At 60.6% G+C, this 57,671-nt stretch carries 46 protein-coding genes and 1 tRNA gene (1 of these 47 only partly in view); 18 read left to right on the top strand and 29 right to left on the bottom strand.

All coding sequences use genetic code 11. The features are described 5' to 3' along the window. Both BDB13_RS04880 and BDB13_RS04875 read right to left on the bottom strand, forming a co-directional pair. A protein-coding gene (locus BDB13_RS04880; protein WP_094270645.1) for a succinic semialdehyde dehydrogenase crosses the window boundary here: on the bottom strand, nucleotides 1-254 show its 5' end (the start). Its footprint begins 1,300 nt before the window's first position; the window shows 254 of its 1,554 coding nt (coding positions 1-254); its start codon is at nucleotides 252-254; its stop codon lies off the left edge, out of view. A gap of 78 nt (nucleotides 255-332) precedes the next feature. Beyond that, the gene (locus BDB13_RS04875; protein ID WP_094270644.1) at nucleotides 333-1,631 is read right to left on the bottom strand and encodes an MFS transporter; all 1,299 of its coding nucleotides are present in this window, start codon (nucleotides 1,629-1,631) and stop codon (nucleotides 333-335) included. A gap of 120 nt (nucleotides 1,632-1,751) precedes the next feature. Between BDB13_RS04875 and BDB13_RS04870 the strand changes: the two genes are divergently transcribed. Beyond that, the gene (locus BDB13_RS04870) at nucleotides 1,752-2,129 is read left to right on the top strand and encodes a DUF5313 family protein (protein ID WP_094270643.1); all 378 of its coding nucleotides are present in this window, start codon (nucleotides 1,752-1,754) and stop codon (nucleotides 2,127-2,129) included. A gap of 5 nt (nucleotides 2,130-2,134) precedes the next feature. Here the strand turns inward: BDB13_RS04870 and BDB13_RS04865 are convergent, their stop codons facing one another. The 5 genes from BDB13_RS04865 to BDB13_RS04845 are packed head-to-tail and all read right to left on the bottom strand — an operon-like array spanning nucleotide 2,135 to nucleotide 6,908. Next, nucleotides 2,135-3,352, bottom strand: coding sequence for a lipase family protein (locus BDB13_RS04865; RefSeq protein WP_254922714.1), 1,218 nt, complete (start codon nucleotides 3,350-3,352; stop codon nucleotides 2,135-2,137). Nucleotides 3,353-3,386: 34 nt separating this feature from the next. Continuing rightward, entirely contained in the window at nucleotides 3,387-4,208 is an 822-nt protein-coding gene (locus tag BDB13_RS04860) for an ABC transporter ATP-binding protein (RefSeq protein WP_094270642.1), read from the bottom strand. Further along, the gene (locus tag BDB13_RS04855; RefSeq protein WP_094270641.1) at nucleotides 4,205-5,275 is read right to left on the bottom strand and encodes a taurine ABC transporter substrate-binding protein; all 1,071 of its coding nucleotides are present in this window, start codon (nucleotides 5,273-5,275) and stop codon (nucleotides 4,205-4,207) included. The genes BDB13_RS04860 and BDB13_RS04855 overlap by 4 nt, the downstream gene beginning before the upstream one ends. Continuing rightward, complete coding sequence (locus BDB13_RS04850) at nucleotides 5,272-6,174, bottom strand: ABC transporter permease (RefSeq protein ID WP_094270640.1); 903 nt, start codon at nucleotides 6,172-6,174, stop codon at nucleotides 5,272-5,274. Before BDB13_RS04850 ends, BDB13_RS04855 begins: the two co-directional genes overlap by 4 nt. Then, entirely contained in the window at nucleotides 6,171-6,908 is a 738-nt protein-coding gene (locus BDB13_RS04845; protein ID WP_176459528.1) for an SDR family NAD(P)-dependent oxidoreductase, read from the bottom strand. The genes BDB13_RS04850 and BDB13_RS04845 overlap by 4 nt, the downstream gene beginning before the upstream one ends. 294 nt (nucleotides 6,909-7,202) lie before the next feature. Between BDB13_RS04845 and BDB13_RS04840 the strand changes: the two genes are divergently transcribed. Next, nucleotides 7,203-8,555 carry an aspartate aminotransferase family protein gene (locus BDB13_RS04840; RefSeq protein WP_094270638.1) on the top strand — a complete coding sequence of 451 codons (1,353 nt, stop codon included), beginning with the start codon at nucleotides 7,203-7,205 and terminating at the stop codon, nucleotides 8,553-8,555. Here BDB13_RS04840 and pdxR read toward each other — a convergent pair. After that, nucleotides 8,537-10,063 carry a MocR-like pyridoxine biosynthesis transcription factor PdxR gene (pdxR, locus tag BDB13_RS04835; RefSeq protein ID WP_141210613.1) on the bottom strand — a complete coding sequence of 509 codons (1,527 nt, stop codon included), beginning with the start codon at nucleotides 10,061-10,063 and terminating at the stop codon, nucleotides 8,537-8,539. The genes BDB13_RS04840 and pdxR overlap by 19 nt on opposite strands. 98 nt (nucleotides 10,064-10,161) lie before the next feature. On the opposite strand from pdxR, the gene BDB13_RS04830 reads away from it, so the two are divergent. Beyond that, a complete protein-coding gene (locus tag BDB13_RS04830) occupies nucleotides 10,162-10,878 on the top strand; it encodes a sulfite exporter TauE/SafE family protein (protein WP_169636801.1) in 717 nt (238 codons plus the stop codon). An 88-nt stretch (nucleotides 10,879-10,966) separates the two neighbouring features. Beyond that, nucleotides 10,967-11,386, top strand: a complete 420-nt coding sequence (locus BDB13_RS04825; RefSeq protein ID WP_254922713.1) for a histidine-type phosphatase — start codon at nucleotides 10,967-10,969, stop codon at nucleotides 11,384-11,386. Here the strand turns inward: BDB13_RS04825 and BDB13_RS04820 are convergent. Continuing rightward, nucleotides 11,376-11,834 (bottom strand): hypothetical protein, encoded by a 459-nt coding sequence (locus BDB13_RS04820; protein ID WP_094270635.1) that lies wholly within the window; start codon nucleotides 11,832-11,834, stop codon nucleotides 11,376-11,378. The genes BDB13_RS04825 and BDB13_RS04820 overlap by 11 nt on opposite strands. Nucleotides 11,835-11,986: 152 nt before the next feature. Here BDB13_RS04820 and BDB13_RS04815 point away from each other — a divergent pair, with 152 nt between their 5' ends. Together BDB13_RS04815 and rraA are read left to right on the top strand one after the other, a co-directional pair. Next, nucleotides 11,987-12,883, top strand: a complete 897-nt coding sequence (locus BDB13_RS04815) for an oxygenase MpaB family protein (RefSeq protein WP_094270634.1) — start codon at nucleotides 11,987-11,989, stop codon at nucleotides 12,881-12,883. Nucleotides 12,884-12,905: 22 nt separating this feature from the next. Further along, the gene (gene rraA / locus BDB13_RS04810; RefSeq protein WP_094270633.1) at nucleotides 12,906-13,382 is read left to right on the top strand and encodes a ribonuclease E activity regulator RraA; all 477 of its coding nucleotides are present in this window, start codon (nucleotides 12,906-12,908) and stop codon (nucleotides 13,380-13,382) included. A gap of 8 nt (nucleotides 13,383-13,390) precedes the next feature. Here the strand turns inward: rraA and BDB13_RS04805 are convergent, their stop codons facing one another. Beyond that, nucleotides 13,391-13,618, bottom strand: a complete 228-nt coding sequence (locus BDB13_RS04805) for an RNA-binding S4 domain-containing protein (protein ID WP_094274684.1) — start codon at nucleotides 13,616-13,618, stop codon at nucleotides 13,391-13,393. Between the two features lie 89 nt (nucleotides 13,619-13,707). On the opposite strand from BDB13_RS04805, the gene lysX reads away from it, so the two are divergent. Both lysX and BDB13_RS04795 read left to right on the top strand, forming a co-directional pair. After that, entirely contained in the window at nucleotides 13,708-17,067 is a 3,360-nt protein-coding gene (gene lysX, locus BDB13_RS04800) for a bifunctional lysylphosphatidylglycerol synthetase/lysine--tRNA ligase LysX (RefSeq protein ID WP_094270632.1), read from the top strand. 30 nt (nucleotides 17,068-17,097) lie between these two features. Beyond that, nucleotides 17,098-17,970, top strand: a complete 873-nt coding sequence (locus BDB13_RS04795; RefSeq protein WP_094274683.1) for an alpha/beta fold hydrolase — start codon at nucleotides 17,098-17,100, stop codon at nucleotides 17,968-17,970. A 12-nt stretch (nucleotides 17,971-17,982) separates the two neighbouring features. On the opposite strand, the gene BDB13_RS04790 is transcribed toward BDB13_RS04795, so the two are convergent. Together BDB13_RS04790 and BDB13_RS04785 are read right to left on the bottom strand one after the other, a co-directional pair. Continuing rightward, complete coding sequence (locus tag BDB13_RS04790; protein ID WP_254922712.1) at nucleotides 17,983-18,447, bottom strand: hypothetical protein; 465 nt, start codon at nucleotides 18,445-18,447, stop codon at nucleotides 17,983-17,985. Between the two features lie 287 nt (nucleotides 18,448-18,734). Continuing rightward, nucleotides 18,735-20,231: a hypothetical protein gene (locus BDB13_RS04785; RefSeq protein WP_094270631.1), complete on the bottom strand. Its 1,497-nt coding sequence runs from the start codon at nucleotides 20,229-20,231 to the stop codon at nucleotides 18,735-18,737. 216 nt (nucleotides 20,232-20,447) lie between these two features. Here BDB13_RS04785 and BDB13_RS04780 point away from each other — a divergent pair, with 216 nt between their 5' ends. Genes BDB13_RS04780 through BDB13_RS04770 form a run of 3 tightly spaced genes read left to right on the top strand, consistent with a single transcriptional unit; the run spans nucleotide 20,448 to nucleotide 23,669 of the window. Continuing rightward, nucleotides 20,448-21,365 (top strand): sugar phosphate isomerase/epimerase family protein, encoded by a 918-nt coding sequence (locus tag BDB13_RS04780; protein ID WP_094270630.1) that lies wholly within the window; start codon nucleotides 20,448-20,450, stop codon nucleotides 21,363-21,365. Between the two features lie 14 nt (nucleotides 21,366-21,379). After that, nucleotides 21,380-23,104, top strand: coding sequence for a glycoside hydrolase family 13 protein (locus BDB13_RS04775; protein WP_094274681.1), 1,725 nt, complete (start codon nucleotides 21,380-21,382; stop codon nucleotides 23,102-23,104). Continuing rightward, entirely contained in the window at nucleotides 23,070-23,669 is a 600-nt protein-coding gene (locus tag BDB13_RS04770; protein WP_094270629.1) for a histidine phosphatase family protein, read from the top strand. Before BDB13_RS04775 ends, BDB13_RS04770 begins: the two co-directional genes overlap by 35 nt. Before the next feature lie 16 nt (nucleotides 23,670-23,685). Here the strand turns inward: BDB13_RS04770 and BDB13_RS04765 are convergent, their stop codons facing one another. From BDB13_RS04765 to BDB13_RS04740, 6 genes are all read right to left on the bottom strand, one after another. Further along, nucleotides 23,686-24,675, bottom strand: a complete 990-nt coding sequence (locus tag BDB13_RS04765; RefSeq protein WP_094270628.1) for an ABC transporter ATP-binding protein — start codon at nucleotides 24,673-24,675, stop codon at nucleotides 23,686-23,688. Beyond that, nucleotides 24,675-25,772, bottom strand: a complete 1,098-nt coding sequence (locus BDB13_RS04760) for an ABC transporter ATP-binding protein (RefSeq protein ID WP_094270627.1) — start codon at nucleotides 25,770-25,772, stop codon at nucleotides 24,675-24,677. Before BDB13_RS04760 ends, BDB13_RS04765 begins: the two co-directional genes overlap by 1 nt. Continuing rightward, on the bottom strand, nucleotides 25,769-26,863 hold the full coding sequence (locus BDB13_RS04755) for an ABC transporter permease (RefSeq protein WP_206042856.1): 1,095 nt from the start codon (nucleotides 26,861-26,863) through the stop codon (nucleotides 25,769-25,771). The genes BDB13_RS04760 and BDB13_RS04755 overlap by 4 nt, the downstream gene beginning before the upstream one ends. Then, nucleotides 26,856-27,812 carry an ABC transporter permease gene (locus BDB13_RS04750; protein WP_094270625.1) on the bottom strand — a complete coding sequence of 319 codons (957 nt, stop codon included), beginning with the start codon at nucleotides 27,810-27,812 and terminating at the stop codon, nucleotides 26,856-26,858. Before BDB13_RS04750 ends, BDB13_RS04755 begins: the two co-directional genes overlap by 8 nt. A 128-nt stretch (nucleotides 27,813-27,940) precedes the next feature. Then, nucleotides 27,941-29,557 carry an ABC transporter substrate-binding protein gene (locus BDB13_RS04745; protein WP_094270624.1) on the bottom strand — a complete coding sequence of 539 codons (1,617 nt, stop codon included), beginning with the start codon at nucleotides 29,555-29,557 and terminating at the stop codon, nucleotides 27,941-27,943. Nucleotides 29,558-29,739: 182 nt separating this feature from the next. After that, complete coding sequence (locus BDB13_RS04740) at nucleotides 29,740-31,335, bottom strand: Na+/H+ antiporter (RefSeq protein WP_094270623.1); 1,596 nt, start codon at nucleotides 31,333-31,335, stop codon at nucleotides 29,740-29,742. 46 nt (nucleotides 31,336-31,381) lie between these two features. Between BDB13_RS04740 and BDB13_RS04735 the strand changes: the two genes are divergently transcribed. Then, complete coding sequence (locus tag BDB13_RS04735) at nucleotides 31,382-31,702, top strand: UBP-type zinc finger domain-containing protein (RefSeq protein ID WP_094274680.1); 321 nt, start codon at nucleotides 31,382-31,384, stop codon at nucleotides 31,700-31,702. Between the two features lie 68 nt (nucleotides 31,703-31,770). Here the strand turns inward: BDB13_RS04735 and BDB13_RS04730 are convergent, their stop codons facing one another. Together BDB13_RS04730 and BDB13_RS04725 are read right to left on the bottom strand one after the other, a co-directional pair. Beyond that, complete coding sequence (locus BDB13_RS04730) at nucleotides 31,771-33,393, bottom strand: ABC transporter substrate-binding protein (protein WP_094270622.1); 1,623 nt, start codon at nucleotides 33,391-33,393, stop codon at nucleotides 31,771-31,773. A 215-nt stretch (nucleotides 33,394-33,608) separates the two neighbouring features. Beyond that, nucleotides 33,609-35,234: an ABC transporter substrate-binding protein gene (locus tag BDB13_RS04725; protein WP_094270621.1), complete on the bottom strand. Its 1,626-nt coding sequence runs from the start codon at nucleotides 35,232-35,234 to the stop codon at nucleotides 33,609-33,611. A 156-nt stretch (nucleotides 35,235-35,390) separates the two neighbouring features. Here BDB13_RS04725 and BDB13_RS04720 point away from each other — a divergent pair, with 156 nt between their 5' ends. Next, nucleotides 35,391-36,296 carry an SDR family NAD(P)-dependent oxidoreductase gene (locus tag BDB13_RS04720; protein ID WP_094274679.1) on the top strand — a complete coding sequence of 302 codons (906 nt, stop codon included), beginning with the start codon at nucleotides 35,391-35,393 and terminating at the stop codon, nucleotides 36,294-36,296. 15 nt (nucleotides 36,297-36,311) lie between these two features. Here BDB13_RS04720 and BDB13_RS04715 read toward each other — a convergent pair whose 3' ends face one another. From BDB13_RS04715 to BDB13_RS04705, 3 genes are all read right to left on the bottom strand, one after another. Next, a complete protein-coding gene (locus BDB13_RS04715; protein ID WP_254922711.1) occupies nucleotides 36,312-37,013 on the bottom strand; it encodes a hypothetical protein in 702 nt (233 codons plus the stop codon). A 137-nt stretch (nucleotides 37,014-37,150) separates the two neighbouring features. Then, nucleotides 37,151-38,047 (bottom strand): hypothetical protein, encoded by an 897-nt coding sequence (locus BDB13_RS04710; protein WP_094270619.1) that lies wholly within the window; start codon nucleotides 38,045-38,047, stop codon nucleotides 37,151-37,153. A 31-nt stretch (nucleotides 38,048-38,078) separates the two neighbouring features. Next, nucleotides 38,079-38,957 carry a hypothetical protein gene (locus BDB13_RS04705; RefSeq protein WP_094270618.1) on the bottom strand — a complete coding sequence of 293 codons (879 nt, stop codon included), beginning with the start codon at nucleotides 38,955-38,957 and terminating at the stop codon, nucleotides 38,079-38,081. A 203-nt stretch (nucleotides 38,958-39,160) separates the two neighbouring features. Between BDB13_RS04705 and BDB13_RS04700 the strand changes: the two genes are divergently transcribed. Beyond that, a complete protein-coding gene (locus BDB13_RS04700; protein ID WP_094270617.1) occupies nucleotides 39,161-39,721 on the top strand; it encodes a DUF732 domain-containing protein in 561 nt (186 codons plus the stop codon). Nucleotides 39,722-39,737: 16 nt separating this feature from the next. On the opposite strand, the gene BDB13_RS04695 is transcribed toward BDB13_RS04700, so the two are convergent. The 3 genes from BDB13_RS04695 to BDB13_RS04685 all read right to left on the bottom strand — a co-directional run bounded on the left by BDB13_RS04695 (nucleotide 39,738) and on the right by BDB13_RS04685 (nucleotide 42,923). After that, nucleotides 39,738-40,640 carry a cutinase family protein gene (locus tag BDB13_RS04695; protein ID WP_094270616.1) on the bottom strand — a complete coding sequence of 301 codons (903 nt, stop codon included), beginning with the start codon at nucleotides 40,638-40,640 and terminating at the stop codon, nucleotides 39,738-39,740. 67 nt (nucleotides 40,641-40,707) lie between these two features. Then, a complete protein-coding gene (locus tag BDB13_RS04690; RefSeq protein ID WP_094270615.1) occupies nucleotides 40,708-41,760 on the bottom strand; it encodes a 2,3-butanediol dehydrogenase in 1,053 nt (350 codons plus the stop codon). Then, a complete protein-coding gene (locus BDB13_RS04685; RefSeq protein WP_094270614.1) occupies nucleotides 41,757-42,923 on the bottom strand; it encodes an LLM class flavin-dependent oxidoreductase in 1,167 nt (388 codons plus the stop codon). Before BDB13_RS04685 ends, BDB13_RS04690 begins: the two co-directional genes overlap by 4 nt. Before the next feature lie 86 nt (nucleotides 42,924-43,009). Here BDB13_RS04685 and BDB13_RS04680 point away from each other — a divergent pair, with 86 nt between their 5' ends. Further along, entirely contained in the window at nucleotides 43,010-43,783 is a 774-nt protein-coding gene (locus BDB13_RS04680; protein ID WP_094270613.1) for a helix-turn-helix transcriptional regulator, read from the top strand. Nucleotides 43,784-43,858: 75 nt separating this feature from the next. Here the strand turns inward: BDB13_RS04680 and BDB13_RS04675 are convergent, their stop codons facing one another. Together BDB13_RS04675 and gltB are read right to left on the bottom strand one after the other, a co-directional pair. Next, nucleotides 43,859-45,310: a glutamate synthase subunit beta gene (locus BDB13_RS04675; RefSeq protein WP_094270612.1), complete on the bottom strand. Its 1,452-nt coding sequence runs from the start codon at nucleotides 45,308-45,310 to the stop codon at nucleotides 43,859-43,861. Further along, nucleotides 45,303-49,901 carry a glutamate synthase large subunit gene (gene gltB, locus BDB13_RS04670; protein ID WP_094270611.1) on the bottom strand — a complete coding sequence of 1,533 codons (4,599 nt, stop codon included), beginning with the start codon at nucleotides 49,899-49,901 and terminating at the stop codon, nucleotides 45,303-45,305. Before gltB ends, BDB13_RS04675 begins: the two co-directional genes overlap by 8 nt. Before the next feature lie 490 nt (nucleotides 49,902-50,391). On the opposite strand from gltB, the gene BDB13_RS04665 reads away from it, so the two are divergent. Both BDB13_RS04665 and BDB13_RS04660 read left to right on the top strand, forming a co-directional pair. After that, a complete protein-coding gene (locus tag BDB13_RS04665) occupies nucleotides 50,392-51,831 on the top strand; it encodes a phytoene desaturase family protein (RefSeq protein WP_094270610.1) in 1,440 nt (479 codons plus the stop codon). 645 nt (nucleotides 51,832-52,476) lie between these two features. Further along, the gene (locus BDB13_RS04660) at nucleotides 52,477-55,416 is read left to right on the top strand and encodes an SIR2 family NAD-dependent protein deacylase (RefSeq protein WP_176459527.1); all 2,940 of its coding nucleotides are present in this window, start codon (nucleotides 52,477-52,479) and stop codon (nucleotides 55,414-55,416) included. A 245-nt stretch (nucleotides 55,417-55,661) separates the two neighbouring features. Here the strand turns inward: BDB13_RS04660 and BDB13_RS04655 are convergent. Then, nucleotides 55,662-55,744: transfer RNA gene (locus BDB13_RS04655), tRNA-Leu, on the bottom strand. A gap of 256 nt (nucleotides 55,745-56,000) precedes the next feature. Here BDB13_RS04655 and BDB13_RS04650 point away from each other — a divergent pair. Continuing rightward, the gene (locus BDB13_RS04650; RefSeq protein ID WP_094270608.1) at nucleotides 56,001-57,473 is read left to right on the top strand and encodes a DUF3662 and FHA domain-containing protein; all 1,473 of its coding nucleotides are present in this window, start codon (nucleotides 56,001-56,003) and stop codon (nucleotides 57,471-57,473) included. The last annotated feature ends 198 nt before the right edge of the window (nucleotides 57,474-57,671 follow it).

The following is a 57,671-nucleotide window of genomic DNA, read 5'->3' as shown; positions in this document are numbered from 1 at the left end:
TTCTCGAGGATGAGATCGCGGTAGCGATGGAAGATGGCAGCGCGCTCGAGGACGGGACGCTTGGCCCATTCCTTCTGAGCGACTCGGGCACGGGCGATGGCCGCGAGAGCATCGTCGGCGGTGCCGACGGGGATGGTCGCCAGCTCCTTGCCGGTGAACACCTCGGTAATGGACTTCGTCGGGCGATCGGCAACATTGTCGATGGCGATCAGTTCGGCGAGCCGCGAGAAGGTCGCAGCGGACGGAGCAGGCATTTCTTTACCCCTACTGGTGAGTAGTTCCTTGAGTTACACACAACCTACCCCGTCGGTGGTGCCGATCACAGTGTCGATTCACACAGAAACAACTACCGCGTGTTTCGGTCGCTTCGCGATCAGCAATGACATCACCGCCGCAATCGCACACAGCCCGCCCGCCACATAGAACGCCGCGTCGTACGAGCCGATCTGATCGCGGACCAGGCCCGCCAGGAAGGCCACGAGGCCGGCACCGATCTGATGCGACGCCAGCACCCAACCGAACACAATGGGGGCGTCGGCCCCGAAATGCTGCCGGCACAGCGCGACAGTCGGCGGAACCGTCGCCACCCAGTCGAGTCCGTAGAAAATGACGAACGCGATCATCGGCGGATTGACCGTGTTGGCGAGAAGCAACGGCAGGAAAAGCAGCGAGATCCCGCGAAACAGGTAGTAGACGCCGAGAAGTTTCCGCGAGTCCATCCGGTCGGTGAACCACCCCGACGCGATAGTCCCGACCATGTCCAAGATTCCGATCACCGCCAGGAGCGACGCGGCCGTCGTGATCGGCATGCCGTGATCGTGCGACGCCGGAACGAAGTGCGTGCCGATGAGCCCGTTGGTGCTCGCACCGCAGATTGCGAAAGTTCCTGCAAGGAGCCAGAACACCTTGGTTTTCGACGCCGTCACCAGCACCGAAATTGCGCGGCCCGCAGCGCCGCCTCGTTGGTGGACGGGCAAGGCCGGGGCAACGTAATCGGCTGGCGCACCGTAAGGCGTCGTACCTACGTCGGACGGGAAATTTCGTAGGAACAGGAGAACAAACGGCACGACGGCCAGCGCGGCGAACGAGACGGTGAAGGCGACGCTCTGCCAGTCGTAGGTTTCGGCGATCTTGGCCAGGACGGGCAGGAACACCAGCTGACCGGCCGCGCTGCCAGCGGTCAGGATGCCGGTCACGAGCCCACGCTTCTCGACAAACCAGCGGTCGACGATGGTCGCGACAAATGCCAGGGCCATCGATCCGGTGCCGAGGCCGACAAAAACGCCCCAAAGCAGGACGAGCTGCCAACTCGATGTCATGAAGATGGTCAGGCCGCTACCGAGGGAGATCAGCACCAAAGCCGAGGTGACAACAGCCCGAATCCCGAAGCGCTCCATGAGCGCCGCCGCAAACGGTGACGTGAGGCCGTACAGAACAAGGTTCACGGAGACGGCAGCCGAAATACTGGCCCGCGACCAGCCGAAATCCTCGTGCAGCGGTTCGATCAGTATCGACGGGGCCGCGCGGAAGCTAGCCGCACCGACCAGAGCGAGAAACGCCACGATCGCAACCGACCAGGCACGATGAAAGCGCGGTGGGGCGGATTTCGGCCGTGCGGTCTCAGAACTCACAGTGAGAATTCTGCAGGTTCAACGCCCCCGAAAGAAGCGCCCACTTGCTCCGACACGTCGATCGACGCATATTCCAGGCACCGGCGTAAACCGACCGAACGGGGCAACTATCCTGGGAGTATGGCCGAACAGACCCGCCCGAGTTTCCCCCAGTACTGCGGATACCTTCTGGGTAAGACGCTCCCCGACACCTACCAGGATTGGGTTCGCAACGATCTTGTCGGTCCGGGTGCGCAGGTCCGCTACATCGTTCGTTTCACCGTGCCGGCGATGCTCATCCTCATGCTGTTCCTCTTGATCCCGGGACCGATCTGGATTCCCCTGGCCATGATGGCTCTACTGCTCATCCCGCTGGCCTATTTTGTCGTGGCGTTGGGCACCATCTACCGCCGTCACCGCCTCCTGAGCCACGGTCTCGATCCGGATCTGCTGAACGAGAAGGCGCAGCGCCGCGCCGACAGCGACCGTGAGGACTACGAAAAGCGTCACGGTCGCTGAGCCGACTAGCAGGCGCCGGAGTTCACTGCCTGCCCGGCGAGCATCCTCGTCGTGAAATCCATGGCGTCGTCGTAGGATGCCCCGATAGCTCCCCGGTGATCAGCACCCTCGTAGGTCTTGAACTCGACCTCCGAACCCTTGCTGCAGAAATCCTTGACCGCTCCGGTTGTACTTCCCACCGAGACAAGCACATCCGCAGTTCCCTGGGCGAACAGCGTGGGGACCTTGGGTGTCACCGTCGCCAACTCCTGCTTGTTCAGGTTTGCCGTCAGAGCCGTGAGATCCGCTCCCGCACGGAAGATCTGGTTGACGGGTATCGGCGGCACTGCCCGAACCGCGGCGAGACAACCCGTACGTGCCGCTTCGAGGAGAGGCTGCGCCTCGTCGGAGAGCAAGTCTTCGGCGATAATCGACGGGTCTGCTGCCTGGACGCCGAGAAGGATGACCGGAACAAACGGCACCGCACCTGACATGGCCGCGTTGCCGGATGACACCAACTCCGGAATCTTGGCAGTTCCGTTTCCGGGAGCAACCGACACAGCGCCCTTCAGATTCAATTCGGGCGCACGCTCCTGACCGAGTGCCGCGGTAAAGACCGCCGCCTGTCCACCCTGACTGTGTCCCATGGCAAACCAGTCCTTGCCGACCGACGGGTCCATCTGCCGCGCAGCGCGAACGATATCCGTCACGGTGTTGGCCGCGCTGGTCCCGTTCATGTATGGATGCCCGCCAGGTGTGCCGAGCCCTTCGAAGTCGGTTTGCACCACAACATATCCATTGGCGACCCATTTATCGAGCGTCTGGTCCACCCCCGAAAGGTAATCGTGCACCGGGCCCTTCGGGGTATCTGCCGACGGCGCACACGCATCGGCTACACCGGTGGTTCCGTGCGCCCAACTGACTACCGGCCAGCCGCCCGCCGGAGCGGGTGTCTTGGGAATAGCGACCACTCCGGACACCAGAATTGGTTCTCCGGAGGCACTTTGAGACAGGTACGTGATGCGCTCGTTCTTGGCGGCGCTGGGCAGTGCCGCAGATTCGATCAGATTGTGCGCGGTGATCAATGTTCCCGGCGACAACTGAGGTGCGGCTTGAACGGACCCGAAGGAAAGAGATCCCTCAGCCGACGCCGTGGAAGTAAAGGCAGCTGCCGATACAGCCGCGCACAGCGCCAGAGTTCCGCTGGATAGTCGGACAACACGCTTCTTCTGAACAGCCTTCACGAAATTACCTCCACAGTAAGTCAATTGGAAACGATCAGTGCAAGGCGACTGTTGCGCCGATCAAACCTTGGGCTTCGTAGATCTTGGCGGCGACCTCGTCACGCATCGCCACGAACTCCGGTGTCGAACGGATCGCGGTATCCGTCGGCTGCTGATTGTCGCCCTTGAACCACACTTTGCGGTCGTAGATCACCCGCCCGGGGCGAGCGCCCATCACGATGACTCGGGTACCGAGGAAGATTGCCTCTTCCACACTGTGCGTCACGAAGAACACGGTTTTACGACGCTCACGCCACAGATCGAGCAATTCGAGTTGCAGCTTCTCGCGGGTCATCGCGTCGAGCGCACCGAAAGGCTCGTCCATCAATATGATTCGCGGATCGGTGATGAGAACGCGGGCGATCTGACAGCGCTGCTGCTGACCACCGGACAGCTCGTACGGCTTACGGTCGCCGTACAATTCCAAGCCCACCAGTTCCAACATCCGATCAGCCTCAGCCGCACGTTCCGCGCGAGGCACACCCCGCATCTTCAGGCCGAACTCCACGTTCTTCCGCACGGACAACCACGGATACAGGTTCGAATGTTGAAACACCACACCACGATCCGGATCGGGACCCTTGATGTGAGTGTTTCCGACCATGATGGTGCCTTCGGTCGGCTCCTGAAAACCGGCGAGCATCTGCAAGAGCGTCGTCTTACCGCAACCGGATGGTCCGACGACGCATACAAATTCTTCCGGTTCGAAGGTCAAGCTGGTCGAGTCGAGCGCAAGGACAGATTCGCCGGCGGTGACGTATTCTTTCCGAACATCGGTGAGCACTACCCGGGTGCTGAGATCGACAGCGGTAGTCATGGCTGGCCTACTTTCTTCACTGCGTCCGTGTAGATTCCGCTGACGTAGGCGCTACCGGGACTGACCGCGTCGATATTTCCCTGCTCCAGAAGGAACTTCGCAGTCCCCGACAGGCTCTGCGCGAAATCTCCACCGAGGTAGGTATTGCTCGCCTGATCAGCGGCCGACAGATACGTATAGCCGGCCAACTGCGGCGTGATCAGATTCGGTGCGATACCGAGTTGCGCCGACATCGACACCGCCGCACCCGTGGGATCTGCGTTGATCCGACCGGCCGCATAGTCTTGCAGCTTGGTCCACATGGCCATGAATTCCGGATTGGCAGAAACGAATTCAGTGGTGGCACCGGACAAATCGAACGTGGGGGCACCCATCTCAGAGACATCGGCACTACTCATGATGACGTGCCCGTCGGCGGTCAACTTTGACAGTGTCGGATCCCAGACCCACGCGGCATCAATCTGCCCACCCTGCCAGGCCCCGAGCATCGCATCGGGCTTCAAGCTCATCAGAGTGACCTCCGCGGCCATGTTCGCAGCACTGAGAGCAGCAAGGAGGCTGTAATGCGACGTGCTACCGAACGGTGTGGCAATCTTCTTGCCGCGCAGTCCTTCCAGTGTTGTGATGGACGGATCTTTCACGACCAGCGATTCCGCTTCTCCGATGACATCCTGGATCCACACCACCTGCATCGGAATGTTCAGCGGAGCCGACAACGCCATTGTTGCCGGACTCGAACCCAACGTTCCCAGATCCAGGCTTCCGGAACCGAAGGCCTGCACTACATCCTGACCGGAGCTGAACTTGCTCCACGTGATGTCTGCGTTGGGCATACAGGCCTCGAGCAACCCCTGATCCTTGACTATCAGATCACCGTTGGGAATGTCCTGATACCCGATGCGGGCAGTCGTGGTGACCGATTCATCCACCACAACAGGACAAGTCACCGAAGTGGCCATCGAGCGGCTCATCTCACCACGGCCCGTTTCCACACAGCCGGTGAGGGTGGTTCCCAGGGCCGCAGCCGTCATCACTGCAATTGCCGTGCGTCCTGAATTGCTGATCATGCCTTACCCTTCCATGGCGCTACGAGTGTTCCCACTGCCTTGATGGCCGAGTCGAGAACAAGTGCGGCACAACCGATAACGATGATGCACGCAATTGTCAGAGGAGTATTGAGCTGTGTGCCGGCCAGATACGCGAGTCCGCCGATACCGGGAATACCGTTGTTGAGTTCCGCGGCAACCACCGTCGTCCAGGCAAATCCGACGGCAATCCGAATTCCGTTGATCACTTCCGGCAACGTCGACGGAAAGACCACATTGGTGAGAACCTGAGTACGGCTGGCGCCCAGCGCCTTCGCGGCATTGATCTGATCCACCTTGACGGAGGTGACGCCGTTCAGCGTGGCGATCGCGATGGGTGGAAAAGCTGCGAGGAAAAGCAGCCAAATCTTGGACGTGTCACCGATTCCGAACCAGACGATCAGCAGACCGATGTATCCGAGCGGCGGCAATGCACGCAAGAAGTTCAGGTACGGCTCCACGAAAGTCCTGATCGGAACCGACATGCCCATCGCAAAACCGATCAACGGTCCCACGATGACAGCCGCTCCGACACCGGCCGCAATGCGCTGCCCACTGGCGATCAGATGCTCCCATAGGAAGTAGTTCTGCTCGCCGAGTACTTCGCGGTCGACTCCGGGTGCAACCTGATGCCACGTATTGGCCCTGATAAACGCATCCCACACCGAACCCGGCGAGGGAAGGAACAATTCGTCGATCACACCGGCGGCGGTAATTCCCCACCAGATCACCAGAAAGGCAAACAGTGCCGCACACCGAACTCCGATGGAGCGCAGCCGGCTCGGCGAAAAGTACTTCTTCTTGCGCGGCCGTGACACTGCCGGTACCGGAGCACTGGGTAGCGTCTTCGTGATCGCCGGCGCGGGGCTGGTAGTTGTCATACGGTCCTCCGGTGCACTCGTTGTGCGGATGTCTGGTCACGAGCGAGGACGAGCATCGAATCGACATTGACGCGGCTCGGCCGGGTGACCACCCAGGCAACACATTCGGCGATATCATCAGCGGTGAGCGGATCTGCGCCCGCGTACACGGCGTCGGCGCGCGCCTTGTCGCCGCCGAAGCGGACCATGCTGAATTCGGTTTCCACCATGCCGGGGTCGATCTGACAAACGCGAATGGGCTCGCCCAGCAATTCGAGGCGCAGCACCCGAGTAAGTGCTGTCACAGCATGTTTCGCGGCGTTGTACCCGCCACCTCCGAGATACGGTTCACGTCCGGCGATTGACCCGATGCTGACGACGGTAGCGTTTTCGCTCTCACGAAGACGCGGGAGGAGGCGCTGCGTGACGCGCAGTACGCCGAGCACGTTCACATCGAACATCGCGGTCCAGTCTGCCTCGTCGGCGTCCGCGATGCTGTCTGCTCCCAGTGCGCCGCCGGCGTTGTTGACCAGTACGTCACAGCGATCGATCTGGCCACAGAAGGCGTCGACCGATGCGACGTCGGTGACATCGAGAGGCACAGCGCGAGCGCCTGTTTCACGAGCCAACTCCTCGAGTCGATCCATTCTGCGTGCGCCCATCACCACGTCGAACCCCTCCTTGACGAGGTGCCGCACCGTAGCGGCACCAATGCCACTGCTGGCCCCGGTAACCACGGCAACTGGAGATTTCATGACGGACATAGTTGGGAACTCCTCGATGAATGATGTTTCGGCCCTGAGAGATACCCCAAGGCGCTGCTGAACTGTGCACCAGTGTTCTCCCGATCTGGCACCTACTCCAGAGCCACCTGCATGGTCATTTTCTCGGGCCAGTCGTAACGTTCCGTTCTCGTGTTAACGCAATAGTTCGTCCGTGTAACTGGCCCCTCGAAATTCCCCGGAATCTGGATCTGGCGGCGGACCACATCCGTTCTCCATCATTGAGTGGACGCACAGTTTCAACCCCTCGATCAGGAGGTACCTGCCATGGCAGCTCCCGCAATCAGCACCGCACAACGGACGTATGAACTGGACCGAGCCCACGTCTTCCATTCGTGGTCGGCACAGAAGTCATTGCAGCCCATGGTTGTCGAGCGCACAGACGGCTGCTACCTCTGGGACGGGGACGGCAAGGAATACCTCGACTTCTCTTCCCAACTCGTCTACACCAACGTCGGCCACCAGCATCCGAAGGTTGTTGCGGCAATTCAAGAGCAGGCCGCAAAGCTGTGCACCATTGCGCCGGCTCACGCCAACGAGGCACGGTCCGAGGCAGCGCGTCTGATCGCCGAAATTTCTCCCGAAGGGATGGAACGGGTCTTCTTCACCAGTGGCGGCGCCGATGCCAACGAGCACGCAATTCGTATGGCGCGCTTGCACACCGGACGATACAAGATCCTCTCGGCCTACCGCTCCTATCACGGCGCTACCGCCGAGACGATCAATCTCTCCGGAGACCACCGACGCTGGCCGAACGACTACGGCAACTCGGGTGCCGTCCACTTCCACGGACCATTCCTCTATCGATCCGAGTTCCGTTCCGAGACAGAGGAACAGGAATGTGAGCGCGCTCTGGAACACCTCGAGACGTTGATCCGATTCGAGGGACCGGCAGCCTTTGCCGCCCTCATCGTCGAATCCGTCCCGGGTACGTCCGGCATCATGCCGCCGCCGCCCGGATACATGGCGGGTGTTCGTGACATCTGCGATCGGTACGGCATTGTCATGATCTGTGACGAGGTCATGTCAGGCTTCGGTCGTACCGGCGCGTGGATGGCCATCGACCACTACGACGCAATTCCTGATCTGATCACCTTCGCCAAGGGCGTCAACTCGGGCTACGTACCTCTCGGCGGAGTCATCATCGGCGAGAAGATCTACAACTCGTTTGCCGAGCGTCCGTACCCCGGTGGGATGACCTACTCCGGCCACCCCCTGGCCTGTGCTGCGGCCGTCGCGACGATAACGACGATGCACGAGGAATCCATTGTCGAGAACGCCGAGTTCATCGGCCGCACGTCACTCGGCCCCGGCTTGCGTGCGCTCGCCGAGAAGCACCCCAGCGTCGGCGACGTCCGCGGGCTCGGCGTCTTCTGGGCACTCGATCTGGTGACAAACCGTGAGACCCGAGAGCCACTCTCTCCGTACGGCGGAACCAATGCTGCCATTGGTCAGACGATGGCCGCTGCTCGCGAGGCCGGTCTGCTCGTCTTCAACAACTACCACCGCATCCACGTCGTCCCCCCGTGCACTGTGACGCCCACCCAGGTCAACGCCGCGATGGCGATGCTCGACACGGCACTCGACGTGGCCGACTCGTACTACGACGGCCCGCGGTGACCGCTAGCGGATCGTGACTCCTCGAGCATCCGGTGAGCGATGCTGCCGAGCAGCGCGATACCCGGTTCGATCGACTGCTGCGCAATCGAACCGAAACCCAAGCGCAGGCAGTTGCGGGAACCCGTACCGGGAAAGAAATAGCGCGAACCATCCGCAACCAGAATGCCTTGGCGTGCCGCTCTGTCCGTCAACTCGGCGGCATCGAGATCCTCCGGGCCGGTGTACCAGATGCTGACACCGCCCGGAGGAAACGACGGCGCTTCTACGCGGGGCATGTATTTGTTGACGGAGTCGGTGATGATCTCCCAGTTCTGCTTGAGCCTGCGACGGTGTGAACGCAGAACCTTGTGATAGTCACCGGAGGTGATGAACAGCGCCAACGAGCGTTGGATGTGCCCCGGCAGATGCTTCGTCCGGTGGTGCCGCTCGGCTCGAAGTGCCGCGATAACAGGAGGATCCGCCACGATGTAGCCGATTCGCAGTCCCGCCGACAGGAATTTCGAGAACGATCCGAGATAGATGACGCGGCGGTTGTCCCCCAGCGATTTGAGCGACGGTGTTGGCCGCCCGCGGAAACGGAATTCGCTGTCGTAGTCGTCTTCGATCACGAAACCGTTTCTCTCCTCCAGCAATTCGAGGAGCAACTTGCGCCGGGGGAGGCTCAACGTGACATTGGTGGGGTGATGATGGCTGGGCGTGAGGTACATAGCGTCGAACACTGTCGATTGATCGAATACTGCGCCGCGGCCGTCGACGGGTATCGGAGACAACCCCACTCCGGAGCGCTTGAAGATATGCATGGCGTCGAGGTATCCGGGGTTCTCGAATCCCATGATCTTGCCGGGATGCATCAGTACGTCGGCAATCAACGACAACCCTTGCTGAGTACCACTGGTCACGAGAATCTCGTCGGCGTTCGCCTCGATACCGCGCGACGGGAGAATCTCTTTGCGCAAGGCCTCGACGAGTAGCGGATCATCCTGGTCGACGGCGTCGCGCACGCTGTATTTGAGGTGCGGACCGGTCATTGCCTCACTGGCGGCGCGAAGCCACCCGCGCACCGGGAACGAACGCAGTTCGGGCTGAGAGCTGATGAACGGGTACGGGTAGTCGAATGCGTCAGGGTGCCCGAGGGTTCGAGTGAACTCGACACTTTCTCGCGGTTGCAGCAGGGTGGACCAGTCGACAGGTACTGCGCGCGAAGCCGACTCGACCGGAGATGCGCGGGTGAGCGGAGCGGCCGCGTAAAGTCCACTGCGAGGACGGCTCTCGATGACTCCGAGCGCTATCAACTCGTCATAGGCAGCGGCTACCGTGTTTCGGGAAACACCGAGTTCCTGGGCCAGATACCGGGTGGACGGCATCGGCCGACCGCTGTCGAACACACCGCGAGCAAGTAGATCTTCGATCATCGCTCGAACCCGTCGGTACATCGGCACAGTGGAGTCCGCGTCGAGAAGTGCCGACGTGCCTTGTAACAGTTGACCGAGATCGTCGTGCGATCGCACTGTGCATTCCTCCTTGTACCGGCCCACATTCTGGCCCTCTCAATGCTTGCACAAACTGGATCTTCCATCAGTGCCAGATGCGCCGCAGACTGGGAAATGTGATTCTTCTCCTGGTTGCCTGCATACTCGTCGTCTCAGCGACGATTCAATCGGCAACCGGATCGGGTTTCGGTTTGATCGCCGGACCTACCCTGATTCTCGTTGCACCCCAACTTGTTCCAGCACCGTTGCTGATTCTCACAATTCCGATGATGCTCATGGTGGCGATACGAGAGCGCACACACTGCGACGCTCGGACAGTAGGAATCGCCACCGTCACAATGATTCCCGGAATCGTCGTCGGCCTGTGGTTTCTGCAGCGGGTCGATACCGCGGCCGTGCAATGTCTGGTTGCCGTACTTGCATTGAGTGCAGGGGCGGTTCTGCTCTCGGGCAAGTCTGTAGTGGGTTCGCGACGAACACTTGCCGGCGCCGGCGCGGCGGCCGGATTCATGGGCGCATTGGCCGCGATGCCCGGTCCACCGCTCTCGCTCACCTATCGCCCGAACGACGCCGCCACACTGCGTTCCACGCTCTCGACGATCTTTCTTGTCATGGCGGTGGCAACGCTGCTTGCTCTCGAACTGCAGGTTGGCATCACCGGAACAGAACTACTGACTGCGGCGGTATTCTCTCCCCTACTGGCCTGCGGCCACGTGCTCGGTTCCTACCTGTCGCGGCGAATATCGCTGTCCGCCTTGAGTCGCGCCACCACCTACATCATCATCGCGGCCGCCACGGTACTGCTGGCCAAGAGCGCGGTCGGCCTGACGTAGGTGAATCCGACTTGTAACCTCGCGTCCACACGCAGGCCCTCCAATCTGCCATTTCCAGATGCTTAGTCGCTCTAACTTTCCTACGGTCGTGCCATCTCGGCACGTGACCTACCGGATGGCGACCGTCCTGCGGGACGAGTTCCTCGCAGGCCTGAAGGCACATACGAACGCAAATGCACTGCCCGGAGCGGATTTCCGATTTGCACACGCAGAGACGATCATCCCGTTCGCGGCACTGCTGAAGCTGCCCGGCAGCACAGTTCAGCAGCCTGAGGGCGAGCTGTACACGTACGCGAACAACCCCTGGCGCGGGGAGCACGTCAGCCCGATGGCCGCGAACATCTCGTGGGATGTCTACTCCGGACCCGACAATGCGCAGCTGGTTCGCATGCTCTACAACGAGCGCGAAACCGCGTTTGCCGAGCCCTGCACACCGGTAGCAAGCGGTAGCTTCTTCTACACACCCACCGAGCTCGAGCGTTGCCTACCGGAAATTTCTAGGCAATAAATCGACCGATCGTCGGATTACTTTGGCAGATAGGGCTACTGCCCCAGTTGATGGAGCCGAAAGCCGTCGCAACGACGTTTCCGACACCGGTATTGACGGTCGCGGATAGATAGGGATACGTCCCCATCAGATCGACGATTCCCGACAGGCCCGTATCGGTATTGACCCAGGCAACAGTGACCTGACCGGCGGCCGGCAGCGGCGCGGCCGCCGGGAAGGACTCGAACCGGATATCACCCTTGGCAATGGGTGGATTCGCCTCCGGACCGGATTGCCCGGTCAAACCGGTGAACGATGCCAACGAACCCTGATTGGGGCATCCGACGGTGACGGCGGCGCCACCGAAGGGATGAGGCGGATCCGCGGATGCAGTGCCCGCGTACATAACTGACGCGACGATTGGCAGTCCGACAGCTGCCAGGATTCGGACGGTGCGGGGCACGCTCATGGGAACTCCTCGGTTCGACAATTCCGTTGATCGGATACCCCTGCTACAACCCCTGAAACGATCGGATACCGACCAATCCGAAGCACTAGACAACACGCGTTGTCAGAACTACTCTCGGTGGCATAGCTCACACCTAGCCTTGGAGTGCTCCCATGAAGCGATACGAACTACGCAGTCGCACGGATCGACTGGATCCCGAAACCGACTACGAGGAAATGTCGCGCATCCTGACCACACAAGAATTCCCGTGGGACGTCACCCAGGCACTCAGTTTCGCGCTGTTCCGCACCTACGCTGTGCCCTCCATCGGCAAGCTGCTGTTCTCCACCGGCGAGTTCACCGACAAAGTCCAAAAACGCTACGACGACACCACTCTCATTCTCGACTCGATTCTCGAGCATGGCCTCGGGAGCCCAGAGGGTCGGACAAGTGTCCGGCGAATGAATCAAATGCACGGATCGTACGACATTTCCAACGACGACATGGTTTATGTGCTGTCCACGTTTGTCGTCACTCCCGTGCGCTGGCTCGACGCCTACGGCTGGCGCAAGATGACCACCAACGAAATTGCCGGGTCCGTGAACTACTATCGCCAACTCGGTCGACACATGAACATCAAGGACACTCCCGACACGTACGAAAAGTTTGCAAAGTTCATGGATGACTATGAGAGAGAGCACTTTTCGTTCGACCCCGGCGCTCGTGCGGTCGCCGATGCCACCCTCGACCTGATGTGCACGTTCCCGCCCAACAACTTCGCACCAAAAGCGCTCGTCAAGGGATTTGCGTTCTCTCTCATGGACAACCACCTTCTCGACGCCTTCGGGTACAAACGTCCTTCCGCCGCGATGCGCCTGATCTCGCGGGGCGCCCTCAAAGCCCGAGGCCGACTACTGCGCCTCTTCCCCGTGCGCACCACCCGAAAGTTCGCACGCGAGCAGTCGAGCATTCGCAGCTACCCAGCCGGCTACAAGGTGGAAGAACTGGGAACGTTCCCCACCGGATGCCCCGTCAAGCACCTCAGAACGGACCAACAGGCCCAGGCCTGACGTGCCGACTATTCTGTGACGCATGACTGAGCCTGTAGCCACCGCTGACCTTGCCGACGAAATCGGACCTGACATCCGTAGCTGCGATACGCAGTTCACTCAGTTCGGCGGCCGCGAAATTTTTGCGGGCCCCATCACCACCATCAAGTGCTTCCAGGACAACCTGCTGGTCAAGCAGACCCTCAGCGAACCCGGCAACGGCGGTGTCCTCGTTGTTGACGGTGACGCCGGCATTCACACAGCACTGGTCGGCGACATCATCGCCGGACGGGGCGTCGACAACGGCTGGGCCGGCGTCATCGTCAACGGAGCGGTCCGCGACTCCGCGATCCTGCGCACCCTCGACATCGGCGTCAAGGCACTGGGTACCAACCCCCGCAAGAGCACGCAGACCGGCTCCGGTGAAAAGAACGTGCCCGTCGAAATCGGCGGCGTCACCTTCAATCCGGGCGAGATCGTCTACAGCGACCACGACGGGATAGTCGTCCGCGAAAAGTAGAGACGGGATCAGGCGGGAGCTTCCACCTTGGCAGCCATCCCGCCGATCTCGACCACATCGCCGTCCCGAAGCTGACGGCCTCGACGGTCCTCCACCTCACCGTTGACCGATACCAAACCGTCGGCAATCACTTCCTTGGCCTCGGCACCGGACTCGATGAGGTTTGCGAGCTTGAGAAACTGGCCGAGTCGGATCATTTCGTCACGAATCTGAACTGCAGGAATGTTGGCGGTCATGAGCAACATTCTCCTCCTCCCACAAAACCAGACACGACAGACCACACTGAAGCGGTGAGGACTGATCGACCGGCATGGGAGGAAGCTCGATGGCACCTATCAGCGAAGCCACGGACACAACCGCAGAGTTAGTTGAATCGCCGCCGGAAAGTCCGCGGAAATCGCGCCGGCCCCACAAGGGACGGCTGAGCCAGGTCCCGCATATCTCGGGATTGATCCTCGGAGTGTTCTCCGTCCTGGTCTTCCTGTGGAGCCTTTCTCCCACGCTCAGACATATCGTTCGAGTGCCCCGCGAGTACATCGACAGTTACTACTTCGACGCACCGGATACGAGCCTGTCGTGGGCGCTCGTCGTCGGCCTGCTTGCGGCGGCGCTCGCCAGTCGCAAGCGGATCGCTTGGTGGATACTGACGATCTATCTGTTCCTGAGCGCACTCAACAACGTCAACACCACGATCCGGGAAAAGAACATCAACAGCGCCGTTGCCATTGTGGTTCTGCTGATCGCCGTCGGAATTCTGATCGCTGCACGCCCCGAGTTCTACACACGAGTTCGACGCGGTGCCGGCTGGAAAGCTCTCGGCGTCCTCATCGTCGGCCTGGCATTGGCCACCTTGGTGGGCTGGGGTCTGGTCGAACTTTTCCCGGGAACACTCGAGGGAACTGCTCAGCGATTCTTCTGGGCTCTCAACCGCGTCACCGCCGCCGGAGCGGTCGACAACGAAAACTTCGAAGGCCACCCTCGCGCATTCGTCAACACAATCCTCGGCCTCCTCGGTGCCATAGCCCTGCTCGCTGCCGTCATCACGCTCTTTCGGGCCCAACGCTCCAATAACGCACTGACCGGCAATGACGAATCCGCACTTCGCGGTTTGATCGCGGGTTACGGCGCCGACGATTCCCTCGCCTACTTCGCCACTCGCCGCGACAAGGCCGTCATCTTCGCGCCCAGCGGTAAAGCAGCAATCACGTACCGCGTCGAAATCGGCGTCTGCCTAGCCAGCGGCGATCCCATCGGCGACCCCGAAGCCTGGCCGCACGCCATCGAGGCGTGGCAGGACCTGGCCTCGCAATACGGTTGGGCGACCGCCGTCATGGGGGCCAGCGAAACCGGCGCCACGGCCTACAAGCGAGCAGGTCTGAACGTCCTGCAACTCGGCGACGAAGCCATCCTGCGCACTCGCGAATTCAACTTGAACGGGCGCGATATGCGTCCGGTGCGCCAAGCCGTCACCCGCGTACGACGCCACGGCGTGACGGTCCGGATGCGACGCCACCGCGACGTCTCACCGGAGGACATGTCCGCCGCCATCGTTCGCGCCGACGACTGGCGCGATACCGAAACCGAACGTGGATTCTCGATGGCGCTAGGCCGACTCGGTGATCCTCTCGACGGCGACTGCCTCCTCGTCGAAGCGGTGATGGGCGAAGGAACGGAAGACGCGTCCGTCGTCGGCATGCTGTCCCTCGTTCCGTGGGGACCCAACGGAGTTTCGCTCGACTTGATGCGTCGTAAACCGTCGTCACCGAATGGTGTTGTGGAGTTGATGGTCTCCGAACTTGCGACACGATCCGACGAGATCGGCGTCGTCAAGGTTTCGCTCAACTTTGCCGTGTTCCGTTCGGTGTTCGAGGAAGGCTCACGCATCGGCGCCGGCCCGATCCTGCGCATCTGGCGCGGCGTGCTGGTCTTCTTCTCGCGCTGGTGGCAGCTCGAAGCCTTGTACCGATCGAACGTCAAATATCAGCCCGACTGGGAACCTCGATTCCTGTGCTTCGAAGACAATCGTGAACTCCCACGCGTCGGATTCGCGTCCGCGATCGCCGAAGGCTTCGTCGTCCTGCCCAGCTTCAGCCGCAGATCGAGCAAGGCCACCAAACACACCGGAATTCACGAGGCACTGCCGGCCGCGCTCGTCACTGCCGAAGGTCTGCATGCCGACGGCAGCCCGCCGGACTCCGCACCCGCACTGATCGCGTCGGGACCGCGTCGACCCGAGCAGGTTCGCGTCCGTATGAACAAGCTCGCAGCGCTCGAAGACGAAGGCCTCAGCGCCTACCCCATCGCGTACCCGCCGACGCACACGATTGCCGCGGCGGCACAGTCTCCCGAGGGCACCCGGGTACGCATCGCCGGCCGAATCCTGCGAGTGCGCGATTACGGCGGAGTGATGTTCACGGATGTGCGGGACTGGTCCGGCGATATCCAGATTTTGGTCGATCAAGATCACGTCGGACGCGAAGAGTTGGCGAAGTTCGCCGGCGAATTCGACCTCGGCGACCTGATCGAGGTCAGCGGAACCATCGGGCGCAGCCGAAAAGGCGAGCTGTCGTTGATCGCCACCTCCTGGCGGATGAACGGCAAGTGCCTGCACCCGCTGCCGGACAAGTGGAAGGGTCTCGCTGATCCCGAAACCCGGGTCCGTCAACGCTATCTGGACATTGCTATCAACTCGAAGGCCCGGAAACTGCTCGAGGCCAGAAGTGCCGTCGTGAAGTCACTGCGCGATTCACTCGACAGCCGCGGATTCCTCGAAGTGGAGACACCGATCCTGCAGCAAGTGCACGGCGGCGCCAACGCAGCTCCGTTCCTGACACACATCAATGCCTACAACCTGGATCTGTATCTGCGCATCGCGCCCGAGCTGTACCTGAAACGCTTGTGCGTCGCCGGCATGGAGAAGGTGTTCGAAATCGGTCGGGTGTTCCGCAACGAGGGCGTCGACTTCAAACACAATCCCGAGTTCACGATCCTCGAGGCCTACGAGGCGCACAGCGACTACGAGGACATGATGCGGATGTGCCGCGAGCTCATCCAGGCTGCCGCCCGTGCAGCCTTCGGACGCGAGATCATCATGCGTCCCGGCCCGGACGGCGAATTGGTGGAGGTCGACATCTCCGGCGAGTGGCCGGTCAAGACGATGCACGGTGCCGTCGCCGAAAAGCTCGGTGTCGACGTCTCCCCCGAAACCAGCCTCGAAGAGCTCCAAAAACTGTGCGACGACAACGAAATCCCGTACCAGGCCAACTGGGACACGGGCGCGATCGCGCAGGAAATGTACGAGCATCTGGTCGAGGACTTCACCGAGTTTCCGACGTTCTACACCAACTTCCCCACCTCCATGTCTCCCCTCACCCGCCCACACCGCAGCATTGCGGGCGTTGCCGAGAAGTGGGATCTGGTGGCGTGGGGCGTCGAACTCGGCACCGCGTACAGCGAGCTCACCGACCCGGTGGATCAGCGCAACCGCCTCACCGAGCAGTCACTGCTGGCAGCGGCCGGCGACCCCGAAGCCATGGAAGTGGATGAGGACTTCCTCCAGGCTCTCGAGCACGCAATGCCGCCGACGGGTGGACTCGGGATGGGTGTCGACCGTGTGGTCATGCTGATCACCGGTGGCAGCATCCGCGAAACACTGGCCTTCCCGCTCGCGAAACCACGCCAGTAGGAGTTGTTCCACGTGAAACCACCGGGCGACATGATGACTGTCGGTGGGATCAGGCTGCACGTCCTCGTGGAGGGCGACGGACCCGTCGTCGTCCTCTGCGGAGGCTTGGCCGGCAACTGGTTCGACTGGGACGACTGTGCGCGCCACCTCTCGTCGGACCACACCGTCGTTCGTTTCGACCGGCCCGGCTTCGGACTCAGCGAGCCGTCGCCGGAAGTGCCCAGCGTGCACTGTGAGGCCCAGCGCATAATCGACGTGCTCGACGCCCTAGGAATCTCCGAACCCTCTGTGGCAGTGGGTCATTCGATAGCCGGGTTCTACGTCGAAGGCTTTGCCCGACTGTTTCCCGATCGAGCCGCCGGCATACTGCTCCTCGACTCCAGCGCCGAGAAAAACCCGAAGCGCCTAATCCCCCGAGACATTCTCCTGGCCGCATCCCATACCGTCGCAACATCTTTCATCACCACCGGCCTTCAACGACTACTGGGCACCACCACTCGCAGAATTCTCAACCATTCCGTTCCGCCGGACGGCCCGTCCGCCACCATGGACAACTGGGTCAAGCACATCTACCGCGATCCGCATTATCTTGAAGCGGCACTCGTCGAATACGTCGCCTACACCGATATGGCGTTGGAGCTCAACGAATTACGGGAATCAGAGGATCATCTCCTCCACGATATTCCGATCAGCGTCGTGGCCGCCCACACCGGCCGCAACACACCGTGGTCCGTCGACTGGATGGCCAAGCAACAACGGTTGGCCACCTATCTGGGCGGCCGCTTCCACGTCCTGCGGCCGGCCCATCATCACGCGATGATCGATCAGCCTGAACAACTCGCCGATCTGATCCGCAAACTCACGAAGCCCGAACGTCGACAGTGGCAACACCCACGGCCGTAGGTCACGCGCCGACTATTTTGGCCCCTTGGGGTGCAGGACATCAGTAATGCTTATATAGCCAGCCTTCGGTTCGTTTGGAAGGCTGATCGGCAATAGCCCCATGCTTTCCCGGCGCTCGTTAGCCGAAAAAACATACTGCGCAAATTGGGGCTTAACCTGCACGTCGGGGAACTGTGCGCGAAGCTCCTCAATAATTTCGTAGCCCTCGTCATACCAGTCGAAGACATTTATCCCGGGAAGCCAACACGGCCGCGATGCGAAACCGTCGACCTCCTCCACGAAAAACTTTTGGAAGCGGTCAGTCCACGCCAGTATCTTCTTTCCCAGAGCATCGTCAATCCCAATCTGGCTGGGGAGAACGTACGGCTGCCTCGGCCGGCTGATTCTTACCAGTTCCTTCGAGGGCCAGAGAGAACTGGGATGGCCATAGTCAGGGTAGAGGCGAATGACAAGCCTTTCCGTGCCTTGTATTTCCATTTCTATTCCTTATGTCTTCGCGGAACCGCCTGGGCGCCTGTACTTTCGAGGATCTCGATTCGGCTGTTGAGTCGTTCGATCCTCACGCGCACGCTCCAGATGAGTTCGACGAGGCTTTCCTGCATGATCGGGATAGTGGGCGTGTTGTCAGTCCGCTGGCCACTGGATAACCCGTATTCGACGTCTGATCCCGCCCAGTGAAGAATTTGTCCTGTTTGTCGATGCTTGGGTTCATGCGGGAATCAGGAGCCGCTTGATGTGGTGGCGCGTCGAGGCGATCGGCTGGATCACAGGTAGTCGAGGAGCGCCGCGACATCCAGCGGGTTCGGCCACTGCATGGATTGCTCGGAAAGGGACTTCAAGCCGTCCGCGATGATCCACACTGTGCCCGTTGCATCGACTGCGATTCCCGGTCGGATTGCGAAGATCGGTGCGCTTTTCACCGGTTCGAGTGTGGTGGCATCGAGGAGCGTGAGCAGTCGATACCGTTGTGTCGGGTCACAGTCGACCGGCCGCTGCCCGATCGGAGAGGTGTCACTCGATGGATGAGCCACCGTACAGACATAGGCGCCTACCTGCCTGACGTGGAACGGCTCCCCACCGAGATCGTGCACATCGCCCAGCGACAGGCCGGGAAGGATCGATGACGCGGTACCGTGATTGAACAGCCGCACCGGGGATCCAGCGAGGAATAGACGTTGGCGACGCGGTCCTGGAATCGATGACAGGACAGGCCCGGTGGTGACGTCCCCGGCAGTGGTGACCCGGATCAACCGTCTGCTCGACTCTCCGTCGGATTTTCTCGCCTCGAGCAATACCAGAAACGAATCACCTTCTACAGCAATACTGTTGACGTATTCGTGCGGAGTCTTCACTGCAACCGGATCGCAGTCCGGCGAGTGCAACCACCACCGTCCACCCGGTGAGCAGGCCAGGAAAATTTCCCCGACGACTGCACCGGCGTGTACCGCGAGGTCGCTGACGCGGCGAGGTTCGAATCCAGGTGTGCATCGGTAGGTTCCGTCCGTACCGGCCACCCAGCACCCGCCCGGGGTGGCCCACACGTGCCGTGAGACTCCGATCGGCCCGGGTAGGAGATGCTCGGTAGCAACATGTTCGGAGTCGATGCTCGCTACGAGTGGTAGTCCGCTGTCGACCGTCCACAACACATCTCCCGCCGCACTCACATCACCCGGAACGAAACGCGGCCGAACGGGGTGGGGTGGGACGTCGTCGAGGTCGAGTTCGATCCATGCCCCGTCTTCGCGGTCCACCTCGTACACGTCGTCGCGCATGAACACGTCGGTGTCGAAGAACCGTGGCGATTCGGTGACCTCGCGCAGTGAGCGGTGTCCTGGCACAATCGCCCACCCGTGACTGTCGGGTTCTCTCCGGTATCGCATGCTGACCAACTGGACCCGCGTCACGCGCCCACGCACTCGTGATGTGATCTGGTGACTCAGCGTTCCGTAGAAGCGACCGGTCAACTCCACGTGACCGGAGCGTGGACAAAATCCTCGCCACGACGCTTCCCACCCGTCACCGCGTAACACCCCGCTCCATTCCCAGCGGCGCGGTGAATCCTTCCCCGTGTACTGAAAGATTGGGGGTTGTCCATCGGCTATGAGGACCGCACGAATCGTTACGGTGTCCATGTCCTCGGCAGGGAGTTCCGTGAACTGAAGCGGGAAATCGAGCACCATGCCGATCTTCGGCGGCGGTATCTCCCCATCCTCGATGGCGAGTCCGTCGATCTGCACGGCGAGCGTGCGGTGGCTGCTCATGCGCCTTTCGGTGAAGTCATAGCGTCGACAGTACCCAAAGCTGCTTTAGGAAAGTCCGCATTCAATCCCGACCCCGTGCACGCGTCATCGAAGAAGACTTCCGACGGAAGAACTTGCAGGGTCCCCGCGGGGACGTCTCGGCTCCATGCTTCCGATGGCCTCTCACTGACCAAGACTGTCGAAACTCGAACGCACTCACACTGTTAGAACAGGTGAGTGAAGCTAGGTTTTTTGACCGCCGCCCTACCGATGCTCAGCCTCGAACAGATCGCGGCGTGGGCCGCCGAAACCAGCTACGAAGCACTGGAAGTCGCCACCTGGCCGAGCGTCGGACGGCAGTTCTACGAAGCTGCCCACCTGCCCGTCGAAACGTTCGGCGCCCGCGAGGCAGAGCACACCCACGAACTCCTCGAGCGCCACGGCCTGTCGATTTCGGCCCTCGCGTACTACGAGAACAACCTCCACCCCGATCCCGCGAGACGCGACGCGATCAGAACCCACCTGAAACGGGTGATCGATACCGCGTCGACGCTGGGGGTTCCGTCTGTGGGGACGTTCATCGGGCGTGACTGTACAAAACCCGTCGCCGAGAACATGGCCGACGCAGAACCGGCTTTCCGCAAGATCGTCGACTACGCCGGCGAACGCGGGGTGAAGGTCACTATCGAGAACTGCCCGATGGAAGGGTGGCACCCCGACGGATATCCGGCCAACCTTGCCTACTCTCCCGAGCTGTGGGAGTGGATGTTCGATCTGGGGCTCTACTTGAATTGGGACCCTTCACATCTGGTGTGGCAGGGCATCGATCCACTGACCACCATCGCGCCGTACGCACACCGAATTGTGCATGCCCAGGCCAAGGACATCGAAATCCAGAAGGACCGGATCAATCGATACGGAATCTTCGGCAAAGCTGTACGCGAAAACCCGTGGGACGTCGGATGGTGGCGCTACCGAGTCCCCGGACGCGGGCAGATCGACTGGAGCCCGATCATCGACGCCCTCTACGAACATGGTTTCACCGGAACACTTTCCGTGGAACACGAGGACCCTGTGTGGCGCGGCGGAGAACAGCGCATCAAAACCGGGCTGAAGATCGCCGAGAGTACCCTGCGCCCCCTCATAGTTTTATGATCACCACTACCGAGATGAGAAGTACCTTGTCCGACAACATTTCCCGCGACATCGACTGGTGGCGGAGTGCCGCTATCTACCAGGTCTACATCCGCAGTTTCGCCGACGGTAACGGTGACGGTGTCGGCGATATCGCGGGAATCCGGGATCGTCTGAGCTACCTCGCAGATCTGGGCATCGACGCTATCTGGGTCAACCCCTGGTACCCGTCGCCGATGGAGGATGCCGGCTACGACATCTCCGACTACCGCAGCATCGAACCTGCTTACGGCACAATGGAACAGGCCGAGGCAATGATCTCCGAGGCTCACGGTCTCGGTATGCGCGTGATCCTCGATCTGGTGCCCAACCACGTTTCCGACGCTCATCCGTGGTTCCAGGAAGCTCTGCTCGCAGAACCAGGTTCGGCGGAGCGTGCACGGTTCCACTTCCGTCCGGGCAAGGGTGACAACGGCGACGAGGCACCCAATGACTGGGTCAGCTCCTTCGGCGGACCCGCCTGGACGCGAGTCAAGGATGCCGACGGAAATCCGGGAGAGTGGTACCTGCACCTGTTCACGCCGGAACAGCCGGATGTGAACTGGCGCAACCACGATATTCGTGCCGATTTCGAAGCGACGCTTCGGTTCTGGTTCGACCGCGGTGTCGACGGATTCCGCATCGACGTCGCTCAATTCCTGTGCAAGGACGCCGATCTGCCTGATCTCAACGGTCTGAAATACCCGACACCGATCCCCGCCGACGGTTCCGACCCGGTGGTGCATCCCCACTTCGACCGCGACGAGGTTCACGAGATCTACCGTTCCTGGCGTGCGGTGGCGGACAGCTACGATCCGCCGCGCGTCTTTGTCGCCGAAGCCTGGGTGGGCAACCCGAAGCGGCTCGCGCGCTACCTGCGTCCCGACGAGTTGCACAGCGCCTTCAACTTCGACTTCCTGCTCTCACCGTGGACCGGGTCGAAGTTGCGGACGGTCATCGACAGCACGATCCTCTCGCATGCCGAGGTCGGCGCATCCCCGACGTGGGTGCTCTCGAATCACGATGGCGCCCGGCACCTGTCGAAATACGCCAGGCCGCAGACAGATTCGCGTGTGTCGTCCCTCAGCCAGATCCGCGACATCCCCGCTGACTTCGAGCTCGGGGAACGTCGGGCGCGCGCTGCCATGATGTTGATGCTCGCTCTTCCCGGCGGCGTCTACATGTATCAGGGCGAAGAGTTGGGGCTGGCCGAGGTTGAGGACATTCCCGACGACCAGCTGCAGGACCCCATCTGGGAGCGGAGCGGCCACAAGGAACGTGGCCGCGACGGCTGCCGAGTTCCGCTGCCGTGGTCCGGTGACACCGCGCCGTACGGGTTCAGTCCCGACGACGCCAATGCGTCCCCGTGGTTGCCACAGCCGAAGGGCTGGGCTGATCGCACGGTCGAGGCCCAGACCGGTCAGGCAGATTCCACTCTCGAGCTGTACCGCAGCGCCCTGGCGCTCCGACGCAGCATCGCAGCACTGGCTACCGAGCCGCTGACCTGGATGAGCGACGACAACGATCAGGTGCTGGACTTCCAGCGCGGCAGTTCACTCCGCGTCGTCGTGAACATCTCGGCCGATCCGATCGCGCTTCCCGACGGAGAGGTACTGCTGGCCAGCGGTCCGCTCCCCGGCGACGGCACAATTCCGGCCGATACGGCCGTCTGGCAAAGTGTCCCGTGTGCAACTACTGCTGATTCGACACGCTCTTCCTGAACTCGCCGAGGTCACGGAAGGCCGCGCTGATCCAGCGTTGACCGACGAGGGCCACGCCCAGGCACACCGGCTGCCTGCGGCGTTGGCCCCGTACAAGATTTCGGGGTTGTTCAGCAGCCCCCAGAAACGTGCTCTCCAGACGGCAGCGCCCGTGGCCGAAATCCTGGCGCTACCCGTCACCGAGCAGGCGGGGTTGGCCGAGTACGACTCCGAGCAGTCCCACTACGTCCCCATGCACGAGGTCATGGAACGGGCACCCGAGACCTATGCCCGAATCAAGGCCGGTTGGCTGCCTGAATTCGTAGATGCCGACGCGTTCCGGACCCGCGTACTCGGTGCCATCGACAACATCGTCGCATCAACAGACAACGACGCCACCGTGGCTGTGTTCTGCCACGGTGGCGTCGTCAATATCGTTCTGCAGGAGCTACTCGGGCTGGAACGTCCGTTGACGTTCCCGATCGAGTACGTCTCCGTCACTCGTATTCTGGTTTCCCGCAATGGGAATCGGCGAGTCGCGTCGATAAACGAAACGGGTCACGTCCGAAACATGTTGCGGGTGTAGCTCACACCGCTTCTGATCACACGTTGTGGCACGCCACCTGATGGCCACCGTCGACGAGACGAAGTTCGGGAACTTCCTCGGCGCAACGATCCGTCGCCAGGGGGCAACGGGTACGGAATCGGCAGCCGCTCGGCGGATTCAGCGGCGACGGAAGCTCGATGACCTTCTGCTCGACGTTCTGCGAAGCCGTGACGGTTGCGTCGGGATCCGGGATCGACGACAGCAGAAGCTGCGTGTACGGGTGCAGTGCACGGTTCTGCATGTCTTCTGCCGGAACGATTTCGCAGACGCGGCCCAAGTACATGATCATCACGCGGTCGCTGATGTTCTTCACGACAGCCATGTTGTGCGCGATGAACAGCAAGGACAGTCCGTGACGCTTCTTGGCGTCCTCGAGCAGGTTCAGGATCTGTGCCTGCACCGACACGTCGAGACTGGAGACGGGCTCGTCGCAGATCAGGACCTTGGGATCGAGCATCAATGCACGTGCGATACACACACGCTGGCACTGACCGCCCGAGAGCTCTCGGGGTGTGCGATCCCAGACCATATCGGGATCGAGACCGACCTCGGCCAGAACCTCACGGGCCCGAGCTTCGATGGCCGCCTTGTCTTTTCCGCCCCAGATGGTCGGACCCTCGGTCACGAGGGCCTTGACCTTACGGCGCGGGTTCAGCGACGAGATGGGATCCTGGAAGATCATCTGCAGCTGGGTACGGCTGCGGCGCAACTCTTCCGGGTCGAGTGCCGTCATCTCCACGTCGCCGAGGCGAATGGAGCCCGATGTGGGCGACGGCAACTGCATGATCGCGCGGCCGGCGGTGGACTTGCCACAGCCGGATTCGCCGACCACGCCCAGGGTTTCCCCGGGAGCGACGGTGAAGCTGATACCGGAGACGGCGTGAACGGTCTGTCCCTTGCCGACGTTGAATTCGACGACCAGGTCCTCGACCGTCAGGGCTGCGCCCACGGTTTCAGGCTTCTTGGTATCCACTGCTGCGGTCATCAGACCATCTCCTTCACCGCGAGCGGCAAGCCCGCTGCGGTTGTGCCGGCCTTCTCGTTGGCGACCAATGCCGCTGTGCCTTCCGGTGTATCCACCGGGTAGTGGCAAGCGAACGAATGGCTGTCAGATGTGTGATCTCCGGGTCCACCGGGTGCCAGTGCCGGATCGGCCGTCAAGCAGTCGTCCTGCGCGTACTTGCAGCGAGCTGCGAAGCGGCAACCGGTCATCGGCTTGGTCATGTCCGGAAGTCCACCCGGAATGGTCTGCAGCACCGTGTGTGTCGGCGATTCGAGTCGCGGAATCGCGGCCATCAGCGCTTCGGTGTACGGGTGACGCGGGCGCGTGAACAGTTCTTCTGTCGCCGATGTTTCCACGACGGAACCGGCGTACATGACGGCGACGCGATCGGATCGTCCCGACACGACACCGAGGTCATGGCTGATGAGGATCACAGCCATGTTCAGCTTGTCGTTGAGCGAGGCAAGCAGGTCGAGGATCTGCTTCTGCACCGTCACGTCGAGGGCCGTCGTCGGCTCGTCGGCGATCAGGAGCTTCGGCTCACAGGCCAACGCCATGGCGATGACCACACGCTGACGCATACCGCCGGACAGTTCGTGGGGGTACTGGTCGAGACGACGCTTCGGCTCGGGGATACCCACCATCGTCAGCAATTCTGCGGCGCGGTCGCGCGCCTCGGCCTTCTTGAGGCCGAGGTGGAACTTCAAGGATTCGGTGATGTGCGTACCGATTCGCTTGAACGGGTTGAGCGAGGTCATCGGATCCTGGAAGACCATGGCGATCTCGGGGCCCCAGAAGTGCTTCATCTCAGACTTTTTCATCGTCGACATGTCGCGACCCGCGAAGGTCACGGTGCCGCTGATATCGAGCGCCGGACCCTTCTGGAGCAGACCCATGATGGTGCGACCGAGAACCGACTTACCGGAACCCGACTCACCGACGATGCCGAGAGTTTCACCCTCGTTGACGTAAATCGAGACACCGTCGACGGCTCGCAACTGCCCACGGGGAGTTGCGAATACGGTTCGGATGTTGTCGGCCTGCAGCAGGGGCACGCCGGTCTTCACTGAAGTGGTCACAGTTTGCTCCGATACTTCTCACCGATGAGGTTGAACGAAAACACGGTCAGGAAGAGGAAGACACCGGGCACGAGAACGATGAAGGGGTGCTTCTCCACGATGCCGCCCTGGCCTTCAGCGATCATGTTGCCCCACGTCGGATCAGGCTGTGCGATACCGAGTCCGAGGAAGCTGAGCGACGCTTCCGCGACGATCAGGCCGGACACGGCAACCAGGCCGAGTGCCGCAACGGGAACGAGAACGTTGGGGACAAGTTCACGCCAGATGACACGCCACTTGGTGGCGCCCATTGCGCGGGCTGCGAGTACGAACTCACGTTGAGCCACCACGATGGTGTTGGCTCGCGCTATTCGAACCATGCTGGGAATGCAGAGGATCGACAGTGCCAGCGTGATGTTGCGCAGGTTCGAGGTGAGCACTGCAGCGAGCGCGATCAGCAGAACCAGCGACGGAATTGCCAGCAGCGAGTTGGTGAGGATTCCGACTACGGCGTCGACCTTGCCGCGGAAGTATCCGGCCATGACGCCGATGGTGCCGCCGATGATGACGCCGATCAGCACGGCGCAGATGGCCACGGTCAACGATGCACGGGCGCCGTACAACGCGCGGGCCAGGAGATCGAGGCCGAAGTTGTTGGTACCGAGGGGGTGTTCCGAGAGCAGGCTCGGGGACGCGAATCCGGGTTCGGCCAAGGTCTTGACCGTGTCCTTGTACTCACCGAGCGGCAGGAGCGGCGCGATGATCGCGGCAATGACCAGAGCCACGAGCCAGATGACGGCCAGCCAGTACGAGAGGTCGAATTGACTGCCCCACTTGGCGAGACCGATCTTGCCCAGTCCCTTGAACAGGAATACGAGTGCAACGAGCGCGATGACGATGCGAACCATCATCATGATGCCGGAGCCGAACAGGGAGGTGCCGAGTAGCGCGAGACCGATGACGGTCAGGATCGTGCCGATCAGTACCAGATTCTTCGGCTTCTCCAGCGTCTCGATCGGGCCGGGAGCAAGCAGAACTGTCTGCTGCCGATATGTCATCACCTCGGACGGGGCAGGCGACGGGGCCGCTCCGTCGGGCGTCACTTCAGACATGGACACGACGACTCCTCGGGTCAAGATAGGTGTACAGAACATCGACGAAACTATTGACGAGCACGTAGATGACGGCGATCACGACCACCGCACCCAACAGCATCGGCGAGTCGCCCTGTTGCGCAGCGCGAACGATCAGGCTGCCCATTCCGGGTAGCGAGAACAGCGTCTCGACGATCACGGTGCTGCCGATCATGCCGCCGAGTGCCAGACCCATCATGGTGATGAGCGAGAACGACGACGGGCGCAGTGCATCACCGAACAGGACGCGCAGCGTGGGCATGCCCTTGGCCTTCGAGGCGAGGATGTAATCCTCACGCAGGGTGGTGACCAGGTCGCTGCGAAGAACGCGAGTGAACATCGCCATCTCGAGGAGGCTGATGGTGATCGCGGGAAGTATTGCGTGAGACAGGTTTCCGGAGAGGCTTTCGCCGATGCGAACCCACTGTGAACGCGGGAACCAGCCGAGCCAGTTGACCGTGACCATGATGAGCAGCAAGCCGGCAAGGAAGCTCGGAACCGACAGGACACCGAACGTCGCGGCGCTGATGACGCGGTCGATGACGCCACCTTCGTGGTGCGCGGACCAGAGTGCCAGCGGGACTGCGACAACCAGGGCGATGACGAGGCCCATCACGGCCAGCTGAACGCTGACGGGAAGCGCGGACGTGATTGCCGTGAGGACATCCTGCTGCGGCGGAACCAGCGAATTGCCGAGGTCGCCGGTGATTGCGCTTGTCAGCCAGTCCCAGTAGCGAACGAACAGTGGGTCGTTGAGACCCAACTGCTGACGCACTTCTTCGTATTCGGCGGGGGTACGACCCTCACCCAATACCGAGACAGCCGGGTCACCGGGGATCAAGGACGCCAGCACGAAGGTTCCGAAGCTGACGAGCAAGAGCACAATGACGAGCTGGCCCAATTTCTTACCGATTGCGCCGATGTTCATCGATTTCGTCTCCTTCGGACAGCTAGCTCGCAAATCACAGCAGTTCCTCGTATTTCATCGGTTCTTCACGCGTATCCGGCTCCGCAGGAAGACTCCTACGGAGCCGGATACGCATACTCACTAGGAGACTAGGACTTCCAGACCTCATCGAACAGCATGATGCCGTCGAGGCTCTGCTTCAGTCCGTGCACATTCTTGTTCCAGACGTCGAGCGTCGGGACGTTGCCCCAGATCAGCCACGGCACAGTCTCGGTGGCGCGTTCCTGGATCTTGGCGAGGACGGCCTTCTTTTCCTCGTCGTTGGTGGCGACACCGAGCTGATCGAGCAGAACGTCCATCTGAGCGTCGGCGTAGTTGGTGACGTTGTTACGTCCACCGCTCTTGATACCGGTGTAGAGACGCTCGAACGGATCGGCCTCGGAAAGCGAGCCGGCTGCGGTGCTCATGTCGTAATCGTGGTCGACGTACATACGCTTGACCAGATCGCCTGCACCAGTGACGTATTCGATCTGCGTGTCGAAGCCGACTGAGTTCAGCATGGCCTGTACGCCGAGCGCGGTTGCCTGTGCGGACGGCTCCTGGATGGAGAGGAACGTGACCTTGCCGTCGAAGCCGTCTGCCTTGGCCTGCGCGAGGAGTTCCTTCGCCTTGGCCGGGTCGACACCGGTCGGTGCGACGTCGTTGTGCCAGCGCGAGGTGTCCTGGAACATTTCCTGGCCGGGCAGGCCCTTGCCGTTGTTGACGCGGGTGTTCAGCGTGTCCGGGTCGATGGCCAGTGCCATTGCCTGACGAACGCGCAGGTCAGCGCCGGGGCGACCCTCGGCCATGTTCACGTTCGCGATGTAGCCGAGCGACGGGATGTCGATGAAGCCCGGGTTACCGTTCTCGATCAGATCGAGGATCGGGGTGAGCGTACGCATGTAGGCGACGTCGATGCCGCCGGTCTTGAGAGCTTCAGCAGTCGGCTGAGCGCCGACGATGCTGATCAGCTTGAGCTTGTCGACGTTCGGTGCGCCACCGATGTAGTCGGGGCGAGCAGCCAGGACGAGTTCCTCGTTGGGGGCGAACTTCTCGAGGGTGAACGCGCCGGCACCGATCGGGGTGAACTGGTCACCCTTCTGTGCGGTGGGGGCGACGATCATGCCCGGTCCGGTGGCCAGCATCGACTCGACGCCCGTCCACGGATCGACGAGGTTGAAGACAACCGTCGTCGCGTCCGGGGTGTCCATCGAAGCAACCTTGGCAGCCCAGAGGCTGGACTGCGGTCCCTTGTTGGTGACGTAGCGGGTGATGCTGTCGGTGACTGCCTTGGAGTCGAAAGCCGTTCCATCACTGAAGGTGGTTCCCGGACGCAGCTTCAACGTCCAGGTCTTGCTGTCGAGGCTGGGCTCGAGCGACTCCGCCAGCTGCGGCACGAACTTCTTCGCGATGGGGTCGTAGCGCACCAGCGAGTCGTAGATTGCGCCGAGTTCGCTACCACCGGCAGCCCCGGCAATCTGGCCCTTGGCGGGATCGAGCGTCGTCACAGCGGAGTAGCCGCTGAATGTCAGCGTGCCACCCTTGGTGGGGGTGCCGGAATCAGCCTGTTCGTTGACCATGCCGATCTTGAGCGCGGAACCCGATTCGACGGTTTCACCGCCGCCGCTCGACCCGTTGTCGGCGCACGACGCCAGGAACATGCTTGCGGTGATCGCCAGGGTGACCGCAGCTAATCTGCGACTTCCGCGGCGGGAACTACGACTCATTACGAATGCCTCCAAGGCAAGCTAAGACAGTGACTTGATGTTGAACAATGACAGTTTGTGACGAGACGCACAGATTGTTTCAGCCAGTCCCGCTCAGTGGAATTGGTAAAGTTGCGGCCCTCAACTGTCCACCAAACCATCCTGGGCTGCGATTGCCTGCCGCCCATAAGAGACCTTTTGGTCTAATCCCGATCGAGCGTTGCTTCCTCCAGGTCCAGTTCACGTAGCACCTTCCGGAGCACTTCGTCGTCTATGCGCCCGGCGTCCCTTTCCGCAATAAAAACTGTGCGCTCCGCCCCGATCATCTCGAGCCGCAAAGTCCGGAACGCCGCCGACGGACTCTCACCCAGATCCTCGTCACTTCGGCCGAGACGCTCCCACGCCGAGTTGGCCCGATGGGTATTCCACGTTCGCAAGATGTCCGCAGCCCGATCACGCACTGCCGGCACCTCACCGTCCGGCACGCCCACCAACTCGTCCAACCTCGCAGCCGCCGCCCGCGCTGCTTTGTCCTGCGCAGCCGCCTCGGCCCGAGCGTCGGACTGCGCCTCATGCCCCGAAACACCGAGCTTCCGAATGACCCAGGGCAGCGAAAGTCCGTGCAGCAGAAGCGTCCCGACCACAACGACAAAAGTCAGGAACAAGATCAGTGAACGACCGGGAAAGTCCTCACCACTGTTCACGGTCAAGGGAATTGCAAAGGCCGCTGCCAACGACACCACACCGCGCATTCCGGCCCACGAGACAACGAACACCGCACCCGCCGACACCTCCGGTTCTCGCGCCCGGATCTTCGGAGACAACCATCGCGGAAGATACGTGAACGGAAATACCCACGCGATCCGAACAACCACAACCGTCGCCAGCACCGCGATGGACGCCCACACCACCATCGTCGTGCTGTATCCCTGCAATCCACTGACAACACTGGGCAATTGGAGTCCGATCAACAAGAACACGAACGACTCCAAAATCAGGTCGACGGCCTTCCACACCGCGGTGTCCTGCAGACGCGTCGCATAACCGGCCCGAGTGGAACGTTGGCCGAGGAACAGTCCGGCCACGACAACTGCGATGACGCCGGATGTATGGACTTCTTCCGCAGCGAGGTACGTGAAAAACGGCACCACCAAGCCGATTCCGCTCTCCATTACCGGATCCCGCAGCTTGCCGCGAACTTTGGAGACAACAAATCCGACGACGAGACCGATAGCGGTTCCACCGACAGCCGCAATCACAAAGGTCTCGAAACCGCCGATCAGCGTCGCTCCCGTTCCCACCGCGGCAGCCAAAGCGACCTTGTACGCCGTGAGGGCGGTCGCGTCGTTCAGCAGCGACTCCCCACCGAGCAAGGTCATGATCCGACGCGGGAGTCCCAGCCTTCGGCCGATTGCACTCGCCGACACCGCATCCGGCGGGGCAACGATCGCCCCGAGAACCAACGCTGCGGCCACCGAGAATTCGGGGACGATCAGATACGCCACCAACCCGACTGCTGCCGTCGTCGCCAGTGGTAATCCCACCGCCAGAAATCCGATGGGCCGCAGATTCGATCGCAATGCCAGATAGGAACTGTCCAAGGCCGCCGAGTACAGCAGGGGCGGCAAGACAACAAAGAGAACAAGGTCCGGATCAAGCTCGATGTCCGGGACTCCCGGTATCTGACACGCGATCAGACCGACGACGACGAGAATCAGCGGTGACGACAATCCGAATCGGCGGGCAAGCGCCGCCACCAGCAATGCCCCTACTACGACCCCCAGCAATATCCCGTTCACACAGGCAGCATGCAGGATCGAACGTCGGCGTGCACTATGGATGGCAATGAAAAAAATCCTGAAACGAGCAGCCTCTCGCGCGTCGGCACCCGAGCCCGCGACGAGCGGTTGCGAGGAACTTGCCAATACGCCCGAAACGGACCCCGCGGCGTTGACTCCGGGCGTCTGTCAGGGATGCGCCGAACTCGGTGAGGACAACTGGTCACACCTGCGAATGTGCCTCACCTGCGGGCACGTCGGATGCTGCGATTCCAGCCCCCACCAGCATGCAACCAACCATTTTCGAGAAACCGGGCATCCCGTCATGCGGTCGCACGAACCGGGCGAGTCCTGGCGCTGGTGCTATATCCACGACTTGATGGACTAGAAAACGCCGAAGCCGGAGACGCTTTGCGCGTCCCCGGCTCCAGACAGTCGAACTATTCAGTTGTCAGTTCAGTTGGTCTTCCAAGCCTGATCGAAGAACATGATTCCGTCGAGACTCTGCTGGATGCCGTGGACGTTCTTGCCCCACACACCGAGCCACGGGCTGTTGCCGAGGATCTGCCACGGCACAACCTGGGTAGCGCGCTCCTGAATCTTGGTCAGAACTGCCGTCTTCGCATCGTTGGACGTTGCAACACCCAACTCGTCGAGCAGTGCGTCCATCTGAGCATCGGAGAAGCTCGTTGCGTTGTTGCGTCCACCGGTCTTGAGGTTGGAGTACAGACGCTCGAACGGATCGGCTTCGGGGAGGTTTGCCGAACCGGTCGACATGTCGAAGTCGCGGTCGACGTACAAACGCTTCACGATGTCGGAAACCGAGTTGACGTATTCGATCTGGAAGTCGAAGCCGACTGCATTGGCCATCGACTGCAGGGCCAGAGCCATGGCCTGAGCCGAGTTCTCCTGCATGGTCAGGTACGTGATCTTGCCGTCGAAGCCGTCGGCCTTGGCCTGATCGAGCAGTTCTTTGGCCTTCGCCGTATCGACGCCGATCGGAGCAGCGTCGTTGTGCCAGCGTGAGCCGTCCTGGAAGATCACCTGTCCGGGAAGGCCCTTACCTTCGTTGAGGCGATTGTCGAGCGCGACGGGATCCGTTGCCAAAGCGAGTGCCTGGCGGACGCGGACATCGGCGCCCGGGCGACCCGGAGCCGAGTTGATCAGGGACAGGTAGGACAGCGACGGAATATCAACGTAGCCCGGGTATCCGGAGTCGATGAGATCGAGAATGTTCGGAAGTCCTCGGAAGTACGCAGCATCGGCGCCGCCGCTCTTGAGCGACTCCGTCGTGGCCTGTGCACCGATGATGCTGATCAGCTTGAGCTTGTCGACGTTCGGGGCACCACCGAAGTAATCCTCACGCGCATCGAGGATCATTTCCTCGTTGGGAGCAAACTTCTCGAGCGTGAACGCGCCGGCGCCGATCGGGGTGAACTGGTCGCCCTTCTGAGCCGTAGGGGCGACGATCATGCCCGGTCCGGTAGCGAGCAGCGACTCGATTCCCGTCCACGGATCATTGAGGTTGAAGACAACCGTCTTCGCATCCGGAGTCGCGACCGAAGCAACCTTCGACGCGTACAAGCTGGACTGCGGGCCCTTGTTCGTAACGTAGCGACTCAAGCTCCCGGATACTGCCGCGGAATCGACCGGCGTGCCGTCGCTGAACGTCACTCCGTCACGCAACTGGAGAGTCCACGTCTTGAAATCGGCGCTCGGCGACATCGAGTTCGCGAGCTTCGGAACAAACTTCTGCGAGGTGGGGTCGTAGCGGAGCAGGGTGTCGTAAATCGCTCCCAGCTCCGAACCGGCAACGGAGCCGGCGATCTGTGTCTTCGCGGGGTCGAGCGTCGTGACGGCGGAGTAGCCACTGAAGGTCAGCGTCCCACCCTTGACCGGATTGCCCTCGTTGGACTGCTCGTTGACGGGACCGATGGCCAGGGCTGAGCCTGATTCAGCGTTGTCACCGCTGCCGCTGTCCTTCCCATTGTCGGCACACGATGCCAAGAACAAACCAGCGGAAACAGCCAGGGCGACGGCTGCGACCTTACGACTGCCGCGTCGAGAACTGCGACTCATTCAAAACCTCCAGATGGGAAGTGCAACTGTGACGTGAAGCAAAGCCGTCATAGTCTGTGACTTAAGGCACAGGTATTAATGTTCAGTCCCACTCAGCGGAATGGACCAAGGTTGCACTCCGCAACCATCCTGCTCACGACATAGACCTGCACACACAGCGAAGCCGGAGACGCTGGATGCGTCTCCGGCTTCGGCCCGGCAAAGCTATTGCGGTGTCAGTTCTTCCAGGCCTCGTCGAACAATACGATTCCGTCAAGGCTCGGTTCGATGCCGTGAACGTTCTTGTTCCACACGTCGATCTGCGGAACGTTGCCCCAAATCTGCCAAGGCAGAGTCTCGTTTGAACGCGTCTGAATCTTGGCGAGGACCGCCTTCTTGTCGCTGTCGGTAACGGCAGCACCCAACTGATCGAGCAATCCGTCCATCTGAGCATCCGAGTAGGCCAGCGCGTTGTTGGGTCCACCCGTCTTGAGCGAGGAGTACAGGCGCTCGTACGGATCAGCTTCGGAAATACTCGTTGCAGCGGTGGTCATGTCGTAGTCATGGTCTACATACATCCGCTTGACCAGATCGCCGACATTGTTGACGTACTCGATCTGCGTGTCGAAGCCAACGGCGTTGAGCATTGCCTGGACGGCCAGCGAAGTGGCCTGAGCCGACGGTTCCTGCATGGCCAGGAAGGTGATCTTGCCGTCGTAACCGTCGGCCTTCGCCTGATCGAGCAATGTCTTGGCCTTCGCCGGATCGACCCCCACCGGAGCCACGTCGTTGTGCCAACGCGAGGTGTCCTGGAAAATCACCTGACCGGGCATGCCCTTGCCTTCGTTGACACGAGTGTTCAAGGCTTCCGGATCAATGGCGTACGTCATCGCCTGACGAACTCGCAGATCATTTCCCGGTCGACCCGGCGCCTGATTCACGTTGGCGATGTAACCGAGCGACGGAATATCGATGAAGCCCGGAAGGCCGGCGCCGACGATGTCGAGAATCGGGGCGAGCGTGCGCAGATAGGCCGCGTCGATGCCACCGGTCTTGAGCGCCTCGGCAGTAGCCTGGCCGCCGACGATGCTGATCAGCTTCAGCTTGTCGACGTTGGGCGCACCGTCGTAGTAGTCAGGGCGTGCGGCCAGGACCAACTCCACGTTGGGCGAGAAGTTCTCGAGCGTGAAAGCGCCCGCGCCGATCGGGGTGAACTGAGCGCCCTGTTGAGCCGTCGGTGCGACGATCATGCCGGGACCGGTGGCGAGCATCGTCTGAATGCCCGTCCACGGGGAGTTGAGGTTGAAAACAACCGTCGTGGGATCGGGCGTATCGATCGAGCTGACCTTCTCGACCCACAAGGCCGACTGCGGTCCCCGGTTGGTGACGTAACGAGTGATGCTGGCCTTGACGGCTGCCGAGTCCATCGGAGTTCCGTCACTGAATGTGACCCCGTCACGCAGCTTCAACGTCCACGTCTTGCTGTCCGAACTCGGCTCCAGCGACGCAGCCATCTGTGGCTTGAATTCCATGGCGATGGGGTCGTAACGCATCAGGACGTCGTAGATCGCGCCGAGTTCACTACCGCCCGTGGGGCCGGCGACCTGCGCCTTGGCCGGGTCAAGAGTGGTCACGGGGGAGAAACCACTGAAGGTCAGTGTGCCGCCCTTGGTGGGTGTTCCGGGATCTGACTGCTCATTGACCATGCCGATCTTCAGCGCCGACCCGGAGTCCGGTGTTTCGGTGGCTCCGCCGCCATCCTTGTCACCACTGTCCGAACACGACGCAAGGAGCATCCCGGCAGTGACAGCAAGCGTGACAGCGGCAATACGGCGACTGCCTAATCGGGAACTACGAGTCATTTACAAACCTCCGGATCGGTCATGCCAGTGCCTTGTGAAGCGAAGCTCTCACAGTTTGTGACTCGAGACACAGTGTTTCGCAAAATAGCCTCGGCCGCTCCATCGGATACCTTTCGCAGTGGCGCATACGGTGCGCTCATGCGAGGAGGGCACGACATGGGGCTGATGAAAGACGTCGGCAGTTGGCGACGAGGAAAGAAGCTGCAGCGACGCCTCCGCGATCTCACCGGAACCCTGGTAGTCGTTACCGGCGCCGGCAGTGGCATCGGCCGCGAAACTGCACTCGCCTTCGCCGCCCAAGGCGCAATTCTTGCCGTCTGCGACATCAACCTCGAAAGTGCGCAGGACACCGCAACACTCATCAATGCTCCATCGCACGCCGGCGGCGCCGAGGCCGTGTTCGGCGGCGGCGCCCACGCCTACCAAGTGGACGTCGCCGACGAACAAGCGATGACCCGATTCGCCGAAACCGTTGCCACTAAACACGGCATTCCCGACATTGTGGTCAACAACGCCGGCATCGGCTTCTCCGGAACCTTCGCCGACACCACCCAAGAACAGTTCGACCGCGTAATGGACATCAACTTCTGGGGAGTTGTCTACGGCTGCCGCGTCTTTTCGCCGATGATGATCGAGCGGGGCACCGGCGGGCACATCGTCAACCTGTCCTCCGCTGCCGCCTACACACCGCAGAAGGCACTGACTGCATATTCGACCAGCAAAGCTGCCGTCTTCATGCTGTCCGATTGCTTACGCGCAGAACTACTTCCACACGGTATCGGAGTCAGCACCATCTGCCCCGGACTCGTCAACACCAACATCGTCAAGACGACGGAATTCGCCGGAACAACGGCCCAGGAACAACTGAAGAATCAAACCAAGGCCGACAATTTCTACCGGCGCCGAAACTTCACGCCTGACCGAGTTGCCAGTGCCATAGTCAACGCCGTCCGCACCAACAAAGCGGTCGTCCCCGTCACCGTCGAAGCGAAACTTGGCTACGGTCTCAGTCGCTACTCCCCCGGATCCATGCGAATCGGAGCGCGCTTCAACGCGCGCTGAGCTACTCTCGCCGGATCAGCTGCCGAATGCCAGACTTCCCGTGAATCCTTGTTGCACATCAGCTTCCGAGCGCGGCAATACTTCATAGGTGTCGGCATACTGACCACTGAACCCGGTAACCGTAATCGATCGGCCGACAGCAATGGAGGCAACGTCGATTCCCGTCTGAGTGTTCACGAAAATGACAGTGTTTCCATTGGCCCCGGAGACCGGAATTTTGTAGCCGTACGGCAGATCGTCAACGACCGGACCGCTGACAATGCCGGACACCGTCACGAGTCGACCCTCACTACCCTCGCCGATTGCATTGAGCGGCAACCTACTCGGCCGAATCTGAGCGCCGGCCCCGATCCGCACAACTGCGGTGGGACGGACGACAAGCAGCCCCTCCTGATCCGCCAGGATGCCGACGACCTGAACCTGGTCACCCACGCCAATTCCTGAGTTCTCGGGGTCGCTCACATAAATGCCTGAATTGCCGCTTTGCAGCCCAAAACCCTTATCGTAGAAGCTGGATTCGAAAATCCCCGAAGCGGTAGTAGCGGTTCCCACCACCGTGACCGCAGTGCCGATCGGCAGTGCGCGGGCTACCTCGATGGAATTGACTGCAACCGACGGTGCCGAACGTAACGGTTCCGCACTTGCGATGGGACCGGTAAGAATGGCGACTCCCAAAACCCCTGCGGCCGCCAAAGATACAACTCGAACATAATTCATCGAAGACTCTCCCCCCTAGTGACAGGCAGCTACCTAGCAACGCCGCTGCTGGTAATACTGAGCCACAAGCCAATACGGGGCAACACGAAAAAGCGGTGGCGACTGTTTGTCACCACCGCTGATCCGTTGCGGATAACTTACGACCCGGAGCTTCCGGACGAACTGAGCGAACCGAGCGAACCGGTTTCGCCGCCGCCAAGACCGTCGAGGGAGTCGTTACCCTCTTGGCCCGGGAAGTACAGGTATCCGTTGGATACCGTCGTCAACGAAGTTCCGGATGTGGCCGGCACCTTCGCACGCCAGTTGACGATGGGGTTCAGCACACCGAACGGGCCACAGCCACTGGCGGCCGGGATCGCGAAGTCTGTTGCAGCACTCTTGACTCCGCCAACCTTGACCCCCATTCCGTCGGGGGTCTGCTCGAACGTCGGTGCGTCATCATCCGTGTTGGTCTTCAGCAGACGGAACTCCACGGGAGCAGTTTCCGAACCCAGGTAGCAGTTGTCACCCAGGAATGCGTTGTTGATCTTCATACGCACCGGGAGGCTGATGTCGAATTCGGTGACGATGCCGTTGAACGACGGAGCTTCGACAGCCTGTACCTCGGCAGTGACAGCAGCCAGGCCGAACAAGTTGTTGAACGGCAAGTCGATTCCGAGCACGCCACCGGGCACCGTCATCGGCTTGGCGTAAACGCCGTAGTGCCCGTCATCGCGGGGCAGGAGTACCGGATTGCCATCGCTGTCCTCGGTCAGCGCGGAAGCGATAACCATGTCCCCGGCCTTGATGGGGAGGTTGAAGCCATTGTTATCGAAAGTGCCGCTCTGGACGTCCACCGCCAGGCATGCTTGCGCGGGTGCGCCTGTGCTACTGAGATATTCGTTGCAGATCGTCGCACCGGGAATCTGCATCGGGGCATCCTGCGCCGACGCCATCGGTGCCGCCATTGCGAGCACTGCGCCGGCCGTACCGGCGACTACTACTGCACGAACTCCGAATCGCCTTGCGCGGGAGCTCTTTACCGTATCTTCCACAATATTCCTTTTGTAATTGACGAATAGCTGACTAGGAGCCCGAGCTACCGCTCGAACCGAGGGATCCCGAGCTGCCGCTGGAACCCGTTCCGCCACCGAGATCGTCGAGTGGATCCGAGCCGGCCGTGCCGCCCGAGATCATGTATCCGGTGGACACGGTGCTGAGCGAAGTTCCGGAAGTTGCCGGCACCTTTGCTCGCCAGTTGACGATCGGGTTCAGCACACCGAACGGGCCGCAGCCACTTGCGGCCGGAATCGCAAAATCTGTGGCCTTGTTGTGGATGGGGCTGACCTTGATCCCACCGTCAGGCAACACCTCGTAGCTGGGGAATTCGACATTCGCCGGTGCTAGATGGAAGTTCACCGGTGCAGCCTCCGACCCCAGGAAGCAGTTATCGCCGAGAAATGCATTGTTGATCTTCATCCGAACAGGCAGATTGAAGTCGAAGTCAGTGAAGAGTCCGTTAAAGGTCGGAGTATCCACCGCTTGCACCTGCGCTGTGACCGCCGCCAGTCCGAAGAGGTTGTTGAACGGCAGGTCGATTCCGAGCACACCGCCCGGCACGGTCAACGGCTTGGCATACAAACCGTTGTGGCCGTCGGCGCGAGGGATCAGAATGGTGCTTTGCCCATCCGCCGCATCGAGGATCTCGCCGGCGATGATCATGTCACCGTCACCGATGGGCAGATTGAACCCGTTGTTGTTGAAGGTTCCGCTGTTGACGACAACCGATACGCAGCCCTCCATGCCTACTTCACACACCGCTGCACCGGGGACACCGGTGGCTTCTGCATCCTGAGCCGATGCCATCGGCGCCGCCATGGCCAGTACTACGCCGGCCGTACCGGCGATCACTGCTGCGCGGACGCCGAGGCTGCGCGCGCGGGTGTTTTTGCGAGAGTTCTGCACGTGATGTTGTCCTTTGATGGTGGGGGACGAACAGCAGCTGCCTTGTGTTGTCGACTACTGGAATCAGGCGTAGCGGAGTGCTCGTACTCACAAGTAACAGCCTGGGCAGATGTATATCACAGTAGTTCCTGTCAGAAATAGCCTGAAAGGAATATTCCTTAAATACTCGATCTATCCGCTACTGTGTGTCACACTCATGGGCAATGAACACCAAACGTCTGATTTTATGCCTTGCAGTGACCGGGTTGCTCCTGAGTGCCTGCGGCAACGAATCAACAAGTGAGACAGCAAGTTCGACACCGTCGGCGTCAACTACTGCGGTCGCTGCAACATCGGCCGTGGCGGCATCCGAGTTGGAAACCACGTCTGCGATGGCGCTACCAACCTCGCCACCGGCACCCGAGGCTGCACCTTCTCGCACTCCCGAGGCGCTTCCGGCGCTGCCGACCACACGGCCCGCCGTTGCTGAGGCAAATTCGACGATCGATGCACGTTCACCCGCTGAAATCGTGGCCGGCGCCGGTGAACGCGGCCAGCGGTATCTCGCGGCGTTGCGCCAGGCGGGCATTCCGCAGAGCGGCATGGATTCCGCAGAAATTCTCTACGCCGACGGGACCTGCAAAGCAATTGCCGAAGGCATGCCGCGGTCCGCTGTACTCGCAGAGTTCAAATCGGTCGGTGACGTTTACGCACAGATCACACCGATGCCGTCAGAGCGAATCGCCGAAATCTATGTGGAGACAGCTGAGAAAACCTACTGCTGAACCGGTTTGGGTTTAATCAAGCCTTGTCGGCCAGCCAGTTGTGCAGCCACCGGGTGGCCGTAGTTCCGGATCCGTCGACCACATAGCGGGTGTAGTCGGTGTGTACCTGCGAACCGTAGAAATCGGTCAACTGATCAACGCGGCGGCTGTTAGCACCGGGATCAAGCTGAGCCATCAATGCGGGAAGCCCACCCGCAGTGATCAAATCGCGCACGATGACTCCTGCCTCGTCACGCAACGCGACAGTGGTTGCCGGCGTCGGATCGGAAACCTGCGCCATGAATCCGGCCAGACGCATCACAAAATCGTCTTCCGGTGTCGAGCAGTACAGGTCACCAGCAGCGCAGATGGTGACGGTATCGGCTGAGAGCCAACCGAATCCGCCAACTCGGGCACCACTGGCACCGGCTCCGCCGACGCCGGGCCCGATCAGTGCGTCGGACTCGGCTCGACGCGGATCCGACAGCAAGCCAACGCCCGCAACACGACTCGGCGGTACGACGCCGACGCCCGTCCCGATTTCGGCGGCGAGATCACCGGCCGCGTCGGCCCCCTGGCTGTATCCGACAATTGCAAAACGCGTGTCACCGCACGAGGCCGCCATCGCCCCGATCATTCCGCGGGCATTGTCGACGGCCTGCTTCTTCGACTTTGCGTAGACGTTGGATTCCCAGGGAAACGCAGTGGCCGAGTACGAGACGTAGTCGGTTCGCACCGAGGAAGGAAGCCCGTCGGTGACCGGCGTGAGCATGCCCGCATTGGGACTGCCACCCTGCGCGGACGCTTCCCAGGTGCCGGGAATTGCCACGACATACAGGCCCGGGCAGGGATCGGCCGACGCTACGGGAGCACCGATCGCCGGTACTACTACTGCTGCGGCAGCTGCCGACAAGATCGCGACCAGACGTCGTGCACGCATGTAAATCCCCCGAACCCGGTAAGTGAAATCTCTACACCACGAATGATGCTTCGAGCAGCATACTGGTTCAGAGCCTGTTTTTCGCGACCTCCACGAGTACCTTCATACGGCGACCGGCGGATGCCGCCTCCACTCCTTCGACCACGATGTCGGCGAGTGGGACGCACTCCACCCAGTGGTCGAGAGGATAGGCACCGGCCGCCATTCGTTCGATGACGATCTCGAATTCCTTACGCGAGCACGACAAGGACGACATCACGCGAGCCTCGGTCAACATCAGCGCGTACGGATTGAGCTGCAGCCCTTCCTTGTACGTCGCGACCAGAACCACTGCGCCGCGCGCTCGCACCGATGCAAGCGCAGTCTCGACCAGTGCCGCGACACCGGAGCATTCGAATACCGCGTCGGCGCCGTTCCCATCCGTTCGCTCGGTGACGGCGGCCGCAAGATCATCCGCTCCGGGATCGATCACGTCGAACCCCATCTTCGTGGCCACGGCTCGGCGTACCGGCGACGGCTCGCTCAGCAGAATCCGGTCCACTCCGCCGGCCCGAAGGTTGAGGGCAGTCGCGATTCCGATGGGCCCCGCCCCCAGGACGAGTGCGAACTGACCCGACGCCACGCCGGAGAGTTCGACTGCGTGCAGTGCAACGGACAACGGCTCGATCACTGCGCCCTGCTCGAGAGTCACCGAGTCCGGGAGGATGTGCACGGCACTCGCCGGGACTGCAGTGCGCTCGGACAATCCGCCGCCGTGTGCGTTGATCCCGTGGAAGGCCATCATCGCGCACAGGTGCTGGAGACCGCTTCGGCATCGCGCGCATTCGCCACAGCAGTAGTTGGGCTGCACCACTACCCGATCCCCGACGGCCACGCCCTGGGCGCCGGCACCGACCTCCCGCACGACTCCGGAGAACTCGTGCCCGAGGATCTGCGGTCCACACGCACCGGTCAAGGGATGCGGCTGATCAGAAATGCCATAGGCGTGGATCAAGCCGAGGTCGCTGCCGCAGATACCGTTGAACGCCACCTCGACCACGACGTAGCCGTCGCGTAGTTCCGGTTCGGGAACATCCTCGACGCGGAGATCGTCGACGCCGTGCAGAACAGCCGCCCTCATGCCTTTGCCGCCAATTCGTCTTCGTACTTCTTGGTCATGTGCGCGATTGCCGCGTGCTGTGCCTCGTTGTGACTTTCACGGACATTGCCGGCTCGGGTTGCCGCGTCGAAGGTGGGTTGAGACTGCCCCTGGAAGTGCGGTGCCACCTGCTGCGCGATCAGCTCGAACGAACGTCGAGTAGCCGCCGGGTTCGCCCAATCGGTTCCCATGATCAGCATCGAGCCGAATCCGCCGGACTGGTCGACAAGCTTGCCGATCAATTCCCTTGCCTGAGCGGGGGTTCCGATGACGCCCATGCCGGAGTGGTTCATGTGCGCGATCATCTGTTCCATGCCGGCACCGCCGGAGCCGAAGTGCGGGAACGCGGCGACTTTGCCGAAGTAGTCGATCCATTCCCCGAGCCCGAACCGCACGTCTTCCTGTGCCTGCTCTTCCGTCTCCGCAATATGCATGGGGCACACCAGGCGCCACTGATCACGGTCGACGGCGGTACCGAACTCGGTGGCCCGCTCCTCCATGATTCCGAAGTGATGTCCCAGTGCATCGAAGCCTTCGGGGGTGAGAGTCGCGCCGATCGAGAGCAACCCCAGACCGTGCTTACCGGCCAATCGCGGGCCGGTCGGCGAAGACACACCGGCGACGACGATGTCGAACATCGGGTGCGAGTACGGACGAAGCTGCAGTTGTGCGTCAACCAGGTTGTGCGTCTTGGTCTTTGCGGTTACGCGCTCACCGTTCAACAATCGTACGACGATATCGAGGTTGTCCTCGAGCAGTTCGCGGCACTCGGTGGGATTGAGTCCGATCATCGCAGAGTCGGTCGGCAGTGATCCGGGACCGACACCGAGCATGACGCGTCCGCGAGTGAGGTGATCGAGAAGCACAAGACGGTCCGCGACCCAGAGCGGGTTGTGGTAGCTCAGCGACGTCACACCGGTGCCGAGCTTGATCCGCTTGGTGCGTTCGGCTGCCGCGGCGATGAAGATCTCGGGGCTGCCGATGATCTCACTGCCCGCGCTGTGGTGCTCGCCGATCCACACCTCGTCGAAATCGAGACGATCGAGGTGCTCCACCAACTCCAGGTCACGTTGCAATGCGACGGTCGGGTTCTGCCCGACTGCATGATGCGGTGCAACAAAAGCACCGAAACGTAGCCTGCCCATGGAATACTCCTCGAAATCGTTCGAACCAGTCCACTCGACGATAGAATTAGTTCTATTCCAGAAACAGTGCACTTTGGGGGACATCAGTGAGTGACATCGCGTTGACCACCGCGGAATACGAGCGAGTCTTCGCGGTCCTCGAGAGCTGCAACTCGGTGCGAACGGTGACGGAATTTCGGAACGTCATTGTCGAGGCGATACCCGCGGTCTTTCCGGTCCGGTATGCGTCCTGCTTCGTGGGCGACACCTTCGAGAGCCAGTTCACCGACAAGAACGCCACGGCCACCAACGCCGCCGATCACCGCTGGGAGTCCATCCGCGAGAACTACCAGGAACATTGGGCTCGATACGACGTATTCGGCCTCCCCCAGGCGCGGCGCCAACTCCAAACGACAAGGGTCGCATCCCTTTCCGAATTGGGCCGGTTACCCAGGCCGGCGGCGGTCTACGTGCACGAATATCTGCACCCGCATCACATGCACTCGGTCAACGCGATGCACCTCGATCTCGCCGAGGGCGGGCACGCATTGATCGGGCTGTTCGATCCCGACGCGGATGCCCTGGGTCCGAAAGATATTCTGGCTCTTCGCCTGTTGGCCAAACAGCTCGCCATCTTGACCCGCAGCCTCGAAGTCCTCCCCGGATACGACCTGTTCGCGACGCTTACGACGCGTCAGCGAGAAGTCGCCACATTGGTCTCGGACGGCCTGAGCAACGCCGCGATCGCCCGGCAGTTGATGCTCACCCCGGACACTGTCAAGAAGTACGTCAGTCGGATCCTGGCCGCAACGGGATGTAGCTCCCGCACCCAACTCGCGATCGACGCACGACGCCAGACTTTCCAGCCCATCTCGGCCTAGACAACAAACCGCACCCCACCGTTCGTGGTGGGGTGCGGTTTAGTCTGAAGACCTTTTAGCGCTGCATTTTCGCCTCTAGCGCTGCGGAGCCGCCGTCGGGTGGATCGGTGACGGCAGGGCGGTAGCGCCCTCGAGGTAGGCGTCCACAGCTGCTGCTGCGGAACGTCCCTCGGCGATAGCCCAGACGATCAGTGACTGACCGCGACCCATATCGCCGGCCACGAAAACGCCGTCGATGTTGGTGTTCCACTTGGACGTGCGGGCGACGTTGCCGCGCTCGTTCAGGTCGACACCGAGATCGGTGAGCAGGCCCGGCTTTTCAGGTCCGACAAAGCCCATGGACAGGAAGACGAGGTCGGCCTCGAGCTCGAAGTCCGAGCCCTCGACCTTCTCGAAGCGACCCGACTTCATCTCGACCTCGTGAGCCTTGAGGCCGGTGACCTTGCCGTCGGTGCCGACAAACTTCTCGGTGTTGACGGAGAACACGCGCTCGCCGCCCTCCTCGTGAGCCGAAGCCACTCGGTACATCAACGGGTATGTCGGCCACGGAGTCTGCTCGGCGCGAGTCTCCGGCGGACGCGGCATGATCTCGAACTGGTGGACGCTGGCTGCGCCCTGACGGTGCGAGGTGCCGAGGCAGTCTGCGCCGGTGTCGCCGCCGCCGATGATGACAACCTTCTTGCCCTTGGCATCGATGGTCGGAGCATCAAGATCACCGAGCTGAACGCGGTTGGCGATCGGCAGGAACTCCATCGCCTGATGAATGCCGTCGAGTTCGCGGCCCGGGATCGGCAGGTCGCGAGCTTCGGTTGCGCCGCCGGCGAGAACCACGGCGTCGAACTGCTCGCGCAGCTCGTCAGCCGTGATGTCTACGCCCACATTGACGTTGGTCTTGAAGACGGTGCCTTCGGCTTCCATCTGCTCGAGACGGCGGTCGATGTGGCGCTTCTCCATCTTGAACTCGGGGATGCCGTAGCGAAGCAGGCCGCCGATGCGGTCTGCTCGCTCGAAGACCGTCACCGAGTGACCGGCGCGGGTCAGCTGCTGCGCTGCAGCCAGACCAGCGGGACCACTACCGACAACTGCAATGCGCTTGTTGGTGGAACGTGCAGCGCGAACCGGCTTGACCCAGCCCTCGTCGAAGGCCTTGTCGATGATTTCGACCTCGACCTGCTTGATGGTGACCGGATCCTGGTTGATACCCAGGACGCAGGACGCCTCACACGGTGCGGGGCACAGGCGACCGGTGAACTCCGGGAAGTTGTTGGTCGCGTGCAGGCGCTCGATCGCGTCCTGCCAATTATCCTTGTACACCAGGTCGTTCCACTCGGGAATCAGATTCCCGAGGGGGCAACCGTTGTGGCAGAAAGGAATTCCGCAGTCCATGCAACGACTGGCTTGGTTCTTGAGGGATTCCTTCGGGAACTCCTCGTACACCTCTTTCCAGTCGAGCAGGCGCAGTGGAACGGGACGACGGACCGGCAATTCGCGCGAACCGTGCTTCAGGAAACCGCTTGGATCACCCACGAGCTGCCTCCATGATTGCCTCGTCGACGTTTGCGCCGCGAATTTCGGCGTCCTTGATTGCCATCAATACCTTCTTGTAGTCACGCGGCATCACCTTGGCGAAGTGGGTCACCTGCTGAGACCAGTCCGCGAGGATGCGTGCAGCAACCTCGGAACCTGTTTCGTCGCGGTGCCTTTCGATGGCGCTCTTGAGCCAGACATACTCGTCGCCTTCGAGATCCTCGAGGTCCACCAGTTCGGTGTTGAGGTTGGCTTCGAAATCGCGGTCGGGGTTGTAGACGAATGCAACGCCACCGGACATGCCGGCGCCGAAGTTACGTCCGGTCTTTCCGAGAATGACCACCTTGCCGCCGGTCATGTACTCGCAACCGTGATCGCCCACACCCTCGACGACAGCAGTGGCGCCGGAGTTACGGACTGCGAAACGTTCGCCGACGATGCCACGCAGTAGAGCCTCACCGCTGGTGGCGCCGAACAGGATCACGTTGCCGCCGATGATGTTGTCTTCGGCGACAAAGCCTTTCGCTGCATTAAGCGGCGGGCGTACGACGATGCGTCCACCCGAGAGACCCTTGCCGACGAAGTCGTTGGCATCGCCGTTGAGGCGAAGGGTCATACCGCGGGGCACGAAGGCGCCGAAGCTGTTACCGGCGCTGCCGGTGAACGTGATGTCGATGGTGTTGTCGGGCAAGCCCTCTCCACCGAACGCCTTGGTGACCTCGTGGCCGAGCATGGTGCCGACGGTGCGGTTCACGTTGGTGATCGCGGACTCGAATGCGACCGGCTCACCCTTGTCGAGTGCGTTGCGTGCCGAGACGATCAACTGCTGATCGAGTGCCTTGTCGAGACCGTGATCCTGCGTACCGGTGCAGTGGACGTCCTGGTCCATGAACGCGGACTCGACCTGGGTGAGAATCGGCGACAGATCGAGATTCCCTGCCTTGCTTCCCTTCCAGTGCTCGAGAGCGCGCGTGGTGTCCAGCATGTCAACCTGGCCGACTGCTTCGAGCAGCGTGCGGAAACCGAGTTCCGCGAGAATCTCGCGAACCTCTTCGGCGATGAACATGAAGAAGTTCTCGACAAATTCCGGCTTGCCGCTGAAACGCTGTCGCAGCACGGGGTTCTGCGTCGCAACACCCACGGGGCAGGTGTCGAGGTGGCAGACACGCATCATGATGCAACCCGAGACCACCAGGGGTGCGGTGGCGAAACCGAACTCCTCGCCGCCGAGCAGAGCAGCGACAACAACGTCGCGACCCGTCTTGAGCTGACCGTCGACCTGCACGACGATGCGGTCACGAAGACCGTTGAGCAGCAACGTCTGCTGGGTCTCGGCAAGGCCGAGCTCCCACGGTGCGCCGGCATGCTTGACGGAGGTCAGCGGAGTAGCACCGGTGCCACCGTCGTGACCGGAGATCAGAACGACGTCGGCATGTGCCTTGGAGACACCGGCCGCGACGGTTCCGACGCCGACCTCGGAGACCAGCTTCACGTGAACGCGAGCCTGCGGGTTGGCATTCTTCAGGTCGTGGATCAGCTGAGCGAGATCCTCGATCGAGTAGATGTCGTGGTGCGGCGGCGGCGAGATCAGTCCGACGCCCGGCGTGGAGTGCCGAACCTCAGCCACCCACGGGTACACCTTGTGAGCCGGAAGCTGGCCGCCCTCACCGGGCTTGGCTCCCTGCGCCATCTTGATCTGGATATCGGTGCAGTTGGTCAAGTAGTGCGACGTGACGCCGAAGCGTCCCGATGCGACCTGCTTGATGGCACTACGACGCGAGTCGCCGTTTGCATCCGGGATGAAACGTGACGGATGTTCGCCACCCTCACCGGAATTGGAGCGGGCGCCCAGACGGTTCATCGCGATAGCGAGGGTCTCGTGAGCCTCGGCGGAGATGGAGCCGTAGCTCATCGCACCCGTCGAGAAACGCTTGACGATCTCGCTGGCCGGCTCGACCTCGTCGATGGAAATCGACGGCCGCTTGCCGATGTTGAACTCGAAGAGTCCACGCAGTGCTGCAAGGCGCTCCGACTGGTCGTTGACCAGAGTCGTGTATTCCTTGAACACCTCGTATTGCCCTGTGCGCGTGGCGTGCTGGAGCTTGAATACCGTGTCCGGGTTGAACAGGTGGTACTCGCCTTCACGGCGCCACTGGTACTCGCCGCCTACCTCGAGCTCGCGGTGAGCGCGCTCTTCGGGACGATCGAGGTACGCAATCCGGTGACGCGCTGCGACGTCGTCGGCAATCTGATCGAGGCCGATACCACCGAGCTGCGACTGCAGTCCGGTGAAGTACTCGTCCGTCAGTTCCTGCGAGAGGCCGATGACCTGGAACAGCTGAGCACCGGTGTACGACGCGAGCGTCGAGATGCCCATCTTGGACATCACCTTGAGGACGCCCTTGCCGGCGGCCTTGATGTAGTTCGCGATGCCCTTCTCGAGGGTCAGACCCTCGAGATCGCCGTTCTGCAGCAACTCGTCGACGGTTTCGAAAGCCATGTACGGGTTGACCGCTGCGGCACCGAAGCCGATGAGGAGCGCCATGTGGTGCACCTCGCGGGCGTCGCCGGCCTCGACGATGAGACCGACCTTGGTGCGCGACTTCTCGAGAACCAGGTGGTGATGCACGGCGGAGGTGAGGAGCAGCGACGGGATCGGCGCGTAATCCTCGGTGGACTCACGGTCCGAGAGCACGATGATGCGTGCGCCACCCTCGATTGCCTGCGAGACCTGGTACTTGATGCCCTCGAGCGCACGACGGATACCGTCGCCGCCTTCCTTGGCGGGGTACAGGCCACGGACCACGACACTGCGGAATCCCGGGAATAGTCCGTTGTCGTTGACGTGAACGAGCTTCGACAGATCGTCGTTGTGCAGGATCGGCTGCGGGAGCGCAATCTGCTTGCAGGAGTCCGCATTCGGATGCAGCAGGTCGCCTTCGGGGCCGATCGTGGCGCCGAGGCTGGTGACAACCTCTTCACGAATAGCGTCGAGCGGCGGGTTGGTGACCTGAGCGAACAGCTGCGAGAAGTAGTCGAACAGCATCCGGGGGCGCGCGGAAAGCACGGCAATCGGAGTGTCGGTACCCATCGAACCCAAAGCCTCGGCGCCCGAGAGAGCCATCGGCTTGACGAGGAGGTTGACCTCTTCGTTGGTGAAACCGAACAGCTGCTGACGCAGAACCGCACGCTCGTGCGACATGTACGTGTACGGGTGATCGGGCAGGTCGTCCATGTGGATCAGACCTTCGTCGATCCACTGCTGGTACGGCTGCTCGGCTGCGAGTTCGGACTTCAGTTCGTCGTCGCTGATGATCCGGCCCTGAGCGGTGTCCACGAGGAACATACGGCCGGGCTGGAGGCGGATCTTCTGGACCACGGTGGACGGGTCGATCGGCAGAACGCCGACCTCCGACGCCATGACAACGAGCCCGTCTTCGGTGATCCACAGACGCGACGGACGCAGACCGTTGCGGTCCAGCACAGCGCCGATGACGGTGCCGTCGGTGAAGCACACCGACGCCGGTCCGTCCCAAGGCTCCATGAGCGCGGAGTGGTATTCGTAGAACGCCCGACGAGCGGGGTCCATGCTCTCGTGCTTCTCCCAGGCTTCCGGGATCATCATCAAGATTGCGTGCGGCAAGCTTCGACCCGCGAGGTGCAGCATCTCGAGCACCTCGTCGAAACGAGCGGTGTCGCTGGCGCCCTCGGTGCAGATCGGGAAGATCTTGTCCAGGTTCTCGCGGCCACCGAAGACATCGCTGTCGATGAGGGACTCGCGAGCGCGCATCCAGTTCTCGTTGCCCGTAACGGTGTTGATCTCACCGTTGTGCGCGACGCGGCGGAACGGGTGCGCCAGCGGCCACGACGGGAACGTGTTGGTGGAGAAGCGCGAGTGGACCAAGCCCAAGGCGCTCTCGACACGGTCGTCCTGCAGATCCAGGTAGAAACCCTTGAGCTGCGGGGTCGTCAGCATGCCCTTGTAGACAAACGTCTGGCCGGAGAGGCTGGGGAAGTACACAGTCTCGCTACCCGGGCCACCCTTGCCGGCGCCGGCCGAGCCGAGTTCGTGCTCGGTGCGCTTACGCACGACGTAAGCACGACGCTCGAGGTCCATGCCCGTGAACTTGTCGCCCTCGGAGCCGATGAAGATCTGACGGAACGTCGGCATCGCGTCGCGCGCCAATGCGCCAAGCGATGAATCGTCGGTTCCGACGTCACGCCAGCCGAGAACCGTCAGGCCCTCTTCGACGACGATCTTCTCGACCGCAGCAGCGGCCTCGTGAGCATCCGTGTCGGCCTGCGGCAGGAATGCCATACCCGTTGCGTACGCGCCTTCGGCGGGCAGCGGGAAGTCCACGACAGCTCGGAAGAACTTGTCGGGAACCTGCAGCAGGATGCCCGCGCCGTCACCCGTGTTGGGTTCGGAGCCGGCAGCGCCGCGGTGCTCGAGGTTCACCAGAGCCGTAATCGCCTTTTCGACGATGTCTCGACTGCGGCGACCATGCATGTCGACAACAAACGCGACACCACAGGAGTCGTGCTCGTTGGACGGGTGATAGAGGCCCTGGGGGCCTGGAAGTTGCTTCATACCTAGCCTTCGTATGCCATAAAGATGCACCGACGACCAGCAACGCTGATGGTCATCAACTTGCAATGCAAGTCAGTAGAGAGCACTGACACGACGATGTGTCAGTACCGGGTTGAAACGTCTGAGAGACAACCGTGTAACAAAAACGATAATTCAGAACCCCGGCATGTGCGCAACTAAGGTAGCACTATGTTTGCTCTGAGCTGCGACGATGCTGACGCCCGAGAGCGCCTCGAAGAGATTCAGGGCTGCGTTTCGTGCAGAAAGTTCCGCTTCACAGGATACCGAATCCCCAGGCAAGCAGGCTATGCGGGAGACAAAAGGGCGATAAATGCAACAACTGGCCGCAGCGATAAAGATCAGCTGCGGCCAGTGTGCTTGGAACTCTAACAAAAGTTGAGCGATCAACCAAGGGGTTGTCCTCACTTTTCTGTGCAACTAATGCCATTGATGTGATTTGCGTACGCTCACGGCAAGGGAACGAGGTGCAATGACAACTGCAGTCGTGGTGGGTAGCGGCCCCAACGGTCTGGCCGCAGCGATCCAACTCGCACGCGCCGGCGTCGAGGTCCATGTCATCGAAGGCGCCGACAAGATCGGCGGCGGCACCCGCAGCAGTGAGTACATCGTCGACAGACTCATCCACGACGACTGCTCCGCTTTTCATCCCACCGCTCTGGCCTCCCCGTTTTTCAGGGAACTCGACCGGGACTTCAGTCTCGCCGATCACGGACTGACCTGGCTGTGGCCCGAAATCGACCTCGTTCACCCGCTTGACGACGGCACCGCCGGGGTTCTGTGGCGCGATATCAATCGAACCGCAGAAGGACTGGGTGTCGACGGCAAGAAGTGGCTCAGCGTCTTCGGATATCTCTCCGAGAACTTCGACGAATTGGTGCAGGACGTCTTCCAGCCGATCGTGCACCTTCCGAAGCACCCGCTGATGCTCGCGCGTTTCGGGTCGGGTGCCCTGCTTCCCGCGACGGGTTTCGCTCGGCTGTTCAAGACCCCACAAGCTCGGGCTCTATTCGGCGGCGTCGCGGCGCATATGTTCGGGTCATTAAATGCACCGCTGTCCAGCGCGGTCGGATTGATGCTCGGCGCCGGCGCTCACGCACACGGTTGGCCTGTCGCACAAGGTGGTTCAGGATCTATCGCAACTGCTTTGGCCTCCATCCTGCGCAGCCTCGGCGGCACGATCGAAACCGGAAACTGGGTCACCAACTACTCCCAACTCGCCGGCTACGACATCGTGATGCTCGACCTCGCCCCCGACGCCGCAGCGCGACTCCTCGACGGTCGGCAGCCTGATCGCATTGCACGGGCCTACCGCAAATACCGCTACGGTCCCGCGGCCTACAAGGTTGACTACGCCGTGCGCGGTGACTCCGATGGAAGCGTCGTACCGTGGACCAATCCCCACGCCCGGAAAGCCGGAACCTTGCATCTGGCCGGAACGATGCCGGAAATCGCTGCCATCGAACGTCGATCCGTCCGGGGTCAGATGCCCGGGAAGCCTTTCATCCTGTTGGGTCAGCAATTCCTGGCCGATCCATCACGATCCGTCGGCGATATTCATCCCGTCTGGTCGTATGCACATGTCCCACATGGTTATTCGGGCGATGTTACCGAGTCGATCACTCGGCAGATCGAACGCTTCGCTCCGGGATTTCGGGACCGGATCGTCGGCACCCACGTTCGCAGCGTTCCCCAGATGGAGGCCTACAACCCCAACTACGTCGGCGGCGACATCTCGGCGGGGGCGAACACTGCGCGGCAGATCATCGCCCGCCCCAGATTCGGGCTCAATCCCTATGCGACCGGAGTTCCGGGCGTCTTCCTCTGCTCGTCGGCAACTCCCCCGGGCGGCGGCGTCCACGGGATGGGTGGCTACAACGCAGCGCGTGCAGCCCTGAAGTCGCGGAACTGAAACGTCCCCACGGGGACGACATAGCGCGTAAATCAGGCACCTCGGCCGATAGTCGGCGACCATGGACGCAGTGTGCCCACCTGCCGACAATCGGACTCACCCACCAACATAAACTCAGGATGATAGCCGATATCTTTCTTCCCTAACGAACTATTATTCCAGTCAATAATGTCCAGATTAATGCGGGATCCATAATGACACAACCTTCAGGTTGTCTTCGCAACCCCACAACCTTTTCCACTTAGTGCACGCTTAGGGACCTTAGCTTGGGATAGCCTAAATGATATTGAAAATACATGAAAGTTCCGCTATGCAACCCTTCGTTTCAATGTCGTCAATCAACCCCATACTGACACATCAGAAACGATCTGAACATCACGCACAACCAAGAAAATTATCACTGCCACTGCATAATCACCAGACAGAACTGTCTATTTTGACCATAACGATGAAATTATCTAATCTAGAGACTATGGTACAGAGAGTACATTCACCTAGGTAGGGACTTGCATGGACACAGCCGTTGATCGCCTCCGAGTAGCACTGACCGAAGGTCGCACTGTCGTAATAGTTGGAGCGGGCGTCTCAGCCTCAGCGTCAAACCGAGATCCAAACGCTACATGGATTGGACTACTGCGATCGGGAATGAGATATGTTGTAGAAAATTCCGAAAAAGACATGACAAAATGGGAAGCGGCAACACAGAATGTATTAGAATCTGGAATTCAGGACGACGACATATCCCTGCTTATGAGCGCCGCGACGCTGGTTGCACAGAAGATTGATGCATTAGGCGAACAAGCTGCCGCGAACTGGCTTAGATCGACTGTAGGTTCGCTAAAAGTCGAAAGCGGAGAATGGATTGATGCCATTGGGGCACTAGCCTGCGTGGTATTGACAACAAATTATGACACTCTGCTGGAGCAGAGATTGAATCGCGCAACCGTTGATCGCACTAATATTGCCGGATTTCAAGCAGCGATTAGTGCAAAAACGAACGACATAGTGCATCTTCATGGGGTTTGGACAAACAGGGACTCGGTTGTACTGTCGTCCACTGACTATCACGATGTACTAGCCGATTCTGCACATCAAGTCCTTCAGCAGGCGCTATCCGCCACCAAATCCATTATATATATCGGGTTCGGGTCGGGACTGGATGATCCAAACTTCTCGAAGCTTCTTGAATGGCATTTGAAGACCTTTCCAGCATCGGAGATCGAGCACTACCGACTGTGCCGTCAAAATGAAGTATCCGAGCTCAGGAAAGTACATGTAAACTCCAACATAGAAACCATTTCATATGGAGAGCAGTACGATGATTTTCCCAATTTTATAGCCGGACTTCAGATTGAATCCGAGCAATCGAAAAAGAACTCGGCAGGTATAGTTCGGGACATCCCACTTGAGGCTCGAGTTGATATGATCGGCTGCCTCCAGAATATTACTCGACTTACCGAGGAAACGGATTTTTCGGACGGGATTAGCTTAAATTCAATAGCCCTTCCCCCAATCCTTCTCCCTGTGCCTCACGCTGAGTACATCAACCAAAACGGTGAACATGAGGATGCCCGCGTAAAACGCCTTGACCCAGACACCGAATGCACACAAAAAGGAGTTACTATAGTTGTTGGTGACGAACATTCCGGACTAACAACCACCCTAAAATGGCTGGCCATTCGCGCCTCGGAGCTTTCTTCCACTAAAATTCCAATCTATATATCTTTTGACGAAAGACAACCCGGCGCTAAACCGCTCAACAGACTCTTACGCCGCGAAGCTCTTGATAAAGGCATCATAGAGGGTCGATTGGACGATCTTCCCGAATTGGCAGTTGCAATTGACGATTTTTCGCCGTACGTTTCTAAAATTTCCAATAACACGCTCATTGAGATATCGAATACCGCTACTGCCGACTTTTTCATTGGATGCAGGACGGGGGATGAAGCAGAGATTGCAGACAGGCTAAAGAACCTAGGAATTGAATGCAAAGTCAGGTACGTAGGCAAGTTAAATTTCTCAGATGTAACTGCGCTAGCAAAAATCGCAGCTCCATTATCGCACCATTCCGTAACCCAAAAAATTGTGTCTGTATTACGGGCTGAACGGCTCCCGCGAAATCCATTTACCATCACTTTGCTAATATCTATACTCCTCAAAGGTGAGGTAATTAATTCAGAAGCGTCTCCAACTGGAATTTTGGATCAATACATAAACCTTCTAGTTGGACGAGGAGACCCTACCGTAGACACTCGGCACTCCGTCGGAGCTGAGCAAAGTATCACCGCCCTCTCGGCGCTTTCCGAGAGTTTTTTCCGTCGCGAATGCAGTATCCTCCCGGAAAGTGAAGCAATAGAGAAAATAAGTGAACTCATAAATGCATATGCGTGGCCAGAGACGGCCACAGATATGCTTCGCGAGTTCGCGGAAAAGAGGTTGATATCAATTCGATCCGGAGGTGTTTCCTTTGCCCGAAGTAGCTACTTACATCTATTCGCAGCAAAATGGGCGCAACGCGAACCGGATTTTTTGGATTTCATTCTATTAAATCCGCTGCGGTTCGCTCCGGTGGTACGGCACTATGCTGCACTGATGCGGCGCGATGAGCGCGTAATTCAAGTGATGACCGATCTGATATCAGACTTTAAGGATGGTACTAATTCTCCTCCGGTCTATGAGGATCTGAGCAAAATGGATGCGCCGGTTTCCTTGGTGAAATATATCAACGATGATACCGAAGGAGGATTTGACTCAAAAACAGAAGAAGCAAATCTTCACGAAACATCCATGGATCCGTTGGATTCACTTTCAGACAGCGATCCGAGTCCCTTTCCTGAGCTAGATGAATCAGAAATATCCTACCTTTCCAGGTTTCGGTCAGCTCTCGACACTGCATCCGCCGTGGTACGCGACTCGGATGAAGTTCGCGACTTGAAGAAGAAACAGGATCTTCTTGAGCGAGTGGTGCACGGATGGGGATCTCTACTTGGACTCTTAAGCGAAGATCAACTATTCATTGATCTACAGAAGAGTATTATAGATGAACTCAAAGAGACTGATACGGAATTCTTCGAAGAACACGCCGAACTTCTTACCGAGCTGTTACAGATCATTCCTTGCGCAATCGTAGCGGGAGGTATCGAAAATTCACTCTCTTCGCGAAAACTATTAGTCACATTGGATAAGATATCAAACAATACGGAATTCTTCGAAGATAGAATGAATGCAGTTAGCACATCCATGCTTCTCTACTCAATTAAGGAACCTGGCTGGCTTGAGAAAACCGAAAAGGCGATAAGTGGACACGAAAGCGCGTGGGCATTAAATAGTTTTATGCTTGCTTTATACATTGACGATTACGTTAACGGAAATTCATCAGCAATCGAGAGCTCAAGGTTGCTGGATTTCTCAGCCACCATGTTGGCGGATCGGTGGAACTACCCAAGTGGTCGGGAGAGGACCGCTGCCGTCGACGCGTTTCGGAATCGACTACGCAACGACAAACTGTCAGCGGCGAGACGTGCGAAATCCATCTCTGCCGCCTCGACAGCGATCCGTTCCTCCCTCGGCACAGAAAGTAGGTAGCAGCTCTGAGCAGCTGGCGCGTACCAACCAAACGACCCGTTGGCGACGCACCCTCGGTGTGATCAGAATTGTTTCCCTCGACGCCCGCGCGACCCCCGCTGCATGCCAGCGCATGTTGACACTCAGGGACTAGCCTCGCGGCATCACAGCAGTTGGAGACCGAGTCACGATCTGGCACGACGGCGGCCCCCCCCAGACAAACACAAAGGCCGCGAATCCTGTGAGGATTCGCGGCCTTTGTTTTGTGGGCGGAGGGGGACTTGAACCCCCACGTCCCGAAGGACACTGGCACCTGAAGCCAGCGCGTCTGCCATTCCGCCACCCGCCCGGGCAACGTCGAAACATTATCACGATGAGATTTGAAACCACTATTCGTGCAGGTCAGTACCTGAAACGAAGAACACAGCGCATTGCAAAGGGTGGAACCGATATCATGCAGGAACCACAACCAGGTACTGCTGAGCCGACGTTTGACAGTACCGTGGAACCTGAACAGCAGTTTGGACGACACGCGATTCGGCGGTGCCGGTGCTAGTTGCCGAGCATTTCCGCACCCGTTTGATGCGAAGCGAGAGGAGAGCCCAATGGGCATCGTTCAGCGATTTGAACGAAAGCTACAAGGTGCTGTCGGTGACGCATTCGCACGTGTCTTCGGCGGCGGCGTCGTGCCGCAAGAAGTAGAGGCCGCGCTTCAACAGGAAGCACGGGACCGCGTCGAACACCTCGGCGGTGGCATCCTTCTTGCTCCCAACCACTACGTCATCACCATCAACAATTCGGATCACGAAGAGTTGGCGGCCGACCGCGACCTCACCATCAAGGCTTTCAGCCGGCATTTGCAGGATTTCATCCGCGATCAGGGCTGGCAGACATACGGCGATATTTCTGTAACTTTCGAGCCTTCGCCTACGCTCCACACCGGCCAGTTCCGTACCCGCGGCACTGTCGACCCGGACGATGATGCCGAGCCGGCATCCCCTCGGTCCAACGTTCCGCAGGTGTCGTCGCGGCCACCGCAAGCCCCACCGCAAGCGCCGCAACAGCGACCTGCCCCTATCGTTCCCCCTGTTTCGAATCCAGTCCCGTCACAACCAGGAGCCGGCACCATGACGCAGAACTCAGGCTACGAATCCAGCCGCGAACCGGCTGGTCGCCAGCCCGATCAGCAGCCGGCTCGTAACGGATACTCACATGACGACAGCGGATCTGCCGCTGCGCAAGGCGGCGGCTACCCCGCGCCGCAGGGTCAGGGCGCTCCGCCGCAGAACGGCTACGACCGAGGCGACGGTTACCGCACGGGCGACGATCAGCAGGCGTACCCCAACCAGAACCTGAACCAGGCGCCCAACCAGCAGGGCTACGAGCAGCAGGGTTACCAGCAGCCGTACAACGATCAGCAGGCGTACCAGGGCAGCTACGACCAGCAGGGCTACACCCAGCAGCCGTACAACGATCAGCAGGCGTACCAGCAGCCCTACAACGATCAGGCCTACCAGCAGCAGGCGTACCAGGGCGGCTACGAGCAGCAGGGTTACGACCAGCAGGGTTACGACCAGCAGGGTTACGACCAGAACGCCAACCCGCAGCAGCCGTACAACGAACAGCAGGCGTACCAGCAGCCCTACAACGATCAGGCCTACAACCAGCAGCCGTACGACGCCCAGTCCTACGACCAGGGCAGCTACGACCAGGGCGCCAACTACGACCAGACTCAGTCGTACGCGCAGCAGAGCTACAACCAGGGCGGATACGCGCCCGCAGCACAGCAGGCTTTGACGGCAACGCTGCAACTCGAAGACGGCAGCGGACGCCACTTCCAGCTTCGCGACGGCAGCAACATCATCGGCCGTGGGCAGGAAGCTCAGTTCCGCCTTCCCGACACCGGTGTTTCACGTCGCCACATCGACATCCGCTGGGACGGCCGGACGGCGATGCTGTCCGATCTCGGTTCCACCAACGGCACCACGGTTAACGGCGCGCCGGTTCAGGACTGGCAGCTCGCGGACGGCGACATCGTCCGCGCTGGTCACTCCGAGATCTTGGTGCGCATCCTCTGAGCGCCACTCCCGGGCCGAAAAAGGTTTGCTCGGAATTTTCTACATAACAATCGAACATAGGGCGGTCCGTCGGCGCGGCGCCGCCACACCCGTGTCAGTATCGTGCTCTTTCGGGGCTCCGTGCCCCCTATGATGCTGCCAGTCGACAATGCTTGAACCCCGCTGCTGGGGATCAAGCCATAGAAGGAGGTGGACAGC

This window comes from Rhodococcus sp. OK302, from assembly GCF_002245895.1.
Lineage (GTDB): Bacteria > Actinomycetota > Actinomycetes > Mycobacteriales > Mycobacteriaceae > Rhodococcus_F.
The sequence above is the reverse complement of the archived record's forward strand: the minus strand, read 5'-3'. Positions and strand labels throughout refer to the sequence as shown.

What these genes read in the sequence shown, in the direction of transcription:
- BDB13_RS04870 (WP_094270643.1), top strand. Translation starts at nt 1,752, where the DNA reads ATGGCCGAACAGACCCGCCCGAGTTTCCCCCAGTACTGCGGATACCTT.
- BDB13_RS04860 (WP_094270642.1), bottom strand. Translation starts at nt 4,208, where the DNA reads ATGACTACCGCTGTCGATCTCAGCACCCGGGTAGTGCTCACCGATGTT.
- BDB13_RS04855 (WP_094270641.1), bottom strand. Translation starts at nt 5,275, where the DNA reads ATGATCAGCAATTCAGGACGCACGGCAATTGCAGTGATGACGGCTGCG.
- BDB13_RS04850 (WP_094270640.1), bottom strand. Translation starts at nt 6,174, where the DNA reads ATGACAACTACCAGCCCCGCGCCGGCGATCACGAAGACGCTACCCAGT.
- BDB13_RS04845 (WP_176459528.1), bottom strand. Translation starts at nt 6,908, where the DNA reads ATGAAATCTCCAGTTGCCGTGGTTACCGGGGCCAGCAGTGGCATTGGT.
- BDB13_RS04840 (WP_094270638.1), top strand. Translation starts at nt 7,203, where the DNA reads ATGGCAGCTCCCGCAATCAGCACCGCACAACGGACGTATGAACTGGAC.
- BDB13_RS04820 (WP_094270635.1), bottom strand. Translation starts at nt 11,834, where the DNA reads ATGAGCGTGCCCCGCACCGTCCGAATCCTGGCAGCTGTCGGACTGCCA.
- BDB13_RS04815 (WP_094270634.1), top strand. Translation starts at nt 11,987, where the DNA reads ATGAAGCGATACGAACTACGCAGTCGCACGGATCGACTGGATCCCGAA.
- rraA (WP_094270633.1), top strand. Translation starts at nt 12,906, where the DNA reads ATGACTGAGCCTGTAGCCACCGCTGACCTTGCCGACGAAATCGGACCT.
- BDB13_RS04805 (WP_094274684.1), bottom strand. Translation starts at nt 13,618, where the DNA reads ATGACCGCCAACATTCCTGCAGTTCAGATTCGTGACGAAATGATCCGA.
- lysX (WP_094270632.1), top strand. Translation starts at nt 13,708, where the DNA reads ATGGCACCTATCAGCGAAGCCACGGACACAACCGCAGAGTTAGTTGAA.
- BDB13_RS04795 (WP_094274683.1), top strand. Translation starts at nt 17,098, where the DNA reads ATGATGACTGTCGGTGGGATCAGGCTGCACGTCCTCGTGGAGGGCGAC.
- BDB13_RS04790 (WP_254922712.1), bottom strand. Translation starts at nt 18,447, where the DNA reads ATGGAAATACAAGGCACGGAAAGGCTTGTCATTCGCCTCTACCCTGAC.
- BDB13_RS04785 (WP_094270631.1), bottom strand. Translation starts at nt 20,231, where the DNA reads ATGAGCAGCCACCGCACGCTCGCCGTGCAGATCGACGGACTCGCCATC.
- BDB13_RS04775 (WP_094274681.1), top strand. Translation starts at nt 21,380, where the DNA reads ATGAGAAGTACCTTGTCCGACAACATTTCCCGCGACATCGACTGGTGG.
- BDB13_RS04765 (WP_094270628.1), bottom strand. Translation starts at nt 24,675, where the DNA reads ATGACCGCAGCAGTGGATACCAAGAAGCCTGAAACCGTGGGCGCAGCC.
- BDB13_RS04755 (WP_206042856.1), bottom strand. Translation starts at nt 26,863, where the DNA reads ATGTCTGAAGTGACGCCCGACGGAGCGGCCCCGTCGCCTGCCCCGTCC.
- BDB13_RS04750 (WP_094270625.1), bottom strand. Translation starts at nt 27,812, where the DNA reads ATGAACATCGGCGCAATCGGTAAGAAATTGGGCCAGCTCGTCATTGTG.
- BDB13_RS04745 (WP_094270624.1), bottom strand. Translation starts at nt 29,557, where the DNA reads ATGAGTCGTAGTTCCCGCCGCGGAAGTCGCAGATTAGCTGCGGTCACC.
- BDB13_RS04735 (WP_094274680.1), top strand. Translation starts at nt 31,382, where the DNA reads ATGAAAAAAATCCTGAAACGAGCAGCCTCTCGCGCGTCGGCACCCGAG.
- BDB13_RS04730 (WP_094270622.1), bottom strand. Translation starts at nt 33,393, where the DNA reads ATGAGTCGCAGTTCTCGACGCGGCAGTCGTAAGGTCGCAGCCGTCGCC.
- BDB13_RS04725 (WP_094270621.1), bottom strand. Translation starts at nt 35,234, where the DNA reads ATGACTCGTAGTTCCCGATTAGGCAGTCGCCGTATTGCCGCTGTCACG.
- BDB13_RS04720 (WP_094274679.1), top strand. Translation starts at nt 35,391, where the DNA reads ATGGGGCTGATGAAAGACGTCGGCAGTTGGCGACGAGGAAAGAAGCTG.
- BDB13_RS04715 (WP_254922711.1), bottom strand. Translation starts at nt 37,013, where the DNA reads ATGAATTATGTTCGAGTTGTATCTTTGGCGGCCGCAGGGGTTTTGGGA.
- BDB13_RS04700 (WP_094270617.1), top strand. Translation starts at nt 39,161, where the DNA reads ATGAACACCAAACGTCTGATTTTATGCCTTGCAGTGACCGGGTTGCTC.
- BDB13_RS04695 (WP_094270616.1), bottom strand. Translation starts at nt 40,640, where the DNA reads ATGCGTGCACGACGTCTGGTCGCGATCTTGTCGGCAGCTGCCGCAGCA.
- BDB13_RS04690 (WP_094270615.1), bottom strand. Translation starts at nt 41,760, where the DNA reads ATGAGGGCGGCTGTTCTGCACGGCGTCGACGATCTCCGCGTCGAGGAT.
- BDB13_RS04685 (WP_094270614.1), bottom strand. Translation starts at nt 42,923, where the DNA reads ATGGGCAGGCTACGTTTCGGTGCTTTTGTTGCACCGCATCATGCAGTC.
- gltB (WP_094270611.1), bottom strand. Translation starts at nt 49,901, where the DNA reads ATGAAGCAACTTCCAGGCCCCCAGGGCCTCTATCACCCGTCCAACGAG.
- BDB13_RS04665 (WP_094270610.1), top strand. Translation starts at nt 50,392, where the DNA reads ATGACAACTGCAGTCGTGGTGGGTAGCGGCCCCAACGGTCTGGCCGCA.
- BDB13_RS04660 (WP_176459527.1), top strand. Translation starts at nt 52,477, where the DNA reads ATGAGATATGTTGTAGAAAATTCCGAAAAAGACATGACAAAATGGGAA.
- BDB13_RS04650 (WP_094270608.1), top strand. Translation starts at nt 56,001, where the DNA reads ATGGGCATCGTTCAGCGATTTGAACGAAAGCTACAAGGTGCTGTCGGT.